The organism is Alkalimonas mucilaginosa (assembly GCF_036327005.1).
Classification (GTDB): Bacteria; Pseudomonadota; Gammaproteobacteria; order Enterobacterales; family Alteromonadaceae; genus Alkalimonas; species Alkalimonas mucilaginosa.
Genome location: NZ_JAUGZK010000019.1, coordinates 1 through 54,267 on the forward strand (window position 1 = coordinate 1; position 54,267 = coordinate 54,267).

At 52.9% G+C, this 54,267-nt stretch carries 50 protein-coding genes and 2 pseudogenes; 27 read left to right on the forward strand and 25 right to left on the reverse strand.

Annotated elements, in window-relative coordinates; genetic code table 11:
• The 4 genes and pseudogenes from QWF21_RS16955 to QWF21_RS16970 all read right to left on the reverse strand — a co-directional run.
• Window positions 1-502 (reverse strand): annotated as a pseudogene (locus QWF21_RS16955) (RES domain-containing protein); the annotation flags it as partial.
• A gap of 2 nt (window positions 503-504) precedes the next feature.
• A complete protein-coding gene (locus QWF21_RS16960) occupies window positions 505-1,455 on the reverse strand; it encodes a sce7725 family protein (protein WP_330089243.1) in 951 nt (316 codons plus the stop codon).
• A 7-nt stretch (window positions 1,456-1,462) separates the two neighbouring features.
• On the reverse strand, window positions 1,463-2,362 hold the full coding sequence (locus QWF21_RS16965) for a sce7726 family protein (protein ID WP_330089244.1): 900 nt from the start codon (window positions 2,360-2,362) through the stop codon (window positions 1,463-1,465).
• Window positions 2,363-2,539: 177 nt separating this feature from the next.
• Window positions 2,540-2,758, reverse strand: coding sequence for a CopG family transcriptional regulator (locus tag QWF21_RS16970; protein WP_330089245.1), 219 nt, complete (start codon window positions 2,756-2,758; stop codon window positions 2,540-2,542).
• Between the two features lie 112 nt (window positions 2,759-2,870).
• Here QWF21_RS16970 and QWF21_RS16975 point away from each other — a divergent pair, with 112 nt between their 5' ends.
• The 4 genes from QWF21_RS16975 to QWF21_RS16990 all read left to right on the forward strand — a co-directional run bounded on the left by QWF21_RS16975 (window position 2,871) and on the right by QWF21_RS16990 (window position 4,564).
• Window positions 2,871-3,143: a hypothetical protein gene (locus tag QWF21_RS16975; RefSeq protein WP_330089246.1), complete on the forward strand. Its 273-nt coding sequence runs from the start codon at window positions 2,871-2,873 to the stop codon at window positions 3,141-3,143.
• A gap of 110 nt (window positions 3,144-3,253) precedes the next feature.
• Window positions 3,254-3,526, forward strand: a complete 273-nt coding sequence (locus QWF21_RS16980) for a CopG family ribbon-helix-helix protein (protein ID WP_330089247.1) — start codon at window positions 3,254-3,256, stop codon at window positions 3,524-3,526.
• Window positions 3,514-3,804 (forward strand): type II toxin-antitoxin system RelE/ParE family toxin, encoded by a 291-nt coding sequence (locus QWF21_RS16985; RefSeq protein WP_330089248.1) that lies wholly within the window; start codon window positions 3,514-3,516, stop codon window positions 3,802-3,804. Before QWF21_RS16980 ends, QWF21_RS16985 begins: the two co-directional genes overlap by 13 nt.
• Before the next feature lie 16 nt (window positions 3,805-3,820).
• Window positions 3,821-4,564, forward strand: a complete 744-nt coding sequence (locus QWF21_RS16990; protein WP_330089249.1) for an alpha/beta hydrolase — start codon at window positions 3,821-3,823, stop codon at window positions 4,562-4,564.
• Here QWF21_RS16990 and QWF21_RS16995 read toward each other — a convergent pair.
• Together QWF21_RS16995 and QWF21_RS17000 are read right to left on the reverse strand one after the other, a co-directional pair.
• Window positions 4,561-5,847 carry an amidohydrolase gene (locus tag QWF21_RS16995; RefSeq protein WP_330089250.1) on the reverse strand — a complete coding sequence of 429 codons (1,287 nt, stop codon included), beginning with the start codon at window positions 5,845-5,847 and terminating at the stop codon, window positions 4,561-4,563. The genes QWF21_RS16990 and QWF21_RS16995 overlap by 4 nt on opposite strands.
• Window positions 5,848-5,925: 78 nt before the next feature.
• The gene (locus QWF21_RS17000) at window positions 5,926-7,158 is read right to left on the reverse strand and encodes an MFS transporter (RefSeq protein WP_330089290.1); all 1,233 of its coding nucleotides are present in this window, start codon (window positions 7,156-7,158) and stop codon (window positions 5,926-5,928) included.
• Window positions 7,159-7,360: 202 nt separating this feature from the next.
• Between QWF21_RS17000 and QWF21_RS17005 the strand changes: the two genes are divergently transcribed.
• The 11 genes from QWF21_RS17005 to QWF21_RS17055 all read left to right on the forward strand — a co-directional run bounded on the left by QWF21_RS17005 (window position 7,361) and on the right by QWF21_RS17055 (window position 21,617).
• Window positions 7,361-7,747 (forward strand): c-type cytochrome, encoded by a 387-nt coding sequence (locus QWF21_RS17005; RefSeq protein ID WP_330089251.1) that lies wholly within the window; start codon window positions 7,361-7,363, stop codon window positions 7,745-7,747.
• Between the two features lie 114 nt (window positions 7,748-7,861).
• Complete coding sequence (locus QWF21_RS17010; RefSeq protein ID WP_330089252.1) at window positions 7,862-8,749, forward strand: substrate-binding periplasmic protein; 888 nt, start codon at window positions 7,862-7,864, stop codon at window positions 8,747-8,749.
• A 21-nt stretch (window positions 8,750-8,770) separates the two neighbouring features.
• Window positions 8,771-10,843, forward strand: coding sequence for a S9 family peptidase (locus QWF21_RS17015; protein WP_330089253.1), 2,073 nt, complete (start codon window positions 8,771-8,773; stop codon window positions 10,841-10,843).
• 155 nt (window positions 10,844-10,998) lie between these two features.
• Entirely contained in the window at window positions 10,999-12,063 is a 1,065-nt protein-coding gene (locus tag QWF21_RS17020) for a DUF3083 family protein (RefSeq protein WP_330089254.1), read from the forward strand.
• A gap of 129 nt (window positions 12,064-12,192) precedes the next feature.
• Window positions 12,193-13,380: a DUF418 domain-containing protein gene (locus tag QWF21_RS17025; protein WP_330089255.1), complete on the forward strand. Its 1,188-nt coding sequence runs from the start codon at window positions 12,193-12,195 to the stop codon at window positions 13,378-13,380.
• Between the two features lie 86 nt (window positions 13,381-13,466).
• The gene (locus QWF21_RS17030) at window positions 13,467-14,072 is read left to right on the forward strand and encodes a YigZ family protein (protein ID WP_330089256.1); all 606 of its coding nucleotides are present in this window, start codon (window positions 13,467-13,469) and stop codon (window positions 14,070-14,072) included.
• Between the two features lie 139 nt (window positions 14,073-14,211).
• Window positions 14,212-15,096: an ATP-binding protein gene (locus tag QWF21_RS17035; protein ID WP_330089257.1), complete on the forward strand. Its 885-nt coding sequence runs from the start codon at window positions 14,212-14,214 to the stop codon at window positions 15,094-15,096.
• Window positions 15,097-15,224: 128 nt separating this feature from the next.
• The gene (locus tag QWF21_RS17040; protein WP_330089258.1) at window positions 15,225-18,890 is read left to right on the forward strand and encodes an ATP-binding protein; all 3,666 of its coding nucleotides are present in this window, start codon (window positions 15,225-15,227) and stop codon (window positions 18,888-18,890) included.
• Window positions 18,890-19,510 (forward strand): hypothetical protein, encoded by a 621-nt coding sequence (locus tag QWF21_RS17045; RefSeq protein WP_330089259.1) that lies wholly within the window; start codon window positions 18,890-18,892, stop codon window positions 19,508-19,510. Before QWF21_RS17040 ends, QWF21_RS17045 begins: the two co-directional genes overlap by 1 nt.
• Window positions 19,510-20,751, forward strand: coding sequence for a hypothetical protein (locus tag QWF21_RS17050; protein WP_330089260.1), 1,242 nt, complete (start codon window positions 19,510-19,512; stop codon window positions 20,749-20,751). Before QWF21_RS17045 ends, QWF21_RS17050 begins: the two co-directional genes overlap by 1 nt.
• Window positions 20,751-21,617, forward strand: coding sequence for a DUF7281 domain-containing protein (locus QWF21_RS17055; RefSeq protein WP_330089261.1), 867 nt, complete (start codon window positions 20,751-20,753; stop codon window positions 21,615-21,617). The genes QWF21_RS17050 and QWF21_RS17055 overlap by 1 nt, the downstream gene beginning before the upstream one ends.
• On the opposite strand, the gene QWF21_RS17060 is transcribed toward QWF21_RS17055, so the two are convergent.
• Complete coding sequence (locus QWF21_RS17060; protein WP_330089262.1) at window positions 21,603-22,337, reverse strand: hypothetical protein; 735 nt, start codon at window positions 22,335-22,337, stop codon at window positions 21,603-21,605. The genes QWF21_RS17055 and QWF21_RS17060 overlap by 15 nt on opposite strands.
• A 180-nt stretch (window positions 22,338-22,517) precedes the next feature.
• On the opposite strand from QWF21_RS17060, the gene QWF21_RS17065 reads away from it, so the two are divergent.
• A complete protein-coding gene (locus QWF21_RS17065; RefSeq protein WP_330089263.1) occupies window positions 22,518-23,738 on the forward strand; it encodes a helix-turn-helix domain-containing protein in 1,221 nt (406 codons plus the stop codon).
• On the opposite strand, the gene QWF21_RS17070 is transcribed toward QWF21_RS17065, so the two are convergent.
• From QWF21_RS17070 to QWF21_RS17080, 3 genes and pseudogenes are all read right to left on the reverse strand, one after another.
• Window positions 23,735-24,100: a nuclear transport factor 2 family protein gene (locus tag QWF21_RS17070; RefSeq protein WP_330089291.1), complete on the reverse strand. Its 366-nt coding sequence runs from the start codon at window positions 24,098-24,100 to the stop codon at window positions 23,735-23,737. The two genes, QWF21_RS17065 and QWF21_RS17070, sit on opposite strands and share 4 nt — an antisense overlap.
• A pseudogene (locus tag QWF21_RS17075) lies at window positions 24,086-24,538 on the reverse strand (GNAT family N-acetyltransferase); the annotation flags it as partial. The gene QWF21_RS17070 and the pseudogene QWF21_RS17075, both read right to left, overlap by 15 nt.
• Window positions 24,538-26,148 carry a SulP family inorganic anion transporter gene (locus tag QWF21_RS17080; RefSeq protein ID WP_330089264.1) on the reverse strand — a complete coding sequence of 537 codons (1,611 nt, stop codon included), beginning with the start codon at window positions 26,146-26,148 and terminating at the stop codon, window positions 24,538-24,540. The pseudogene QWF21_RS17075 and the gene QWF21_RS17080, both read right to left, overlap by 1 nt.
• Window positions 26,149-26,526: 378 nt before the next feature.
• Between QWF21_RS17080 and QWF21_RS17085 the strand changes: the two genes are divergently transcribed.
• Window positions 26,527-26,880, forward strand: a complete 354-nt coding sequence (locus QWF21_RS17085) for a DUF805 domain-containing protein (protein ID WP_330089265.1) — start codon at window positions 26,527-26,529, stop codon at window positions 26,878-26,880.
• 54 nt (window positions 26,881-26,934) lie between these two features.
• Here QWF21_RS17085 and QWF21_RS17090 read toward each other — a convergent pair whose 3' ends face one another.
• Complete coding sequence (locus QWF21_RS17090; RefSeq protein WP_330089266.1) at window positions 26,935-27,453, reverse strand: DUF1569 domain-containing protein; 519 nt, start codon at window positions 27,451-27,453, stop codon at window positions 26,935-26,937.
• 165 nt (window positions 27,454-27,618) lie between these two features.
• Between QWF21_RS17090 and QWF21_RS17095 the strand changes: the two genes are divergently transcribed.
• Window positions 27,619-28,605 carry a hydrolase gene (locus QWF21_RS17095; RefSeq protein WP_330089267.1) on the forward strand — a complete coding sequence of 329 codons (987 nt, stop codon included), beginning with the start codon at window positions 27,619-27,621 and terminating at the stop codon, window positions 28,603-28,605.
• A complete protein-coding gene (locus QWF21_RS17100; protein WP_330089268.1) occupies window positions 28,602-28,823 on the forward strand; it encodes a YheU family protein in 222 nt (73 codons plus the stop codon). The genes QWF21_RS17095 and QWF21_RS17100 overlap by 4 nt, the downstream gene beginning before the upstream one ends.
• 34 nt (window positions 28,824-28,857) lie before the next feature.
• Here the strand turns inward: QWF21_RS17100 and QWF21_RS17105 are convergent, their stop codons facing one another.
• From QWF21_RS17105 to QWF21_RS17150, 10 genes are all read right to left on the reverse strand, one after another.
• Entirely contained in the window at window positions 28,858-29,229 is a 372-nt protein-coding gene (locus tag QWF21_RS17105) for a DUF6746 family protein (RefSeq protein ID WP_330089269.1), read from the reverse strand.
• 199 nt (window positions 29,230-29,428) lie between these two features.
• Window positions 29,429-29,746, reverse strand: coding sequence for a hypothetical protein (locus tag QWF21_RS17110; RefSeq protein WP_330089270.1), 318 nt, complete (start codon window positions 29,744-29,746; stop codon window positions 29,429-29,431).
• Window positions 29,739-30,425: a PspA/IM30 family protein gene (locus QWF21_RS17115; RefSeq protein WP_330089271.1), complete on the reverse strand. Its 687-nt coding sequence runs from the start codon at window positions 30,423-30,425 to the stop codon at window positions 29,739-29,741. Before QWF21_RS17115 ends, QWF21_RS17110 begins: the two co-directional genes overlap by 8 nt.
• A gap of 229 nt (window positions 30,426-30,654) precedes the next feature.
• A complete protein-coding gene (locus QWF21_RS17120; RefSeq protein ID WP_330089272.1) occupies window positions 30,655-32,265 on the reverse strand; it encodes a methyl-accepting chemotaxis protein in 1,611 nt (536 codons plus the stop codon).
• Between the two features lie 119 nt (window positions 32,266-32,384).
• Window positions 32,385-32,798 (reverse strand): DsrE family protein, encoded by a 414-nt coding sequence (locus QWF21_RS17125; protein ID WP_305946424.1) that lies wholly within the window; start codon window positions 32,796-32,798, stop codon window positions 32,385-32,387.
• A gap of 112 nt (window positions 32,799-32,910) precedes the next feature.
• Window positions 32,911-33,522, reverse strand: a complete 612-nt coding sequence (locus tag QWF21_RS17130) for a rhodanese-like domain-containing protein (protein WP_330089273.1) — start codon at window positions 33,520-33,522, stop codon at window positions 32,911-32,913.
• Entirely contained in the window at window positions 33,519-35,210 is a 1,692-nt protein-coding gene (locus tag QWF21_RS17135; RefSeq protein ID WP_330089274.1) for an amino acid ABC transporter ATP-binding/permease protein, read from the reverse strand. The genes QWF21_RS17130 and QWF21_RS17135 overlap by 4 nt, the downstream gene beginning before the upstream one ends.
• Window positions 35,207-36,892 carry a thiol reductant ABC exporter subunit CydD gene (gene cydD, locus QWF21_RS17140; protein ID WP_330089275.1) on the reverse strand — a complete coding sequence of 562 codons (1,686 nt, stop codon included), beginning with the start codon at window positions 36,890-36,892 and terminating at the stop codon, window positions 35,207-35,209. Before cydD ends, QWF21_RS17135 begins: the two co-directional genes overlap by 4 nt.
• Window positions 36,893-36,902: 10 nt before the next feature.
• Entirely contained in the window at window positions 36,903-37,904 is a 1,002-nt protein-coding gene (cydB, locus tag QWF21_RS17145; RefSeq protein WP_330089276.1) for a cytochrome d ubiquinol oxidase subunit II, read from the reverse strand.
• Window positions 37,904-39,301, reverse strand: coding sequence for a cytochrome ubiquinol oxidase subunit I (locus tag QWF21_RS17150; protein WP_330089277.1), 1,398 nt, complete (start codon window positions 39,299-39,301; stop codon window positions 37,904-37,906). Before QWF21_RS17150 ends, cydB begins: the two co-directional genes overlap by 1 nt.
• Before the next feature lie 231 nt (window positions 39,302-39,532).
• Between QWF21_RS17150 and QWF21_RS17155 the strand changes: the two genes are divergently transcribed.
• The 6 genes from QWF21_RS17155 (at window position 39,533) to QWF21_RS17180 (ending at window position 44,322) form a co-directional block, all read left to right on the forward strand.
• Window positions 39,533-39,724, forward strand: coding sequence for a YgaP family membrane protein (locus tag QWF21_RS17155; RefSeq protein ID WP_330089278.1), 192 nt, complete (start codon window positions 39,533-39,535; stop codon window positions 39,722-39,724).
• Window positions 39,721-40,059 carry a hypothetical protein gene (locus QWF21_RS17160; protein WP_330089279.1) on the forward strand — a complete coding sequence of 113 codons (339 nt, stop codon included), beginning with the start codon at window positions 39,721-39,723 and terminating at the stop codon, window positions 40,057-40,059. The genes QWF21_RS17155 and QWF21_RS17160 overlap by 4 nt, the downstream gene beginning before the upstream one ends.
• A complete protein-coding gene (locus QWF21_RS17165) occupies window positions 40,056-41,372 on the forward strand; it encodes an NAD(P)/FAD-dependent oxidoreductase (RefSeq protein ID WP_330089280.1) in 1,317 nt (438 codons plus the stop codon). Before QWF21_RS17160 ends, QWF21_RS17165 begins: the two co-directional genes overlap by 4 nt.
• An 11-nt stretch (window positions 41,373-41,383) precedes the next feature.
• Window positions 41,384-41,695, forward strand: a complete 312-nt coding sequence (locus QWF21_RS17170; RefSeq protein ID WP_330089281.1) for an oxidoreductase — start codon at window positions 41,384-41,386, stop codon at window positions 41,693-41,695.
• A 66-nt stretch (window positions 41,696-41,761) separates the two neighbouring features.
• Window positions 41,762-42,976: an EAL and HDOD domain-containing protein gene (locus tag QWF21_RS17175; protein WP_330089282.1), complete on the forward strand. Its 1,215-nt coding sequence runs from the start codon at window positions 41,762-41,764 to the stop codon at window positions 42,974-42,976.
• A gap of 89 nt (window positions 42,977-43,065) precedes the next feature.
• Entirely contained in the window at window positions 43,066-44,322 is a 1,257-nt protein-coding gene (locus QWF21_RS17180) for an HD-GYP domain-containing protein (protein ID WP_330089283.1), read from the forward strand.
• Window positions 44,323-44,349: 27 nt separating this feature from the next.
• On the opposite strand, the gene QWF21_RS17185 is transcribed toward QWF21_RS17180, so the two are convergent.
• Window positions 44,350-45,279, reverse strand: a complete 930-nt coding sequence (locus QWF21_RS17185; RefSeq protein ID WP_330089284.1) for a chemotaxis protein CheV — start codon at window positions 45,277-45,279, stop codon at window positions 44,350-44,352.
• A 326-nt stretch (window positions 45,280-45,605) separates the two neighbouring features.
• On the opposite strand from QWF21_RS17185, the gene katG reads away from it, so the two are divergent.
• On the forward strand, window positions 45,606-47,792 hold the full coding sequence (katG, locus tag QWF21_RS17190) for a catalase/peroxidase HPI (protein ID WP_330089285.1): 2,187 nt from the start codon (window positions 45,606-45,608) through the stop codon (window positions 47,790-47,792).
• A 67-nt stretch (window positions 47,793-47,859) separates the two neighbouring features.
• Here the strand turns inward: katG and QWF21_RS17195 are convergent, their stop codons facing one another.
• The 3 genes from QWF21_RS17195 to QWF21_RS17205 all read right to left on the reverse strand — a co-directional run bounded on the left by QWF21_RS17195 (window position 47,860) and on the right by QWF21_RS17205 (window position 52,771).
• Complete coding sequence (locus QWF21_RS17195) at window positions 47,860-49,926, reverse strand: S9 family peptidase (RefSeq protein ID WP_330089286.1); 2,067 nt, start codon at window positions 49,924-49,926, stop codon at window positions 47,860-47,862.
• Between the two features lie 115 nt (window positions 49,927-50,041).
• Window positions 50,042-51,895, reverse strand: coding sequence for a GGDEF domain-containing protein (locus QWF21_RS17200; protein ID WP_330089287.1), 1,854 nt, complete (start codon window positions 51,893-51,895; stop codon window positions 50,042-50,044).
• Window positions 51,896-52,150: 255 nt separating this feature from the next.
• On the reverse strand, window positions 52,151-52,771 hold the full coding sequence (locus QWF21_RS17205; protein WP_330089288.1) for a DUF642 domain-containing protein: 621 nt from the start codon (window positions 52,769-52,771) through the stop codon (window positions 52,151-52,153).
• Between the two features lie 415 nt (window positions 52,772-53,186).
• Between QWF21_RS17205 and QWF21_RS17210 the strand changes: the two genes are divergently transcribed.
• On the forward strand, window positions 53,187-54,267 hold a 1,081-nt coding region (locus tag QWF21_RS17210; protein WP_330089289.1), incomplete at its 3' end, for a phosphoadenosine phosphosulfate reductase domain-containing protein.

Consider the following 54,267-nt stretch of genomic DNA (forward strand, 5'->3'; position numbering starts at 1 on the left):
TATCACCTTTTGACAACCTACTCCTGTACCAATAGTTGGGAAGCTCTTCCGGAACCAAATAAATGTATTGCAGTAGGGTTGTTAGCGTTTCAAAATCAGGCTTCTGTTCTGTGAAGAATCGGTTCTGGTGTTTAAGTTCATATCGGAATAAATCCCACTTCTCAGATATATTATCGTCTGCAGACCTTGGCAGAGAAAATTTTTGCCTGACTATATTACCATCATCTAGAATCTCACCAAGTAGCAGTTGAGCAGTCCTGATATCAATTCTGTCTAATGGAAAAAGCTCCCAATCCTCTTGAAATCGCTCAACTAAACTCTTTCCAGTAGAGTCTGGTACATAAGTATCAACTATATTTTCGAATAATTCTTTGAAAAATACCGGCCTTGCCAGCAATTGCTCTTTTGAGCCACAAAGCTCACAGTCACCCTCTGTATCACTATACAAAGGGAAAATTTGTCTGATATAGACGTCATCAAAACAATTTGGACAGCAAAGCATACCTATCCTTGGCTTAACTGAAAATAATTGGAAAGAGTTTCTATATGATGCTGCATAGACAGCTTCTTAACATATCCCAATCCTGGGAAATGCCCTCGGTTCCTTAGGGAAATAAACTCGTCTATCGCCTCTGTTTTGTAAACTTGACTTGCAGAGTTTTCCACTTCAGAGCATAGCTTGTTGAGCGCCTCCTGAAACTTACCCGCCGGATCTGTAGGAGTATCGTACCTATCTGATTTAAAATGATAAATATGCATTTCATCATCTTTATTTCTGTCGATGAATGTAATATGTATCGCAACAGAATATGCCGGGCCGCCTGTTTCAGAAAACTCATCACCAACTATAAGGAAATCTCCAAAGCCATTCATTCCCTCATCCATATATGTTGCATGCAAATCAGAGAAGGTTTCAACCTCAGGATGCAATCTGTTCGCTTGTCGCTTCTTAAACCCATCGCGCAGAAGAATGCGTTTAAAATCTGAGAAGTGTTTGCGATATAACTTACCGCAAAATTGTTCCAAAAATATGTGCTGAGTGTCTTCAGGGTGCTTTTTTATCAGTTCAGCCAAACCTCTTGCATCTGAAAAACCAGCGTGAATTAAGGCAACACGCCTGTTCTTATGGGCTTCACAAAGAGAGGCAATCTCACCTAAGGAAGTCGCTTCTGATAAATGCACACCTACGAGAAATTTGTCATAATCTGCAAAATCATTATCCAGCAAGCTATTAATGGCTTCACTATCTCCTGCATGGTCGCCGTTAGGTGGGTTAACGATAAGGATAAGTTCACCACCCGCATCTTTAACTGTATCAAGTGTTCGCTTCAAACCGTTAAGTGCTTCTTTAACCGGCTCAACTATAGGTGTAAATCCAGAGCTCGCTAATAGTTCAGCATTTTCTCTAATGGTAATTAAATCGTATTGCTTGCCTCGAAAATAGGGATAATACATGAATAATCTAAGTCCATTTAAGTGCTTCAGTAATCGGTGTATCGAACGCATTTACTAATTTTGCGTGATCCATCCGGCGAATTGGCGTTGTCAAAATTGCCGCCTGAAGAGCCCTAGGGGCTTTAGCGACTAAATCTGACAATGGTTTAAGGCTCCGCGTTTCTTTTAGAACCTTGATCATGCATGTGTGTGCATCAGAGGAGCTCAAGGTAGAAAAAATACGCCTTAAGGCACTATATTTTTGTGTATTCGGTACATCTGGAATTTCTATTCCAAGTAGACTCAAAATTTTCTCTGCTTCAATAGTTCTTATCGACTCAAAAATCACTAAGGGATTTACCCTTTCAATTTTTTCTACGGTTTCTCTTATCGTCGATATGTTGAACCTGTTAGTCAGCACCATAATACCAACATCTCTCGGCAACAGGTTCTGCACTGCGTCTAAATGGTTTTGGCCAACAATAACATTTACACACGCAAAAAAATTACGATACTCATCGACTTGCGATATTAATCGACTGAGAGAGTCTCTTTCAGACTTAATCTCATATACAGTAGATGTTCCGTTCAGAATAACAACATCAGCTTTGCACTTCCCAACCCGGAACTCGGTGAGCATTGCCGCGGAATTTAAATTATGTTTGCCTAACAGTACTTTCTGCGTAATAGCTGCTTTATATGAGTATTCATTCCTGAACTGTTGCTTTTTCAGTAAATTAAATGCGAGTTCGTAGACATCGCGCACAGAGGCTGAGCTATCAAGGAAATCAGTAATCGAAGACTCTTTCGCTAAGCGCGAAAATAGCCCTGATCGGCCCTTAGCCGCGAGCTCTTGAACAACTGAGGATGCAAACAGCCTTGAAACTGCTGCAATATTATGTTGTGTATCAATTGACTTAATCATCATCCAGCATCAAAAAATATACTCATTTTAGCTTCATACATTGACTGCACAGATATTGTATCGGAGTAGACTGCCTGCACATGGTTAAAATTTAGTTAAAAATACACTCTTAGCTTGCAAGATTTCAATGTAAAAAATCAAGTAGTTTACTCTCTTTTCTGATGTATCCTACCAATCCTCTTAAACATTGTCTGTATCATCTGCCTGACGCCCCTGCGACTTTATCGGAAAGTCCGGCCAGACTCCTGCCAACTCATATACCTCCTTTGACCACTGCTTAGATAACTCCTGCCGAATAAATTCGGCTAACCACTCACTCGTGGTTAATTGACAGGCTTTGGCGGCAGCTGCTATTTTGCTTTCGCTGTCATCGTCCAGATAAATACTGATCTGCCCCATACGCCACCTCGCTTTACACTAAATACTATCAAGTATAAACGCCCTCTTTTTGACCGTCCATGTGAGCTCCGTTAAGCTGAAGGTATAATAGCACCTTAGGATAAACTGCATCATGCGCACACTCCTAAGCTTAGCAAGCTATCTGCTGGCCGGTTATGGCTTGCTGTGCCTGCTGCTGTATCTGTTGCAGCGCCAGCTGATTTATTTTCCGGTACCGGCTGCCTTGCCGCCAGAACAGCCGCTGGTGTTGCAGCAAGGCCAGCTGCAGGTGCTGGTAAGCCAACAGCCGCTGGCCAGTGACAAGGCTTTGCTGTATTTTGGCGGCAATGCCGAGGATGTGAGTGTTAGCCTGGCGGAGTTTGCTGCAGAATCAAAGGGTTGTTGAAGCTGACGCAAGCACGCAATCAACCACTCTGCCCCTGCTTGCCATCTGGTGCGAGAAGGTTTTCTGGTATAGTATTCAAAGGTATTACCTTCTGATACTCAGGTGGCAAAATGGCAACATCAGTAAAACTTGATGATGATCTGAAAAGCCGGATCCAGCATTTAGCTAAAGTCCGACATCGTTCATCACACTGGATCATGCGCGAAGCGATCCGTGATTATGTTGAGCGTGAAGAAAAACGAGAGTCTTTCAAACAGGACGCATTGCGCGCCTGGGAAGCCTACCAGGAAAACGGACTGCACCTGACGCTTAATGAAGCTGACGCTTGGCTGGAAAAGCTTGAAGCAGGTGAAGATGCAGAGCTTCCCAAGTGTCACGTCTGATCTGGTCTCCGCATGCTCTCGCAGACGTACAGCGACTCTATCGCTTCTTTGCCCAAAAAGATGAGGGTGCAGCACGACGTGCGATAAAAACCATACGAGCAGGCGTGAAAATACTGGCACACCAGCCAGAGTCAGGACGCCCGGTTGTAGATATGGATCCGGTTTTTCGGGAATGGCTGATCGATTTCGGTGGTAGTGGCTATATCGCGTTGTATCGCTTCGATGGTGAAACCGCAACGATTCTGGCTGTGCGGCATCAAAAAGAAGCCGGATATTAGGGGGCGGGAAAATGCAATGCGTACTTTACTAAGCCTAGCAAGCTACCTGTTGGCCGGTTATGGCTTGCTGTGCCTGCTGTTGTATCTGATGCAGCGCCAGCTGATTTATTTCCCGGTGCCGGCGGCCTTGCCGCCAGAACAGCCGCTGGTGTTGCAGCAAGGTAAGGTTCAGGTGCTGGTAAGCCAGCAGCCTCGGACCAGTGACAAGGCTTTGTTGTATTTTGGCGGCAATGCTGAGGATGTGAGTGTTAGCCTGGCGGAGTTTGCTGCAGCATTTTCGGAGCACGCTATCTATCTGATGCATTACCGTGGTTATGGCGGCAGTGAAGGCAGGCCATCGGAACCCGCCTTGATCAGCGATGCGCTGGCTTTGTTTGATCAGGTAAGTCAGCAGCACAGCGACATCACGGTGATTGGCCGCAGCCTGGGTTCGGGCGTGGCGGTGCAGCTGGCAGCGCAGCGACCGGTGCAGCAACTGGTGCTGATCACCCCCTTTGATAGCCTGACCAAACTGGCCCGAGAACAGTTTCCGGTGGTGCCGGTGCGCTCGTTATTAAAAGATCGCTACGAATCCGCCCACTACGCCAGCAGTATCCACACCCCTACCCTGTTGCTGGTGGCGGAGCAGGATGAAATCATTGGCCGGGCGCGCAGTGAGGCGCTGTATCAGGCTTTTGCCCCCGGTAGTGCCCGGATGCAGTTCTATCCTGGCGGGCACAACAGCTATTTGCCCGCCAGTCAGATTGCAGCCTGGCTTTAGCCAGCACCCGGGTAATCAAACACCCAGTTAATAAACAGATTGGTGCCTACCTTAAGCGCCCGCTCATCGGCGTAGAAAAATGGCGAATGGTTGGCTGGCATGCTGGCCGGATCTTTATCCGGCGGCGCTACACCCAGAAACACGAACATACCGGGTACTTCCAGCGCGTAATAGGAAAAGTCTTCCGCCCCAGTGACCAGCGGGCTTTCATGCACCATCTGCTCACCTGCCACATCTTTGGTCGTAGGTAGCATTTTTGCTACCAGTTCCGGGCTATTGATGGTGACCGGATAGCCTTCGATAATACTGACCTCAGCAGTTGCGCCAGTGACATGAGCAGAGGCCTCTGCCGCCTGAGTCAGTTGGCGGAAGATCTGCTGACGGATGTCCATATCGAAGTTACGAATGGTACCTTCCAGATACACCTCATCCGGAATGATGTTGTTGCGTACTCCACCTTCCACAATGCCAAAACTTACCACCGCTGGTGCCCGGGTAATATTGATTTGCCGGCTGACGATGGTTTGCACATTGTTGATAATTTGCGCTGCCGCAACAATGGGATCAACGCCGGCCCAGGGTGAAGAACCATGCGTCTGCTGCCCTTGAACCCGGATCTCAAAGCGATCCGACGATGCCATCAGGGGACCCTTGCGATAGCCAATCACCCCCACTGGGGCCTGACCCCAGACATGAATACCAAAAATCGCATCCGGTTTCAGCTCGGCAAACAGGCCTTCGCGCAGCATCAGCTCGGCGCCACCTTCTTCACCGGGTGGTGCTCCTTCTTCTGCTGGCTGGAAAATAAACATCACGGTACCAGCTACTTGTTGCTTGTGCTCTGCTAGATACTCGGCCGCCCCCATCAGCATAGCGACATGCAAATCATGGCCACAGGCATGCATCACTCCGACTTCATTGCCACGGTACTCACCAATGACAGTAGAACGAAAAGGCACATCGGTTTGCTCGGTGACCGGCAGAGCATCCATATCGGCCCGCAGGGCTATCACTGGCCCGGGCTTGCCTCCGCGCAATATTCCCACCACACCGGTATGGGCAATTTCGGTTTGCACCTCCATGCCCAAAGCCAACAAATGCTCTGCAACTAAGGCAGCCGTTCGAAACTCGCGGTTACTAAGCTCCGGATGCTGGTGAATATCGCGCCGCCAGGCAATCACTTTTTGTTCCAATTCAGGGCTGATAGCTGGCCGGGCGACCGGCTCAGCCTGCAGTGTGGCCGGCAGACACAGAACAATGGCCAGCAATGAGATCCGAAGCATACTTTTCTCCTGTAGCGATAATGGCTTTGAGCTTAGCCGCAATCTTGAGCCTAAGCAATGCTCTTAGTCCTAATGCTCTTAGTCCTGCGGGTCCTGTTGTTTTTCAAGGCCTTCTTTGATCATGCTTTCGGAGGACTGGGTGGGTAACATCACCGTAGCACTGGCACGCCGCTGCCGCTGGCGGCGGTCAAAAAAGCGTAAGTACAGCGCCATGGTGCCCACAATGACCGGCAAACTGGCAATAAACCAGAAAAACACCTGGGTACCGACAAAGTGCATTAACAGGCCGGATATCAGCAAGCCACAGATCGCGCCCTGACCATTGGCCCGAACCAAAGCACTGCTGGCTCCAACCATCTGCTCTTTACTGAGATAGTCATTGGTGTAAGCCACCACCATCGAGAAAATCGGCAGCATCACAGCACCAAACACGAAGTAGCTGACATAGAGCAGCAGAATTTGCGAACTCTCTAAGCTGGAAATCCATAATGCCATAGCGCAGGAGGCGAAAGCACAGCAGGCAATCACCAGCCGCCGGTCGAAACGATCAGATAGCTTGCCGAGTTGGAACTGGAAGCACAAAGAACCAAAAATAAGGCAAGCCACCAGATTGGCAATTTGCGTTAACTCCAAGCCGAGGCGGGAAAAATACACCGGCCCAAGACCGAATAAAGACGCATAAGCAAACTGCATTAAAAAACAGCCAATGATGCCCAATGGAGCGACCCGCATCAGCTCGCTGGCCCGCATTTTTTGCGGTGGCCCAAAAGAAGGTGTGGTGGTGGGTGTAATCAGCAGCGGGATCACGGCAGCACTGATTAAAATAGACACCAAAGTAAACTGAATAAAGTCGCGGGGGTCGCCGATGTAAAGCAAAAATTGTCCCAGACCGATGCCACCAAACAGCATCATCACGTACAGCGACATCAGTTTGCCACGATTTTGATTGGTCGCCCCAGCATTGATCCAGCTTTCTGCGATGACAAAAATAGCGGAAAAACAAAAGCCTGACACCATCCGCAGCACAAACCAAACCCCGGTATTGACCCAGATGGCATGCACCAGAATACTAATGGATGCCAATGCCGCCAGGGCGGCAAAGGCCCGGATATGGCCGACCCGGTGGATCATCTTGGGTGCCCTAATGGCTCCGAGCAAAAAACCAATAAAATAGCCAGCCAGAATCATGCCGGTACTGGCACTGCTAAAGCCTTCCATTTCTGCCCGAATGGACAGCAAGGTATTTTGCAAGCCGGTGGTCATGCCAACAATCAGCATACCCAGCAGCAATGGCCAGATGGTTCGAATCATCGAAAACAAAGCAAAGTCCTTGTAGTAAATGCCGGAACTTGAAATAAAGCACTGAAGTTCAATAAGATTAGCAAAGCCAGGTTACGCAGACCAGTGCTAGTGTTAACCGGAGCACTAAGCCAAACAGGGTACACCCAAAGCAAACTGGTGTTCTGTGCCGGTCTGTGGCAGGCTGCCAAAAAACCAGGGAGTAAAGCATAGCATGAATCACCTTATCCGCCTTTTGATCTTCGTCAGTATTGGCGTATTGGCAGCCGCCTGCTCTGAACCGGGCAGTGTGACCGAACCTGCCCAACCAGATCCATTGGCAGCCCTAACCGATAGCGAACGCGAACTGCTGCGCCAGGGCGAAGCCAGAGCCCGCAGCTGTGCAGCCTGCCATGGCCCGCAGGGTATTTCCCGTAACCGCATGTACCCCAGTATTGCCGGTATGAGCAGCCAGGATATGATCACCGCCTTGCACGCCTATCAAAGCGGTGAACGCAGCAACCCGTTAATGTCACCGCAGGCGCGGGGCTTATCGGAGCAAGATATTGAGTTGCTGGCGGCCTACTTTGCCATGTTACCAGCTGCCACACCCTCACCTTAAGCGGCATGGATTCGGTCGCCAACCTGCTCTGTCAGCTCAGTGGCTTTGACAGAGCCCATCAGCTTTGCCAAGATAGCAGCACTTTCACCCACCCGCTCTACGGGAATCTGGATTATGTTGCATAAAATGACCCGACCTATCTTGCTGCTAGCACTTAGCCTGATGCTCAGCGCCTGCTCTCCCGAGCCCGACGTAGCTGTTAGCACGCTGGGGCAAGATCATGGTGATAGCTTTCAACAGGCGCAGCAACAAGGACGAGCCAATCTGACGGTGCTTTATGTGCCTGCTGAAGGATTTGCCTACACCAATGCGGCCGGCGAACTGACCGGTGTCAGTGTTGAAATTATGCGGGATTTTGTCCGCTGGGCCGAGCGGCATCACCGTATCCGGCTTGAACTCGACTTTGTCGCCGAAACCAACTGGCAACACTTTTACCAGCGGGTGATGCAGGGCGAAGGTGGCGTATTTGGCCTTGGCAATGTCACTATCACAGACGCTCGTAAACAAGAACTGCAATTCTCTCCTCCTTACATGAATAATGTCGCTGCACTGATCACACATCAAGATATTGCTGAATTGCAGGATTGGGCTGACTTTCCTAACCAGTTTGCTGAGCTTGAGCCATTGGCGTTTTCCGGTACCTTGCATGAAGTACGGATCCGGCGCCTTCGGGACAGCTATCAACCAGACTTAGCCATTCAGCGTGTGACGTCCAACCCGGATTTACTGGAACTGGTCGCATCTGGCACCTTCTACAGTTATGTTGATGCCTACAATTACTGGCGCGCCCGTCAGGCTGGCATGCCACTGCGGGATCATCCACTGGCGGCTGAAACCGATGAGACCTTTGGCTTTATTATGCCGCTCAACAGTGACTGGACACAGTTTATGCAAGCTTTTTTTGCCGCCGAAGGTGGCTACCGTAACAGTGCCAGCTACCGTCAGATCATGCAGCAACATCTGGGGCATGAATTGGCAGAGCTATTACTTGGCCATCCATAAGTACGACCGGAGTCAATCAGAATGATGTCGATGAAAACAGCTATTTATCAATGGCTTGGGCTGCTTTTGTTATGCTGCTGGCTACCGCTGGCACACGCTGAACTGACCCACCCCCAAGCCCAATTGGCACACTTTAGCGCCGAAGATATTTTCGAGCTGGAGTTTGCCAGTGATGTGCAAATTTCGCCGGATGGCCAGTACATTGTGTATGTGCGTAACAGCAACAACATTCAGCAGGACAATACGCAGCAGCGTTTGTGGATCCTGGATACCAGCACCGGTCAACACTGGCCACTGCTGGATGATGAGTTTCAGTACAGCCAGCCACGCTGGGCTCCCGATAGCAACCGCATTGCCTTTATTTCCAATCGCAGTGGCAACCATCAAATTCATGTGCACTGGCTGGCACAACGCCGCACAGCACGTATCAGTAATCTGACACAGCGCCCCGAGCACCTGAGCTGGTCGCCAGATGGCCAGCAACTGGCATTTTTGATGGAGGTTGCTGCGGAACCAACAGACTTTGCCCGCAGTGTTTACCGCCCCAAAGCACCGAAAGGCGCAGAATGGGCCGATACTCCCACCATCATTGAACGCACTTATTATCAGCAAGATGGTCAAGGCCTGCTGGTGTCGGGCTATCGGCAAGTCTTTGTGCTGCCAGCCTCGGGCGGAAGTGCCCGTCAGTTAACCGAAGGTCCTTATATGCACCAGGGGCCTTTGGCCTGGGCACCTGATAGCCAGCACATTGTCTTTGCCGCAAATCGCAACAGCGATTGGGAATACCACCCACGCCAGAGCGACCTGTATCAGCTTCAGTTGAAAGATGGCAAGGTGCAACCCCTGCTGACTGGCGATGGACAACACCACCATCCGGTATTTTCACCGGATGGCTTGCAGCTGGCGTTCTTGCATGCATCGGCAGAGCCGGTGGCTTATCGCAACAGCAAGTTGCAACTGCTGGACATGCGTAGCAGACAAGTAGAGCCCTTGCTGAAAGAGCTGGATCGCTCGATCAGCAACCCAGTGTGGCAGGACAACCAGCAATTGGTGTTTCAGTACGAAGACCGCGGCCTGACCAAAGTAGCACGAGTGACACTGCGTAACCGCATGGCTGATCTGGTGAATGATGTATCCGGCGCCAACTCTGGCCGGCCCTATTTAAGCGGCATGTTCAGCGTATCAGATAAAGGCCAGCTGGCTTATACCCGGGGCTCATCACAACGACTGGCCGATGTCGCCATCTGGCAGCATGGTCAGGTGCGTAACCTGACCCGGCTGAATGAGGATCTGCTGGGCCAGCGCCAGCTCGGCAAGGTGCACGAATTTACTTACCGCTCCACACTGGATGATGAGGAAATTCATGCCTGGTACATTACTCCACCGGGTTTTGATCCCAGCCAGAAATACCCACTGATCCTGGAAATCCATGGTGGCCCACACCTGCCATATGGCCCGCACTTTTCCGCCGAGCTGCAGCGCTATGCCGCCGAAGGTTATGTAGTGCTGTACAACAATTACCGTGGCAGCACATCCTATGGTGAGCGCTTTGCGCTTTTACTGCAAAACAAATACGCTTCGACCGATGATTTTACCGATCATATGTCTGGCGTCGATGCGATGATTGCCAAAGGCTTTATTGATCAAAACAATTTATTTATTGCCGGCGGTTCAGCCGGTGGTATTGCCACTGCTTATGCGATTGGCCTGACCGATCGTTTTAATGCCGCCGCTGCCACCAACCCGGTGATCAACTGGGTCAGCAAGGTGCTGACAGCCGACAGCTATATGGCACAGATCCAGAATCAGTTCCCCGGCATGCCCTGGGAGCAGCATGAGCATTACTGGCAACGCTCGCCGCTATCGCTGGTGGGCAATGTGACAACCCCCACCCTGCTGTTTACCGGAGAACTGGATCGCCGCACCCCGATGGCCGAAACCGAGCAGTTTTATCAGGCCTTACGCTTGCGGCAAATCGATACCGCTATGGTGCGGGTACCTGGTGCTTATCATGGCGTTTCCAACCGCCCCAGCCGGATGATTGCCAAAGTCGAGCACACCCTGGCCTGGTTTGCCCGCTATCGGAAAGATTAATCAAGGCAGCATCAGTCCCGGTTGGTCTAAGCCGGGACTTATCCCCCCTTACCTGAAAAGCCCTACCAAAACTTATTCCAGAACAATAAAATCATCGTCAGTCTGGTCTAGACTTAACGCCATCTATCCTATTGCATAAATCAGGGAGTCTTTATATGGCGTCGCACAACCCGCATCGCGTTTACATTCCAACCAATGCCCATTCCAACCAGTATCTGTTGGCCGAAATCAAACTGGACGATGGCTTTTACAGCCATTATGCCAGCGCGGATGACTGCTATCAGGGGTTGTCTCAGCAGCTGTTTCAATTGGCCGATGCTTTGGAGCTGCGCAATGTGCACTTGATTGCCAACGATAAGCTGCCGGTGGTGCGCTTTCATACCGAGTCCTACACCTTTCAAACCGAGAAGCAAATTCTGTTTTTCTACAATCCTAAATACCATGAAGGCCAAAATCTCTTTGCCACCCCAGGCTACCAGGCACGGAAAATCCGCTTGCTGTTTCTGGCCACCGGTGAAGAACTGCGCAGCCAGGCCGCCAACTTCCACGGCAAGGTGGTACAACTGCTAAAGCAACTGAAAGAACAGCTGGCCGAGCCTTGTGCCATCAAGCTGCGCGATCATCAACACCTGTCGTACGATCTCTTTGCCAAAACCAAAGGCCATAAAGAAAGCTACGGTTACAAACTGCGTGGCTTATATCCACGCTATCAGGCCAGGCAGTGTGAGCTGCCGGCCGAGCACAGTGAAATTACTTATGTCACCGTCACGCTACCGCTAAGCCGGACGCTGAAACAACAGCTGCTGCATGAACGCAGCAACGACTTCAGCCCGCTGTATCAAAGCTTGCAGGATAAATTTCAGCAAGCCTGCGCTGGCAAAAAACTGGACCGACTGGCAATGGTCGCCAACGGCCTTACCCCGCTGGTGCGCAACAGCAAATGGGATCAGCACGATAAAAACCGTGAGCTGCAAAAAATCAGCTTTAACCCGGATTGTACCGAGCCGCAGTACCTGACCTTCTGGCAGGCCGATAATCTGGTAGAAAGCGCGCATTTTGTGCTGGTGGCAAGCAAGGAAGACCACACTGAAATGGGCTATGGCCGTTTTATGAACCAGGTGGAAGAAGCACTGCGCAGCTTCAGCAAAAGCATCGGCTTTGATGGCAACCACCAAAACCTGACGGTGCGGTTCTTCCAGCATATTAGCTATGTGCTCTAGCTGGATGCACTGACATTTCAGTGGCGGGGACATAATCCCCCCGCCACATTGTTGCAATTTGGTTTAATTTTTTTATTCGGTTAGTATACAATTGCCAGCCAAAAAGGAACTTTTGCCTGGACAAAGCCAATGCACCCATTCACTTTTAGCCACCCTGAACGCATTCACAGCATGGATGTGCTTCGAGGTATCGCTATTTTGGCGATTTTCTGGTTGAACCTCCCCGCCTTCAGCATCCCACTGGAATTCGCGCATAGCCTTGGCTGGGATCAGGGCCAGATCAGCCAAAGTGATCGGATGTTTTTTAGTCTGAATACTTTATTATTGGATGGCACTTTTATAACGCTGTTCACCCTGTTGTTTGGCGCAGGTATGGCGCTGCTGCACCAACAAACCGGCCCAGCCTATCTGCAACGGCGTCTGTGGTGGCTGTGTTTGTTTGGCCTTTTGCACCTGGTGTTAATCTGGCCTGGTGATATTCTGCTGAGCTACGCCCTCTCAGGTGGATTTATTCTCTATCGGGGTTATCTGGAGCTGGGGCAGCAAGAGCTCAGGCAAAAAGTTAAAAAGTTTGCTGTCATCACTCTGCTACTCTATACAGTTTTCACTTTATTGCTGGTGGCAATGATGCTGTCAGAAGAAGGGTTTTCTTTAGCCATGAGTGCTGAGGAAATAGCAGCAGCAAAAGCTCTTCACAGCGGACCTTATGCTGCTATTTTGCGACAACATTTCACGGAAGCAGTGATGCTGCTGATCAGCTTTCCATTATCACTGCTCTGGTTGAATCTGAGCCTGATGCTACTGGGGGTTTACTTGCTCCGCAGCAACTGGTTTCAAACCGGCTTTAACCGCGAAACTACCCTGATGCTGGCGTTTGGTGGCATCACACTGAACGGTCTGACGCTCATGCTGGCTCTGACCTCTGATTTCCAAATCCAGCTGCAAAAGCAAGCTTTCTGGTCGCCTTTTGCCGCTGCGATGCTGGCCCTCAGTCTTGGCAGTGTGGTGATCCATAGCCGGAGGGCAAGTAAGGGCTGGCTGCAAAGCTGGCTGGCTCCTTGTGGCAAAATGGCTTTTACGCTGTATCTGAGCCAGAGCCTGGTGATGGTTGGGTTATTACGCTTTGTGGTACCGGATTGGTATCTAACCCTGACGAAAACAGACATGGCTCTGATTGCTATCCTTGGCATAGGGCTGCAACTGCTGCTGGCGCGCTGGTATTTACAGCGATTTCAGCAAGGTCCTTTGGAAACTCTGTGGCGCAAACTGAGCCAACGCCCGGCAAACAAAAGTCCAGTAGAGGTAAAGCAGCCATAACGCGGCTCTAAACGCACCCAAGAAACCGATGGCCATCACAGGCGATCGGTTTATACTATAACTTTGTGTTGCTTCTTGTTCGGATTATGACTTCTTACACTATCCTGGCAGCTCCGGTCGACCACCAACTCAGTGAAAAAAACAGCGATTTCCTAACCTTTTTGCAGCCGGTGCAAAACCGCGATGAAGCCATGCTGTGGGTTGAGCAGTACCGTAGCCGTTACCGCGATGCCAGCCATGTCTGCTGGGCTTATAGCATCGGCAATACCCGCCATCCCGAGGCGCAGGCCTGCAGCGACGATGGAGAGCCGAGCGGCACGGCTGGCCGGCCGATGCTGCATGTGTTGACCGAGCGTGAGCTCGGCAATTGCCTGGCGGTGGTGGTGCGTTATTTTGGCGGTGTGAAGCTGGGTGCCGGAGGTCTGGTACGGGCTTATTCGGCCGCGGTGTCGCAAGCGGCTAACCTGGCTGAGCTAGCCCCCGTCAGCCCACAAACCGAGCTTAGTATTCAACTTGGTTTTGCCGATGAAAGCAAAGTACGGCAGCTGCTGAGCCAACATCAGGGCGAGTTATTAAGCAGCGATTACAGCCACCAGGTCACCCTGACCATCCGCCTACCACAAAGCGCTGAAGCCGTCTTTTGCCAGCAACTGAACAATCTAACCGCAGGCAGTGCCGTCATTCTGGAATAACCTGCACCATTCTTTCTTTTGGACGAAAAAATTATTTCATTTGGACGAAGGTTAATTTACTCTTAGACGATTACAAACCATTGATTTTTTGAGCATGAGGTTGCTATTACCTCAGTTGGCTGACTCACTCGCTGGCCGTATGGAAATTATTCAATTACGTCCTTTAGCACACATTGAAATTAGTGGCTTTGACAATACTTTTTTCAGCGACCTCTTTAGTGCCGGATTTAATAAGACCACCCGCCCAGCCAGGTTTCCACGTCTGGGCAAACACTTGGCTGAATTGATCTGCATGGGTGGTTATCCGTCAGCGATTGCTCGCAGCAGTCCCAAACGTCGCAGGACATGGTACCGCGATTACATCACAACCATTATCCAGCGCGACGTTCGCGATATTGCAAAGATACACCACATCGATATTCTACCAAGATTATTGGCTTTGGCAGCTAGCCAAACAGCACGCCTGTTCAACTCAGCCGATTTAGCCTCTCCATTCTCACTTAGCCGGCCTACCATCAGGGATTATCTGACAGTACTTGAACAGCTGTTTTTACTGGAGCAGTTGCCCCCCTGGCATAGTAATCGGTTAAGCCGTTTAATCAAAACACCTAAGATGCACCTGAATGATACAGGACTAGCCTGCGCCCTACTGGGTGTGGATAGCGATACTGTATGGCAGGATAAAGCCATGCTGGGGCAATTACTAGAAACCTTTATTTACCAAGAATTAAGGAAGCAAGCGGATTGGCATCAACAACCATTGAGCCTGTTCCACTTTCGGAATAAAGATCAAGTAGAAGTGGATATTGTTATCGAGCAAGGTCGCCATCTGGCAGGGGTTGAAGTGAAAGCTGCCGCAACTGTTGGATTATCAGACTTTAAAGGACTGAGCAAACTAAAAGAAAGCTATGATAGTCAGTTTGTATGCGGTGTCGTCTTTTACGATGGAGAAACCATCCTTCCCTTTGGCGACAAATTATTTGCTCTGCCAATTTCCATGCTCACATCAACAACTACCGCCTAACCGTTAACAGCGTCACTCAACACAGCTTTGAAACTGGCATTTCCAACAATTCCATGGATAATAACCAGCAGAACACGACACAAACAGAACCCCATGCCGCCATGAGTTGGCGACAGACAGGATGCGCTATGTCTCAATTACTTCGTATTGTGCTGATCCACACCCACCTGCCTGGTGTGGTGGAGTTGCAGCTGGATCAACACACCAATATTTGCGGTACCAATGCCTCGGGCAAAACCACCCTGCAGCGGCTGGTACCGGTATTTTATGGCGAGCAGCCAAACCGGGTGGTACCCAAAACCCGCAAAAAGTTTGATGAGTTCTACCTGCCTTATTCCAACAGCTACCTGGTGTACGAATACCAGCGCGACAATGGCGAGATCTGCCAGGTGGTGCTGACCAAAAAAAGCGATGGCGGCGTCGAGTACCGCTTTGTCGGCGCGCCCTACCAGAGTGACTTCTACCTGCAGCAAAGCGATGATGGTGTCAAAGCTCTGAGCTACAACGACTGGGCCAGCGCCATGCGCGCCCGGCCCGATGTACAGGTGTCCGCCAAAATCAGCGCCACCAGCGAGTACCGCAGCATTATCCAGAACGATGCCGCTGCGCTACGTGGCAACAATGCCGACAGTGTCAAACTGCGCCGGTTGGCCGCCAGTTTTAGCCTGGTCGCCAGTGGTCATAAGCTGCGTCATATCGAAAAACTGGTCAGCGCCGTCCATGCCAAAGAAGGCAAGATGGACACCTTAAAAGCGATGCTGGCAGCTATTTTTGAAGAAGATGGCGTCACCCTGCCGACCACCAAGGTAAAAAACACCAAGGCGCGGGACTGGATCCAGCAAATGCGCCAATCGATGCGACTGGACCGCTTGCAGCAGGATTTCGAGCGGCTGCAGCAACTGGCACTGCAACTGGATGGGGCTGAAGCCCTGTTGGCGGCGTTGCTGCCCCTGTTGGAGCAGGATGAGCAGCAGTTAAAGCAACAACGCGCCGATGCCGAACAACAGGTGCAAAACCTGCGCCAGCAGCTGCAAAGCGCCAAAGAGCAGTACCAGCAGCAACAGCTGGAGCAGAGCAGCCAGTTGGCTAAAGTCGAAGCCAGCCTACATGAAACCTCAGCCCGGCTCGATCGCTTGCAGCAACAGTTTGATGACTTTGACAGCAAAGACATGCCGAAACTGCAGCGCGATACCGATGCGCTGCCACTGTGGCGCGAGACCCTGCAGGAGCTGGCTGAACAGTACCAACTGATGGTGGAGCAGCATGGCGATATGGAGCGGCAGCTGGAGCAGCGTAAAGCCAAGCTGGCCGAGTCCTTTAACCGCTTAAGCGAGCAGCACAGAGCCAAAGCCAAGCAACTGCAGCAGCAAAAAGATCAGACCCGCGAGCAGCAGGACAGCAAACTGGCCACGCTGGAACAGGCCTTTCAAAGCCGCTTGCAGGAGCAACAACAAACCTTCGCCACTCAGCTCAGCGACTGCCAAAGTGCCATTGCTGTGCTGCAAAGCCAGCTCAGCGCCTCGCCGCTGACCGAAGCAGAGCACGACGAGCTGCGCGCCGCCGAACTGCGGTTGGAGCAAGCCCAGCAGCAAGCGCAACAGCAAGCGCGGCAGCTGCAGCAATTGCAGAAGCTGCACCAGCAAGCGCAGCAGCAACGCGAGCAGGCCGACCAGCAACTGGAAGCGAGCCGCAAAGCCCAGCACAGCGCCGAGCAGCAACTGCACCACCTGCAGCGCCAGTTAAGCCCCGAGCAAGGCAGTTTGCGCCATTTCCTGCGGCTGCATTACCACGGCTGGGAGCAGAAACTGGGCAAGGTACTGGACGAGCGTCTGCTGGAACGGCACGACTTGCAGCCGCATCTGCTCGATTTGACCGACAGCCTCTATGGCTTGCAGCTGGATTTAGCCGCCATCGACACACCGGATTACGCCCAGGACGAAGCGGCTATTCGTCACCGGCTGCACAGTGCCGAACAGCAGCTGGAGCAGGCCAACGCCAGCAAAGCAGCGGCTGAAAAAGCGTTAAAAGACAAGTACGAACAGGCCGAGCTGGCCCGTGCTCAACTGGAGCAGGCCGAGTGGCAACTGACCCAGTACGAACAAAACATCGACTACGCCCGCGATGCCCGCAATCGCCTGGAAGCCCAGCAACGCGAGCTGGTGAAACAGCGCCAGGCCAATGTGCGCTCTGAGCTAAGTGCCCGTCAGCAGCAGTTGGACAAACTGCAACAGCAGCAGCAACAGGATCTGGCCGCGTTAAAGGACGATCACAACAGCCAGAAAATGGAGCTGAAAGCCGACTGGCAGGCCGAGCTGCAGGTGTTCGACGAACAGATGGACGAGTTGGAGCGTCAGCTGGAGCGTAAGCGCGAAGACAACAAAAGCCAGCTGCGCGAACTGCAACATGCTTTTGCCGAAGAGCTGTCCGCCAAGGGCATTGATCCGCGCCGCCTGGCCGAGCTGCGGCAAAAGCAGGAGCAACTAAAAACCGAGATCCAGCGCGTGACCGAGCGGCAGAACGAGCTGAGTGCCTGGCAAAGCTTTATGCAACTGGACTGGCAACAACTGCGGCCGCAGTTGCTGGAGCAGGAAACCTCACTGAAGCAGCAACAGCGCAGCAGCCGTCAGGCGCTGGAGCAATTAAAAGCCGATTACAGCCAGCAGCAAAAGCAGCTGGATGCCCAAAAGCAACAGCATCAGGAGCAGATGCAACACGCCGAGCAACGACTAACGCAATTAAAGCCGTGCTTAAGCAAGCTGGCCGAGCTGCATCTGAGTACCGTCAAACCAGCCAGTCTGGCGGCCTGTGCCGATGTGATTGAGCGATTGTCCCGCAGCAACGAAGCACTGGAGCAGCGCAGTAAACTCGATAGCGCACTCAAGCAGGCGATGGAGCAGTTTGAAAGCATGCTGAGCAAAGATGCCGGCCCCGAGTTCCTGGACCGGCTGGAGCATGAAAAACGCAAACTGCCCGACTACGCCGGTAAGCGCGAGCAGTTGCCGATCCTGTCCGATTTGCTGCGTATTCTAAAAGATGCCCAGCAGCAGTTGCTGGAGATGGGCGAGAACATCGGCGGCGATCTGAAAAAGTTCTTTACCGTCTTTAGCGACATCAACCGCCGTATTGCGCTGCAAAGCCGCCGCTTAAGCGAAGCCGTGGCCGATGATCTGGTGCTGGAAGGCATCAGCCGCTCGGAAGTACGGATTTTATCCACCATCGACGAGCTGGGTTTCTGGCAGCCGCTAAAACACTTCGCCAAACTGTACGATGACTGGGGTTCCTCCGGCAAAGCCCTGCCGTCGGAGCAGTACCTGAATGCCCTGGCCGATGTGGTCGAGCTGCTGCGCGCCGACGAGCAGTACAGCATTGAGTCCTTGCTGCGACTGGAGCTGCATTTAAGCGAAGGCGGCTCTGAGCTGGTGATCAAAAACGATCGCCAACTGCTGGAGTCCTCCAGCCATGGCATGGCCTACCTGATCCTGTGCAAATACCTGCTGGCCTTTACCCGTTTGCTGCGGGGCGATGCCAAGGTCAGCATTCACTGGCCAATTGATGAAATCGGTACCCTGGCCTACCACAACGTGGAAAAGCTGTTCCAGGCCTGCAGCAGCAACGACATCGTGATTGTCGGTGCCTTCCCGAATCCGGAGTCCGATGTATTGATGCTGTTCCAGCACCGCTATCTGATTGAGCCCAGCCAGCAGGATCCGAGTAAACGGCAGCTCAAGCGCATTCAACCCAAAGTCAGCCGCCTTGCTGAGCGACTGGCGCAGAAACAGCAGGAGGCCAGCTGATGCTGCAACACGGCCCTTTATTGGAACGGCTGCTGGCCGGTGACTTTATCTGTCAAATCAGCGACGAAGATGCCTTCCGTCATCTCAGCCAGGAGCAAACCCAGCAGGAGATCAACCACTACCTGCGGCCACTGAACCGCCGGCTGGTCAGCAACGACGATGGCTCGGTGTTTTACCTCGGTTACCACGAGCTGACCAAGGAAGCCCGTGAGCATTTAAGCAGCCAGTTTGCGCTAACGGTGCAATCCTTGCTGCCACTGCTGGAATGGCTGCAACTGGTGCAGGAAACCCTGGGCCGCGACAGCGCCCTGACAGCTGGTGATACCATCAAGCTGCAGGAGTTTGTGCTGCGCACCGAAGACAACCAGAGCCTGCGCCAGCGGCTGAATGCGCTGGCCAGCGACCGTTTTTTCAACAGCCAGAGCGAGCAACTGGACAACCAGGTGAAACTGATTTTCCGCCGCTTAAAAGAGCACGGCTATCTGCTGCAACCGCACAGCGAGCGTCAGTACTACATCGTCACCGGCAAAATTGATTATCTGCTGGATGTGATCCGCTTTATCCGCGATGAAGAGCAGCTGCCGGTGGACGATACTCCCAGTCAGGAGGCGCTGCTCTGATGGCCCCGCTCGACTCACAGCTGGCCTCGAATTTATTCAGCATCGGTGCCGAGCGCCTGGCTTTGCTGGGCAAACACCACAAGGCGCTGATGCAGGGTTATCTGGATGGCCATATCGATGAAACGGTTTTTAGCGAAAGCGCGCTGAAAAAGCTGATTGCCGCCCGTATTTTATGGCGGCCGGATGAGCAGCAGCCGCTGGCACTCAGGCCTTTGGTCAGCGAACTGATTGCCAGTATGGTGGCCGATGAAAACCGCCGCCAGATCAATGCCGATGTGGCCGAGAAGCTGGAGCAAATCCGCAACCGGGTACAGGCCTACCGCGATGCGCAGTTCAAAGGCGATTACAGCGTGGCCGAGCTGCAACTGCAGCGCCTGACCGAGCATGTGCACGATTTAAGCGGCCAGTTTGAAGAGGCCATCGACAGCCTCTGGCACCGGCTGAACAGCGACTTTGGCTTTGTCAGTAGCCTGGACGATAAAATCCGCGAAAACGAACGGGCGCAAAAGCAGCTGCGCCGTTTGCTCGACGGCCTGGATTTGCTCGATTTCAACGAGCTGATTGAGCTATCGGAAGGCAACAACCACCTGCGTAAACTGCTGGTCAGCCAGCTGCAAAACCAGCTCAGCTCGCACCACAGCAGCTTGCTGGAAGTGCAAAAACGGCTGGTGCAGTTGCTGGCCAAGTTCCGTCAGCAGCAGGCCCGTTCGCTGTTAATTGCCAATATGGCGGCCTTTTTGCGCCAGCATCCGAAATACCAGCCAGCCGATTACCCCAATCGCTCCGAGTTACCGGCGTTGTTCAATCAGGCTGCAGCGATTCGGCCACAGGCCGCCATTGCGCTGGATAAAGCCAGCGAGCGGTCGGTGCTGGCCGAGTTGGTACGCTCCCTGCCAAGGCCCAGCAGCATTGAACTGCCGGAGCAGCACAGCGCCAGCTTTGCGGAGCTTTTGGCCGATGAAGAAATCGCCGCCCGTCAACAGGCACTGAAAACCGATGTGGAAAACTTCTACCTGCGGGTGATTGATCAGGGCGGCAAACTCAGCGCGCTGGATTATTTAGAGCAACAAAAGCTGGCATGGGACAGCGAGATTTGGCTCTATCAAATCATCGCCGAGTACCAGGCGCTGCCGGTAGAAGAAAAGCAGATGTTTGCCATCCGCCGCGATGAAGCACCTGCCAGTACTGTCAACCAGTTGCTGCTGATCCGCGATATTCAGATCGCGCTCAAGGCAGCCTGATGCAGTCAGCCTTGGGGTTGCAGGCCCTGAGCTGGCTGCGCCAGTTGGAGCAACGCCTTAAGGTTAGTGGCAGCGAAGCCGTAAACCCTGGTAAAAAAACGGCCGCGCAGGTGGTTCACTGGTGCATTGAGCAGGAGCTTTTACCAGCCCACAGTGCCAACTTACCTAAAGTCCGCTTTGATCTGGCGCTGCTGGCCGCTATTGCCACAGCCCAGCACCAGCTTGGCCAGGCCTGTTTTCGCGATAATCTGGCAGCGCAAAGCCGGCTGGCAGCGGCCAAAGTCAGTCAACAGGAATTAAAAAGCGCTGGCTTAAAACCGCGCCAGCAGCGGGTACTGCTGCGTTTAAATCAACCAACGCAGCAAGCAGTCCTTCATACAGAATTCATCGACACCGACTGGCAACAATTACCACTGCAAACATTCGACGCCCTGCTGGTAGTGGAAAACCTCGATTGTTTTTACCAACTGGCACAATTCAAAATAGAGCTACCCTACCAACAGCCGTTGGTGATTTATCGCGGCGATAAGCTCTACAGCAGTGGTAGCAAAGCTTTGAAAGCCGAATGGTTGCAGCACAACAAACCCGCTATTTACTTCGGTGATTTTGATGGCAAAGGCGTTAGCATCGCGCTAAACGAAGGCTATCAAGCCATGCTACTGCCAGCCTTTGCCAAGCTGCAACAACAGGCCAGTGCAGCCATGCTGCCCGATAAACAGCTAAAATTCCTGCCCGCCATCGAACAACGCCCGGCCAGCCCCGCCTTTCAACTTTACCAACAGCTGCTTTGCCAGCAGCTCAAAGGACTACGACAACAACAGATGCAGGGGATGGTGCTTGACCCCATACGTTTAATCGGAGCTTGACTCCCTTATCACCCCAACCTTAGTGGTGCACACCAATACAATCCCCAACCAGCTAAACCAAATAATCTGCAACAGGCCAAAGGCGTCTTTTAAATAAGGCACGGTATGCAGCACGGTGAGGATCCCCATAGTGCCTATCAGCAGCCCCAAAAGATGCAGGGCTTTCGGTAGCCATTGCTGTTTAAGGCCGGCAATACTGAGCAGCAAAACCCAAAGCCCCCCGACCAATTCAATGCCGCCTCCAAGAGCACTGGTTATCAGCCGGAAGCTATGGAACAGCGCTTCGGCCTGTATCGGATCGGTATTGGCCAGCTGTATCAGCCGGTCCAGTCCAATCAGGTAGGTCATGCCGGTGGCCATCATCAGCGTGACCCAGATCCAGCCAAAACGATCCGCTAACCCCGCCAGGGCAGCTTGTTTATTCGGTATCGCCTGCTGCAAAGCCTGCAAGCTGATGGCTAACAAGATCCCAAACAGCAGATAACCCAGGCTGTAACTGATGGCAAACAGCAACCGACCTTGCTGCAAAAACTCGATTCGCCCCAGGGTGTCCAGCCCGGCCGGGGCTGACACCAGCCCAAAGAAAATCACAAACATCGACACATAGCACAGGGCCATGCCGATGGTGGCTATGCCCCCAAGCCGCATAAAGCTTGTTGAAGGTGCTGTGCTGGTTGAAGGTGCCAAATTGCCTGACGCTGCCAATGAAGTCGCTTGCATAGATTTCTCCTGCGGTTAAAAGTAAAGTGTCCTCAGGGCGCACTATCCGCGATTAAAGCGCTGTCTGTCGTCCGGGACGATAAGCGCGGACAGTTTTTTTCTAGGGGCGTCCCAGAAAAAGCCGTACACTAAGTCTCAAATACCACGAAGAGAGTGCACGCCTTGCTTGATAAGCTAAACATGGTTGAGCCAAGTCTGGCCCAGTTAAATCTGGCTGAATTAAGTCTGGGCACCGCAGCACTGGCCGTGCTGGGGTTTAGCCTGCACCTGCTGTTGCTGCGAGTAAAGCAGCAGCCTTACGTATCCCCCTTGCTGCTTGCCTTAATGGCACTGGCGCTGATTGTCACTGGCCCGCTGATTTTTCAGCTGGCACCAGGCTTGATCTTCCTGTACATCGCAGCCTTGCCGGTGGCTTTTTTTGCCTTGCCACCCAGCCTGTACCTGTATGCCAAAGCGCTAAGCACCCGCACTGCATGGCGCTGGCAGTGGCGGGATAGCGCCAGCTACTGGACTCAGTTGCTGGCCATCCCGCTGGCCGTGCTGATTTATACCCTGCCCGAAGCGGAGCAACAGGCGCTGTTTTTCGCAGACTCTGCCCCACTGCAGGGCCAAGCGCTGATCACCGCGGTGCTGTTTTGGCTAGCGACCCTGCTCTGGCTGGCAATTAGCCTCTGGTATTTGCTTCGCATCAGCCGGCGGTTACAGCGTTATCGCCAGCAATTAAGGCAAGTGTTTGCGGCCGATAGCGGCAAAAGGCTGTACTGGCTCGATGGGTTGATGGCTGCCCTGTTGCTTAGTTGGGGCTATGCGGTGCTGGTATTGCTGGCTGGTGAGCGGCTGGCATCGCCCTGGCTCAGCGATACCGGCGTGCTGCTGTTGGCATTGCTGCTGGTATGGCTGCTCTGTTACTGTGGTTTGCAGCAGCAGCCGGGTTTTGCCGAGGTATTCAGTAAGGCCGATAGCCAAGCGACAGAAACGCAAAAAGCTGAGGAAGTAAAACCAGCCGGTGCCGACAAATACCAGCGCTCGGCGTTAGGAGAAGCGCAAACGGAGCGGATCGCGAACAAGCTGCAGCAAGCGGTGTACCAGCAACAGCTGTACCTGGATCCGGCGCTTACCTTATACAAACTGGCCGAGCAGCTTGGGGTATCGCCGCAGTATTTGTCGCAGACCTTAAACCAACGGTTGCAGCAATCCTTCTACGACTACATCAATGAAGCACGGGTCGCAGCTGCCAGGCAGCTATTGCAACACAGCCAGGACAGCGTACTCAGCATCGCCATGGCGGTTGGCTTTAACGCCCGTTCGTCTTTTTACAAAGCCTTTAAAGCCAGTACCGGCCTGACCCCGGCACAGTATCGGGCACAAAATCAGACTCAGGCTGCTACAGCCATGGATTAAACGCTGGCCGGATAAAACCAGGCATTTTTAATCCGGCCAGCTTCAACTTCGTATACCACCGCCACTTCGGATGGTGTCTCGCTTAGGCCATAGACCCGCTCGTGATCAATCACCTTGTTGCCGGCCACCATCCGGCTTAGCACTTGGGCGCGAAGCGCAGGCAAGGTAAAGCGCTCACTGGCATAGAACTGCCGCAGTGCGTCTAGCCCCTGCAGCGCCGGGGCGCTTGCCGGCATGCGGTAAATGGCGATATCCGGGTGATAACAGCGGCAAAATGCCGCTAAATCTTTGGCATTGTAGGCATCGAGCTGGCGCTGCACCGGCTCGGCCATATCTGCGGCCACCTGCAGGTTTTTGTGCATAAAGCAGCTGTTGGCATCTTCCGGGTAATCGGCAAAAGGACCGCAAAACACAAAGCCGGCGCTTTGGTACAAAGAACGGGCTGGCTGGAAGAAATCCATCGAGCCGGTTTCCAGATAGAGATCGGTGATGCCGCTGGCCGCAGCTTCGGCCAACACATGCTGCAGCAAAGCCCGGCCAATCCCTTTGCCTCGCACCTTGGGATCGGTACGCATCGATTTTATTTCACCCATGCTGGCACTGTGCTGCTTTAAAGCGACGCAGCCCAGCAATACATCGTTTTGCCAGGCAGTCCAGAAGCGAATATCCGGTGCTTTTAGTTTGGTTAAGTCCAGCGCATGCACACTCTCGGGCGGCGAGGTGGCGTACATATCGGCCAGATGGCCCTGCAGCAGCTCGATGACGGCGGCAGATTCGAGCGGGTCCAGCTGAATGGTGATCATGGCTTGCTTATCCTTTTGCCGGTCGTCCGACACCGTTCCAGCACCTGCTCCACCGACATACACAGCGTTTGTTCGGTAAAAACAGCACTTTGCAGTGCCAACAAACGCTGACACAGCGCGTCGTCATCCAGCAGCAACCTGGGCCGCAATTTTTTGTGCTGAAGTTTTTGCAGCATGTCTTCAATGGCAAACACCGCTGTTAGGTCCATGTAATCGACCCCGCGGCAATCCAGCACGATGTCGTGGGTATCCAGTACCTGGTCGACCTTGTCCATCCGATCCAGCATCTCGGCCATTGAGCCAAAAAACAACGGGCCGCTCAAGCGTACCAGCCGTACCCCAGGATGCTCTGGATCATCCGGTACATCCAGCAGTTCGTCGTCTTCGAGATGAATGTGGGCCGTTTTGGCCATGCGCCAGGTCACCAGGCCCATCGCCAGCACCACGCCCACGCCGACGGCGATCACTAAATCCACCAATACCGTCAGGGCAAAGACGCTGAGCATAATGATCACTTCCGGCTTAGGGGTACCGGAAATGCGTTTCAGCAAGCGGTAATCGAGGATATCGAGCCCGACTTTGACCAAAATACCGGCCAACACCGCCAGCGGAATCTGCGCTGCCAAAGGGCCCAGCCCCAGTAATAAGGCCAGCAAAAACAGCGCATGCACCATGCCGCTTAACCGGGTGCGGCCACCGGCATTGACATTGACCACAGTACGCATGGTCGCGCCAGCCCCCGGCAGGCCACCGATAAAGGAGCACAGAATATTGCCAAGCCCCTGCCCTATCAGCTCTTTATTCGGTTTATGCCGGGTACGGGTGATGGAGTCGGCCACCAGCGAAGTGAGCAGGCTATCGATGGTGCCAAGCAGCGCCAAGGTAAGCCCCAAAGTGAAAATCAGGCTCCACTGCGCCAGGCTAAACTGCGGCAGATGAAACTCCGGCAGGCCGGTTGGGATATCACCAATTACCGGCACCTGCCACTTCAGCAGCACCGCGGCCAGGGTACATAAACAAAGCGCCAGTAAAGGCGATGGCAGGTAACGGCTGATGCGCATCGGGGTAAACCAGACAATGGCGAAGGTCATTAGCCCAAGTGCTAAAGCCTGCAGGTTCAGCTCTGCCAGCGTATCCGGTAATTTTGCCAATGCCCGCAGCGGCGAGGGTGACGGCGCTGCCCCCATTAAGGGCGCCAGTTGCAGCAAAATAATGATCACCCCAATGCCGCTCATAAAGCCGGAAATAACCGGATAAGGTATGTAGCGCACCAGGCCGCCTACTTTGAGCAAACCCAGCGCAATTTGCAGCACCCCACCCACCAGCACCACCGCCAGCGCCATTTGAAAGCTGCCACCTAAAGCCGCAATAGCCGAGGCAAACACCACCGTCATCGGGCCGGTTGGGCCGGAAATCTGTACCCGGGTGCCACCAAACAATGCGGCTACCAAGCCCAGCGCTATAGCACCATAGAGACCGGCGGCAGCACCTGCGCCTGAAGCTACGCCAAAAGCCAGCGCCAAAGGCAAAGCAACGATGCCGGCGGTTAAACCACCAAACAGATCGCCACGTAAGGTTGCGGCAGAATAGGAAGAGTGTATTGCCATGAGCTCGTCTTTTATCGATGTTATCTGTAAATTTTGCCGATAATTGCAGCAAATCCACGCTGAAGTGTCGCTAAGTTACCGGTTAAAGGCCGTTAAAACAAGGCGGATCAGTTGGTTTGAGCCTGCCAGTGCAAGGGTACGCCAGGCCGGGCCATAAGCTCCGGCTGGAAACCTTGCTGCCAGCACAGCCAATCTGGCTATAACAAAACGACATCATCACTGCAGAAGTAAAAATGACGCAGTTTTATATTCTGGCTTGTAAAGCGCTTTCTATTAGCATAAATTCACAGATAGCTTACTTAGCTCTGGTGAGGTAAGATAAGCCTTTAACAAAGCCCTGATAAAGGGTTTGTATATAATAAAGCATGGAGTTATAGGATGAATTATTTTCTTGATGCACTGAAAAGATATGCTGACTTTACCGGCCGCGCCCGCCGTAAAGAGTATTGGATGTTTATTTTGTTTTACCTGATTTTTTACATCGCTGCTATGGTCGTGGATATCGTGCTTGGCACCTTCTTTATCGCCTTAATTTTTGCTCTGGCTATGATTATCCCGAGCATTGCGATTGCAGCACGGCGCCTGCATGATACTGGCCGCAGCGGCTGGTGGCAGCTAATCGCTCTGGTCCCTTTTATTGGCGGCATTATTTTGCTGGTTTTCCTGGTACTGGACAGTACTGAAGATAATCAATACGGGCCAAATCCCAAAGCGATGCCAGTAGCGGCTTAAACGCTTATTTCGTTCCAAGTCAGCGGTGCCTTTCAGGCGCCGTTTTTTATGCGACTACATCAGAACAATTTCACTTAAGTGGTCCTGCAGATGCAACCAGTGAGCATTGTAATACTGTGCCTTGCTTAAGCGGCCATAGGCAAAGTGGGGTGCAAGCGCACCCTGCCAGTGTATAAACTGCTCCAGCTCCATGATCAATTCGGCCTGAGCCACATCCACCGGTACTGCTTGATGCAGCTCTGGTGCCCCCGGCAAGGGTTCATTCAATGGGTGCTGCATCTTACCAACCGCACTAAAAGCTGCCAGGGCCGTTGAACCAACCGTCAGTTGAAACAAGCGAGAGCGCTGCTCAGGGTAGCCCAAACGTGAATAACGGACACTCTGGGCACAGTGCTGAAAAATTTGGCTGACGCTCCAGTCCCCAAGTGACGCCAGATGCTCAGACGGCAATTGCCGTAACTGACTGGTTAATTCCTGCAATGAGGGCCGCCGTAACAAAGCACCGACCTGGGTGCCCGTCCAAAGCACAACAGGTGTGGCAACAACCAAACCTAAAAAGGCTCTGCGTTTCATCGATCATTTACTCTGTTTCGTTGTGTTGCGTTTATCTTAACGTTATTGGCCAGTCAGGTCGAATAGTGGCTGCAACAGTGGTTCCCCAGCCAATACCAACAGATTTTTTAACGAAATAAAGGTACACTGCCCACACCAATGATCAGGTGAACCCCGAGACAGTTTGTGCTAACCACAGTCCCCTTCAAAGCAGCCTGGTGGCTACCTGGCGGTCACTTGCAGACCCTGGCAGCCAAGTACCTGCACCCCAGATACCATGGTGCTCTGATCACAGAATGGCTGCCACTCACCGATGGTGATGAGCTGGAGCTGTGTTGGAGTCAAACCCTGACAGCAGATTATCAGGGCCCGCTGGTGGTACTGCTGCATGGCCTGGCAGGAAGCAAACATAGTCATTATGTGCAAGGCATGTTTGCGGCTTTTGCCCATCTGGACTGGCCGGTGGTACTGATGCATTTTCGCGGCTGTGGCAGCAGGCCTAATCAGTTACCGCGAGCTTATCATTCTGGCGACACCGAGGATTTGCGTTACTTACTGACACAAATACAACAGCGCCATCCTGGTGCCAGGCTGCTGGCAGCCGGCTTTTCATTAGGCGGCAATGTCCTGATGAAGTACTGTGGTGAGCAGCAACAGCAAAACCCGCTACGCGCGGCCGTCGCAGTCTGTGCCCCACTGGCACTCGCCAGCAGCGCTAAACGAATCAATCAAGGCTTTAGCAAGCTGTATCAACGCTATTTACTGCGCCAGCTGAAGCAAAGCGCCTTACACAAGCTACAGCACTTTGCTGACTTCCCTATTCCACTTACCCATCAAGCCGTAAAACGTATGCGCAGCATTGAAGCTTTCGACGATGGCTTTACCGCTCCACTGCATGGCTTTTTAAATGCCGCCGATTACTATCAGCGGGCCAGTGGCCGGCAGTTTTTACCTGCCATTCAAGTGCCAAGCCTGATTATTCATGCGGCGAACGATCCTTTCTTAGCCGCAGACGTAGTACCCAGTCAAGATGAGCTGTCTGACCTGGTGCTGCATGAGCAGTGGCCATCGGGAGGACATGTTGGGTTTGTCGCCGGGCGCAACCCTTTCAAACCATTGTTTTGGTTAAACGAGCGGATCCCGCTATTTTTTCAAGAGGTACTGCAACGGTGATTATTCCCTGGCAACAGCTGGAAGCAGCAACACTGAACAATCTGATTGAATACTACGTACTGCGTGAAGGCACCGATTATGGTGAACAGGAAATATCGTTAGCGGAAAAAGTAACCCAGGTGCGGGCACAACTGCAGGCCGGTGAGGTCGTGCTGGTATTTTCGGAGCTGCATGAAACGGTCAACTTAATGTCAAAGCAGCAGTTCAACGAACAGTAAGGGTAGCTGACTACCCCTACTGCATTGAGTACCGTTAAGGCACCAACTTACGTGCCGTGTCCAGATATACCTGACCACGGGCTTTGACCTTAGCACCATCACTGTGCTCTGATGCCACATGCACTTCTTCCAACACCTCGGCCAGCTCAGCCAGTTCGGCCTGCATTTTTTCCAAGGCATTCTCCAGCGTGTAGGTCAATTGATGCACTTCATGCAATTGATGCGGAGTCAGGCTGTCCAATGCCACCAGCTCGGCCAGCTTGGCGTTGTAGGCAGAAAAGTTGTGCACGGCTTCAGTCAGCGTATTGGCTGGCAAGCCTTCAAAATGGTCTGGCCGGTCAGAGTGGGCCAAAACCGCCGTAGACAAGCTAAGTAGTGCGGTGCACACAAATATTTTGAGTCGCATTCTCAATCCTCATTGCTATCGATTAAGTTGGTTGAGGTCGCTGACGTTGTCTTGCAGGTGAGCGCTGTTTGCCACTCATCGAAATACAGTCACTCTGTCGGTGCTGTTGGCAGACAGTATAAACCCAAGTGGCCTTAAGATCATCAAGGCGACTAAAAAGAAACAGACCAGCCGCATTGCTGGTCTGTGTTGACAAGGTTCAGGCCAGGCTGCGTGATGAACGACTACTCACCAGCCACACCAGGGCCAGCAACAGCAGCAGGGGCCAAAGCACACTAAAGCCTACCACCAACAGCACAGCACCAGCCAGTACTACACCAAGCAATATGCTTTTCAGCAGTACAGCCCCCAACACATAGGCCAATCCCGCCAGGCAGAGTACCACTATGGCCGACACCAGTACATCGACCAGCAAAACCACGCCACCTACCAGAATCGTCCCCACAAAAGCCAATAACGCCGGCCCAAGCCAAACAATCGCTACCAGCAATGCAAAAACAATCAATACATTACGCATGGCTTGCCTCCTTATGCGGCTGTTTTTGTTTCAATGTCAGCAGCGCCTGCTCAATGGCCTCTTGCTGTTCCAGGCTCTGAAATTGTTGTTTTAACGACGTGCTGCTGGCCGAACGCCCGAGATCCATCGCTTCTAACTGCGCTTCCAAGCCATCGATTTTTTGCTCGTAACGCTCGAACTTGTGCAGCGCTTCGTTCACTTTGTGCTGATGCTGTTTACTATGCACCTGCAACCGTACCTCGGTGCAATCTGCCCGGCGTTGTGTTTGGTAATAACGCTGCCGCGCTTCATTCAACTTGTTTTGTAAACGGCTGATATCGCTTTCAATATCGGCCAGCAGCGACTGACTTTGCGCTTCTTCCTGCTGCACGCTGCTGCGTTTTGTTTCAGCAGCCAACCGCTCGGCCAGCGCAGCCCGGGCTAAATCTTCTTTATCGTGTGCTAATGCCCGCTCGGCTTTTTGCTGCCAATCCGTCACCGCTGCATCCAACTGCTGCAGCTGGCGTTGCAACTGTTTGCGGGCCGCGATGTGTTCCGCCGCCAGGGTACGCAACTCGGCCAGGGACTCTTCCATTTGCTGTACCAGCAAACGCAGCATTTTTTCCGGCTGCTCGGCTTTATCCAGCAGGGCGTGCAGATTGGCATGGATGATATCGGTAAAACGGTTCAGTGCATTCATGGGATTTTCCTTTTTCTACCTGGAGTAAGTGATGTCCCAATAGCATTTTCAAGAGCCGTGCCACATCTGCCGAAAATTAATTTTTCATTTTAAATCAATAACATTAAAGCCAGATAACTCATCTCTGGACCTGCCTTGCCACGAAGAGAAAAATAGGAGGTTGGTGAATTTCACCAATTAGTGCGGATTTTATGCAGGTGCCAATCCGCGTTGGCACCTGCAAACAGTGTTAAATTTTAAAACGCTTGCCATAAGCCAGCAGGTCTTGTGCCATCCGCTCCAGCTCGGTGGAAGTGGCATCCGCTTGCTGCGAACGGGTTTTGGTTTGAACCGTCAGGCTATTAACCTTGAGCAGATTTTGATCCATCTCCTGCACCACGGTGCTCTGCTGCTCGGTGGCACTGGCGATTTGCAATGTCATATCGGTGATAGAGCTGACAGAGCTCATAATGTCGGTCAGTGCACTGCCGGCCTGATCGGCCAGAGCGACACCGCCTTTGGCTTTCTCAACGCCGGTTTGCATGGTGGCCACCGCGGCACCGGAGCTTTGCTGCAGGCGGTCAATCAAGGTTTTAATTTCAGTCGTCGATTGCTGCGTTCTGGCAGCTAAGGTTCGTACTTCATCGGCCACCACCGCAAAGCCCCTACCCTGCTCGCCGGCGCGGGCTGCCTCGATAGCCGCATTCAACGCCAGTAAGTTGGTTTGCTCGGCAATCGCCTGAATCGTATCCAGGATCCCGCCGATGTTGGTGCTTTCCTGCTGCACCGTTGTAATGGTCCCTGACGCCTGCTCCACCTCAGCGGCGATGTCGCTGATGGCAGTAATCACACGCCGGACAATGGTTTGCCCTTGTTCAGCATGTTGCTCTGAATCGTGCGTCGCTGTCGAGGTATTTTGTGCGTGCTTGGCGACCTCGGCAATGGTCGCCGCCATTTCATTCATGGCGGTTGCCAACTGATCGATTTCAGCGGCCTGGCGTTGCAAATCCTGATCGGTTTCGCTGGTAATCACCGCCACATGCGCCGCATGCTCGGCCACTTTGTTGGCATTGCCGATTAAACCTGCCATCAAATCATGCAGTTGCTGTTGCATCTCATTAAATGCCAGCGCAGCCATCCCGACTTCATCGTTACTGGCAACCTGCAAAGGCTCACCGGTTAAATCACCAGCAGCAATTTGCTGGGCACGGTTCTTCAGCGTTTTCATCGGCTCAGAAATCAAGCGACGCAACAGGAAAATTAAGGCAATGGCAATAACAATCGTCAGTGCCATTGCCGTCCAGACCAAGCCCATGGAACGACGGTCGGAGCGCTCCGCTTTGGCAATAATGGCATCACGCTCGGCCTGAAAGAGCTGAGCAACCTCATTCAGATAACTGCGCATATCGCTTAAATGTTGCAGGGTTTGCTGCTGATAAATGCGAATTTGTTCTTGTGGGCTGGCTGCTACGATGGCTTTGGCAGTGGCATGCAGCTCACGATGAGGGCGATCCATCGCATCCAGGGCACGTTTTAGTTCAGGACTTGCCGTGTGATAAGCTTCCGATGCGCGAAAAGCATCGTACCAGCGGCCAAAGTTGCACTGGGTGGGCTCGAGCTGCCCACGAAAAGGTTGTTGCAGCAGCATGCTGCTGGCCAGCTCATTGGCCCAGTTCAGGTGATCAATTTCCCGTTGCATTTGCAAGATGGACAGCTCACGCTTTTCTGCTGCAGCACTGCGGGCAGCATTCATGGTGTTTTGTGCCAGCTGCACGACCACCGCGACCACCACCATCAGAACCGCCAGCAAGCTAAAACTCAGGGTTAATTTTTTTCCAACCGAGAACGCCTTTGTTGCCATGCCCACCTCGTACATTCATCTTCACTTAAAAAGATAGCTTACCCTATAGAACAGGGCTTTACTTTGTGCTTGCGCAAAAAAACGGCCCGAAGACCGTTGTCCTGAGCCCGGCCAGGCCGTTAAAAGCTAAAAACTTTTACCGCCGGATTCAGCATCTTTTCGGCAATCCGCGGCGGCTGCGCTGGCGTTACGCCATCGAGCAGCGCATCGGCGGTGGCAGGCTTGTTCGGTAAATACAGTGCACACACCTCAACACTGGCGCCGCCAGACATTAATTGCTGCAGCAACTGAGCTGGTGTGACGTCTCTTGGCTTTAACGTCGGGCTTTCATGGCCTTTGAGTGCCAAGTCGCCGGCCCCATCACACAGCAGTACCGAGACATTGGCACCTTGCTGTTGCATCTGGCCGGCCAGTACCATCGCCATGCCCTGGGTTTGCAAGGACGAGCTGGTCAGGTAGACAAAGACATCGTTATCGGCGTGAGCGGCTGTGCTGACAACAGCGGCACAAGCCAGGGTTTGCCATAGTTTCATCGGTGGTTCTCCTTCGTGGTTTTCATCGTAATTTGCATCGTAGTTTTCACAGCGGTTTTCGTAGAGGTTTGCAAGCAGTGGTTTGCAATCGGATGCGCTGTATCGTTGTCATTTAATGCTGTGCCGTTTCGGCTGTTGGGGCTGTCCAGGCGACATCCGCTGGCACCCGGTAGCTCCAGGGCAAGCCGGAATTGCGCCAGCCATCCAGCGCCCGTACGCCTTTGGATGGCCCATCTTCTAAGGTATTGCCTTCAAAGCCATCGGTCACCGACCAGACATTGTGGAAACCATAACCTGCCAGCCGGTCCACCGCCGGCGCACTGCGGGTCGCACCGCTGCGGCAGATGAGGATAATGGCATCGTCTTTTTGCACACCGAGTGCTTGCAAGCGGCTCAGTAACTGCTGATCAAACTGCGGGTTCGGCTGCATCGGCCAGGTTTGCTGATCCGCATTCAGCCGACTGGTATCGGTCAGCAACCAGGGCACATGAATTTTGGTTGGGGTGGCAAAACCGGTAAACTTTATTTCCACCGGATCGCGTACATCCACCAGCACCGCCTTCGGGTCTTGCTCCAGCATCGCATAGGCTTCTTTGGCCGTCACATAGAGCCCAAGACTGCTTTGGCTGGGATCCTTGCTGCTGGCAACAGGGTTGCCAATGGCTGCGAAAACCGCACCACTTACTAAGCAAGCCAGCATGGCAAGGCTTTGAAAGAACTTCATGATATCGTCTCCTGCGTGGTTGTATCCAAATTTAAAGAAAGCTCTGGCCAGCCATCAGCCAAAAAATCTGGCCGGTGATGAAGCAGCAATAACACCAGGCGGCCTTGCATCCAGGGCTGGATGGCTTGCCAGATCCGTGCTGCCTGCGCCTGATCCAGGCCATAGAAAGGTTCATCCAGAATCACCAGCCGAGGTGAGCGAAGCAGCCAGCGCGCCAGGTTAATGCGCCGGGCCTGGCCGCCCGACACTTGCTGGCCACTATCGCCCAACCAGGTGTCCAGTTGCTTCGGCAGCGATTGTGCCCACTGATCCAACTCGACCTGGGTCAGCACTTGCCACAATCGCTGTTCGGTCACATCGGTCAGGCCCACCATCAGATTGGTACGAAGTGTATCGGCCAGCATGCCACTTTGCTGGCTTAACAGCGCCACCTGCTGGTGAAGCCCCGCTTGTTGCCATGCCGAGCGCACCCTGCCATTCCAGCGAAGCTCTACAGCGCCGGGCAAGGTGTCACGAACCAATAGCTCTGCCAGGCTGCTTTTGCCGGTGCCGGATGCACCACTGACCAACAACACCGGTCGCTCTGTCGATAGGTGAAGGGCTAATGGCCGCTGCAAGCTTGCCGCAACACGACCGTACCGATGCAGTTGCAGCTGCACGGTGTTCAGCGCTTCGTCGCCCGTTGCTGCCGCAGGCTCCGGCTGGGTAGCCAGCGGATACAACCGCTTGGCCGCAAACCAGCTACGACCGGCACTGGCCAGTTGTCCGGGTAAAGGTTGCAGCAGCTCACTAAGCGCCAGCACGGGCAACACCAGCATCACCGCAACCGGCCCGGAAAACCAGCCATGCTGGTAACCAGTAACCGACAGCAGCGCCACAAAGAGCACCAGACCACCGTGCAGTAATTGCAGCAGCAACTGGCTAAGCGCCTGCTGCTGGCTAACACGATGTTGTTTTCCATCGATCAGCGCAAGCAACCGCACAACAGCCTGCTGCTCTGCCTGCAATTGCCCGGCTACCCGCAGCTCGTCCAGTCCTTCCAGCTGTGTAATCACCTGCTGCCGGCTCTCATTAAGCAGAGCGCTGAGTTGATAATTTAAAGCCACGCTTTGCCGGATAAACAGGGCCAGGATCAGCAACAGCAGCGGCAAGCCAACCAGCAAGAACCCCAGCGCCAGTGCTACCGACCAAACGGCAAAAAAACCACCCAGCAGCAGCCAAACCAGCAGCAAACTGGCCGGTGGCAGTAACAAGCGCAGCAAAACGGTATCCAGTTGTTCCAGATCCGTGGTCAGGCGATTCAGCCAGTCGGCATCTTGCGCCTGCTGCAGCGCGCTATCGGGCAAACGTGCCAGCCCCTGAAATAACTGAACCCGCACTCTCGCCAGTTGCTCCAGTACCAGCTGATGACTGAATACCCTTTCTGCGTAGCGGCTGATTGTACGGCCCAGCGCAAAAAAACGAATGCCACTGCCTGGCATGTACAGCTCCAGAAAAGCACTGCCGCCGGCCAGCAGGATGGCCCCGACCACGGCCGTGGCGGTAATAAACCAGCCAGATAAACCCAATAAGGCCAGGCCAAACAGTGCGGTCAGCAAGGTCAAAGCAGCAGCCAGCAGCAAGCGTCCCCGGTGTTGCCACACCAGCAATTGCAACCAATACTGCAGCATGGTGCGATCATTGCTCATAGCAGCGCCTCACTGAGCCCAGTGCCTGCATCTACGGCAGCAAAAAACCAGTAGTGATCAGCCAGTTGTTGCATGGCCGGATCATGGCTGGCAATCAGCAACCATTGGCAGCTTTTGCGCTGCGCCAACACTGCCATCACCAGCGCTTTACTCTGCTGATCCAACCTGGCAGTGGGCTCATCCAACAGCAGCACTGAAGCTGGAGCCAGCAAAGCACGAGCTAGCATCAGCCGCTGCAGCTGACCACCTGAAAGCGCCGTGACGGCTGGGTTCAGTGGCGTCGCCAGCCCATTCGTTTGCTCGGCCAACAGCGGGGCTAGCCCCAGCTGCTCCAACACACTCATCATGTCGGATTCACTGGCATCCGGCGCATAGAGCCGCAGATTGTCGGCCCAGCTGCCAGGTTTTATCCAGGGTTGCTGCGGCAGATACACCATGCGGTGGTGTTTATTCGGCCAATGAAAAGCCCCTGCTTTGGCAGGGATTAAGCCAGCGAGTGTTTTTAGTGCGGTGGTTTTACCGCTACCGGAAGGGCCACTCAACAGCAGGCAATGATGCTCAGGCACCGTCAGTGTCACAGGCGGCGGCCTGAGCGCTTGTGTCGGATAGGCGCTGACCAGCTCAGTCAGTTGCAGAGCACGGCTGTCGGATGGCTGCGGTTCAGACCTATCCGGCTCTGTCGCTTTGGCCAGCCAGGGCGCCAGCTGCATCGCAGCGGCAAGGGCTGCTGCTTTGTCATGATAGGTCTGCGCAAACTGACGAATGGGCTGAAAGTACTCTGGTGCCAGCAACAGGATAGTTAACCCACTGAATAAACTGATGCTGGCAGCAGGTCCCCAGTCAATGGCCCCGAACAGCACAAAGCCAATGTAGATAGCCACCGAGGCAACGGCGACACTGGCGAAGAATTCCAGCACAGCAGAGGATAAGAAGGCAACCTTTAAGGTCGCCATCAGCAGATCGCGGTAGCGGCCGCTTTGGCGGGCAATCTGCTGACTGCTCTGTGCGATAGCGTCCAGCTGGCGCAATAACCGCAACTGCTTCACCCGATTTAAAAAGTGTCCGGCCAGTCGCTGACGCTCCAACTGGTGGCGTCGGTTAATTTGTTCCGCGCCAAGTCCAACCAACACCATAAACAGTGGGATCAAGGGAGCTGCCAGCAACAAAATCAGCGCCATCAGCCAGTTCAACCAGGCTATCAGAGCCAGCATCAGCAAAGGCGATAACAGCGCCAGATACTGCTGTGGCCAGTAGCGGGCAACATAGCCATCCATCGTCTCAATGTTATCGCCCCACTGACTGGCCCAATCGGCAGCTGACAGCTCACCCAGGCGCCAGGCTGGCCCCTCCCGCCACAACTGCAGCAATTGCAGTCGCAGCGATTGGCGCACCGCAATGCTGGCCCGGCTGGCGCAATACTCCTGCCCCCAGGCTGCGCCAGCACGCAATACCAGCGCCAGCAAAAACAGCAACACACTGGGATAGGCCATACTCCACTGCCAACGCTCTGCAGGCAAAATAACCTCCCCCAGCAACCAGGCCAGAGCCAGCCACTGACCGATCAAGCCCAGGGTCGATAACAGTCCCAACAGCACAGCGCCGGTCAGCAATGGCCGTTGCTGCTTAATCACAGCGTGCAACAAAGCCTTCCCGGCCTGCACATCTGCCGCATCGCCCCGCAAGCCTTGCACCTTAGTGGTAACCCGTTGCTTTCACTTTGCCGCGAAATACCCAGTAGGTCCAGGCGGTATAGGCCAGTACAATCGGGATAACAAACAAGAAGCCCAGCAACAGGAAGAGTTGCGACTCATAGGCAGAAGCGGCATCCCACAAGGTGTAGTCCGGTGGCACCATGTAAGGCCATTTACTGGCCAGCAAGCCCAGGTAAGTAAAGAGGAACAAGCCCATGGTGGCAACAAAAGGCAAGCCTTCCTGCTGCTTTTGGACCGAGCGGTAGATAGCCCAGGCACAGTACAGCGCCAGCAGAGGCAGCAACCAGATGGCGCTAAAACCACTAAACCAGCGCTCCATCACCTTGGGATCGACAAAGGGGGTATAGACACTGATGACGGCAAAGACCACCAGCACCGCTACCAATAAACGCGGTGTTAGTTTATAGGCCCATTGCTGTACTTCTCCTTCAGATTTCATAATCAGCCAGGTCGCGCCCAGTAAGGCATAGCCTGCCACCAGCCCAAGGCCGGTAATGACGGTAAAAGGAGTTAACCAGTCAAAAGCCCCGCCCACATAGCGGAAGTTTTCCGTGGCAAACCCCTGGATATAAGCCCCCACAACGGCACCCTGTGCAAATGCTGCTACCGTAGAGCCGCCGGCAAAGGCCCAGTTCCACAGGTACTTGGAGGTTTTGGCTTTAAAACGAAATTCGAAAGCCACGCCGCGGAAAATCAAGCCAGCCAGCAGCAGGAACACCCCGATATAAAGCGCCGGCAAAAACACCGAGTACACCAAAGGGAATGCTGCCAGCAGGCCAGCTCCGCCCAGCACCAGCCATGTTTCATTGCCATCCCACACCGGTGCTACCGAGTTCATCATCACATCGCGGTAATGCTCATCCGGCGCAAAGGGAAACAAGATGCCCTGCCCCAGATCGAATCCATCCATCAGCACATACATCATCACCCCAAAAGCAATGATCACCGCCCAAATTAAAGTCAAATCAAAAGGCTGGTCCATTAGTTTTCTCCTTCCAGACTGGCGTGAGCAGCTGAGAATGGCCGCTTGGCGCGCTCCACCTCTTCTTGTTCATGCGGCTGATTGGCCTTTTCCAGGCCACCACGGAATACTTTCAGCAAGTAATACACCCCGGCACTGAACACCAGGCTGTACACCACCACATAGCCAATCAGGGTAAAGAGTGCCATACCGCCGGTAAGTGAAGGGGTCAGACCTTCGGCGTGGGTCATTTGCTCGTAAATCAACCAGGGCGCCCGACCGGCTTCTGTCACAACCCAACCGGCCAGCACCGCAATAAAGGGGGAAAGGCTCATCCAGCGCAGGCTTTGCAAAAACCAGCGGCTTTGATGGTAGCGCTGCCGGTAACGCAGCACCCAACCGGCCAGGCCAAAAAACACCATCAGTAAGCCCATCGCCACCATAATCCGGAACGACCAGAACACCAAAAACACCGGCGGCTGCATCTCTGGCGCCACTTCATTCAGGCCGGGTACCTCCCCCTGCCAATCGTGCGTCAGAATAAAGCTCGCCATATTCGGAATACCAATAGCAAAGTGATTGGTTTGCGCGGCCTGATCCGGGATGGCAAAGAGCAGCAAAGGCACACCGGTGTCAGTTTGCCAGTTGCCCTCCATCGCAGCCACCTTCATCGGTTGGTGCTCCAGAGTATTCAAACCATGGAAATCGCCAACCACCACCTGCATCGGTGCCAGAATTAGCAGCATCCACAGCGCAATGGATAAAGCTTTGCGGTTGCTTTCAAACTCACGCTTTTGCAGGATAAACCAGGCGCTCACGCCAGCTACCACCAGAGCGGCGGTTAAAAAGGAAGCCAGCGCCATATGGAGGAAACGGTACCCGAAAGATGGGGTAAACAGCGCCTGAGACCAGGACACCACATGGTACATGCCGTCACGCAGCTCGAGACCTCCGGGTGTTTGCATCAGGGAGTTGGCCGATAAAATCCAGAAGGAAGAAATAAAGGTGCCAAGCGCCACCATAATGGCTGCGAACAGGTGCACGCCTTGCGGCACTTTATCCCGCCCGAACAACAAAACCCCTAAAAAGGCGGCCTCGAGGAAAAAGGCGGTGACCACTTCGTAGCTCAGTACCGGCCCGAGGAAGTTGGCAGTGGCATACGAGAAGTTACTCCAGTTGGTGCCAAACTGGAACGACATCACAATGCCGGATACCACCCCCATGCCAAACACCACCGCAAACACCTGGATCCAAAACTTCGACAAGCGCTGCCACACTGGCTGGCCGGTTTTGAACGACAACGCCTCCAGCACAGCAATAAAGCTGGCCAGACCTATGGTAAAGACGGGAAAAATTGCATGAAAGCACACCACAAACGCGAACTGGATGCGCGATAGCAGCAGAGGATCTAACTCCATAACCGTTCTCCTGATCTGGGCTCACTCCAGCCGGAGCTTGCTCAAATTTGTCTAGCAAAAATACAACTCTGGACTAAAGTTATAGCATACACCAACTATATTAATTTTTTCTTATTGAAGCGTGCGACATAGTGTCGCAGATCAAAAAAAGTGCGATTTCACACTGGTGAAATCATCCATTCCAAGGTATTTTTAATTTAAGAGACTTCTTAACTACCAGGTGATACTGCGATGAAAACCAATGTAGGTGGGCTGGATAAAACACTGCGGATGATAGTGGGCATTGTGCTGATTGTTTTGGCCGCAACAGGCATGGTCGGTGTCTGGGGCTGGATTGGTGTGGTGCCGCTCTTGACCGGCTTATTCAACACCTGCCCGGCATACAGCTTGCTAGGCATCTCAACCTGCAAGCCCAAAGCATGACCAGTCAGACCCTGCAGCTATTTGACTCTTTGGTGTTACTGGCTGTGCGCTACGCCATGGCGGACACAGGGAGCGCCAGCTTGGCTCAGGTACAACAAGCCATGGCGTATCTGCAACCCCCCGGCGCAGAGCCCGCCGAGATCAGCACCGCTCTGCAGCGTTTGCAAGACGCAAACTTAATCACGGCTTGTGATCAGCAGTATCGGTTCAACGAACTGGCCGAGCGTTTTTGGCAGCAAAGTGGCGCTGATAAAGTCTGCGGTGTACGAGTGCAGTGGCAACGTTTGCACCAGCAATTGCAGGGGTTTGAACTTGGATCCCAGGAGGCTTTATGAGTACATCACCAACCCAGCCACTGCGGCGCAAGTTGCTGCTTGGACTGGCCGCCGGAGCGACCGCGGCTTCGCCAGTCGCCTTGCTGGCTAAACCCCTGCAAAGCCAGGCCCATATTGTCATCCTTGGTGCGGGCGCAGCCGGCATCGCTATGGCGAACCGTTTGCGCCGCAGCATCACCGGTGCCCGTATTACGCTGGTCGGTGCCAGGGCCCAGCACCATTATCAACCAGGCTACACCATGATAGCCTCTGGTTTATGGCAGCCGGAGCGGGTGCTCTCCAGCACCGGCCAATGGCTTGGCAACGGCATCGATTGGCTGACGCAGGATGTGACCGCTATCGATGCCCGTCAGCAGCGGGTCGAGCTCAGTAACCAGCAGCAACTGACTTATGATCTCTTGGTGGTGGCCACCGGCTGTCAGCTCAATTATCACGAAATTGAAGGCTTTGATGTCAGCATGATTGGTCAGCATGGCATTGGCAGCGTCTATGCCAGCCCTGCAGCTGCCCAGGCAACCAGTGCGCAAATCGATGCCTTAGTCAGCAAAGGCGAAGGCCGGGCTTTGTTTACTTTAAGCAATACCCCGCTCAAGTGCGCCGGTGCACCCTTGAAGATGACCTTTACTACCCTGTCGCGGCTGGAGAAAACCGGCCAGCGAGAGCGCTTTCAGGTTGATTTTTTCAGCCCCTACCCAAACCGGGTGTTTGCGGTGCCCACCTACAACGACTTTGTGCTTAGACGCTGGCAGGAGCAAAAGGTCGGATTCTTTGATCAGCGTGTCCTGACTGGTTTGGACGCGCCAAACCGCACAGCCTTTTTTACCCATAGTGATGGTTCACAGAGCCGTGAGTTGTATGATTTTATTCATCTGGTGCCTCCGATGAGTGCACCGGATGTGGTTCGGGCATCGGATTTGGTATGGCGCGAGGGACCTTTTGCCAACGATTGGCTGGAAGTGGATCAATACAGCCTGCAACATCGTCGCTATCCGAATGTCTTTGGGGTTGGCGATGTGATTGGCACACCTTTTGGCAAAACTGCCGCCAGTGTCAAAATGCAGGCCCCGGTGGCCGAGCGCAACATCCTGGCTTTTTTGAGTGGCCAGCCACTGACCGCCCGTTACAATGGGTATACCTCCTGCCCACTGATCACCAGCATTGGCCGCGCTATCTTGTCGGAGTTTGGCTACGAAGGAAAACTGCTGCCATCCTTTGGTTTTATCAGCCCCACAGAAGAGTCCTGGCTGGTGTGGATGATGAAAGAACAAATGCTGCAACCGGCCTACAATGCCATGCTGCATGGCAAAGTCTGAGGAGTAAACGAATGAGCCTGGATGGTATTCTGATAATCCTGTGGTACGCCGCTAAACCCTGGCTTTGGCTGATAGCACTGCTGCTGATAGCACTAGTGGCTAGCCTCTGGTTTGGTCGCAACCCAAAAGGAAAACCTCATGCACTGCTCTGGCCGGTTGTGATTGCTGTAGGCATTCTGGCCATGCTGCTGGCCCCAACCCTAACCCAATCGCAACTTAGTTATGTCGCCACCTGGCCTGATCGACTGATGCTGCTGGCAATGGGTGTCGGCTCTATGCTGTTTTGCTGGTTATTGCTGAAAAGTTGGTTCAGATCGGGCTAGCCTGGCTTGTCCTTCCATTCACAGAGACTACACTGAAACAAGCACAATGCAGTAAGGAGTCTGTCCTTGTACGCTTACATCGCCCGCCAACCAATTTACGATACCCAAAAGCAACTTTATGGCTATGAATTATTGTTTCGTGACGGTGAGGCCAATTGTTTTCCAGACATCGACAGCGATCAAGCCACATCCCGTGTATTAACCGAGCATCATTTACTGGTGGGAGTCGAACAAATTGCTGCCGGCAAGCTGGCTTTTATCAATTTCTCGGCCGAGACACTGATTCATCATTTCCCAACATCCATTGCTCCGGCTACCACGGTGATAGAAATTCTGGAAACGGTGCCAATTAGCAGTGAGTTGCTGCAAGCTTGTAAAACCTTACACGGTCTCGGCTATGCGCTGGCTTTGGATGATCATGACTTTGATCCAAAGTGGGATATCTTTTTTCCTTACATTCGCTACCTGAAAATCGATGTGCAGCAATTTAACCTGCTGCAAATCAGTAAATTTATGCAACGCATCAAGCACCATCCCATCATACTGCTGGCTGAGCGGGTAGAAACAGCAGAGCAATTTGAAAAATTAAAACTGATGGGCTTTACTTTATTTCAGGGCTACTTATTTGCCCGCCCGGAAATGATGAAACACCGGCAGTTGAACAGCAACCAAATAAATTTGCTGCAACTGATTGCGGAGGCCAGTGCCGCACACTGCGATTTCAACCGGTTGAGCCAGGTGATTGAACGTGATGTCGCTTTGTCTTACAAACTGCTGCGATTCATCAATAACTCAGCCTATGCCAAAGAACAGAAAATCGACTCTTTAAAGCTTGCTATGGTGTATATGGGAGAAACAGAGTTGAAAAAGTTTATCGCGTTGCTGGCACTGGCGAACCTTGGTACGGGTGAAAATGATGAGCGTATTGTTCAGTCTCTGGTACGGGCTCGCTTTTGCGATGAGCTGGCCAAACACAATAACCAGAGCAAAGACCCGCTCAGTGCTTTCTTAACCGGGCTATTTTCAAAGGTAGATGATTTGCTCGAAATGCCAATGGCCCAGGTATTGACCCAGCTACCATTACAGCAAGGCATCCAAAATGCACTGCTGAAGCGCGAAGGTGAGAGCGGGCATTTACTGCGTTTGATAGAAGCCTACGAGCGCGCAGACTGGCAGTTGGCAGATAGTCTGTACCGACCGCTTAAAGGCAGACACTCCCTTGCAAGTCTTTATCACGATGCCGTGCTCTGGACCAAAAATTTATTGCACCATCCAGGTTAACAACACATACCAACTGCGGCCACATGGCTACTGGTTGCTGTTGTATAGCGCGGTAGTATTCACCAGAAAAATAATACGAGTAACCACTTGTGCCAGATAAAATAAAACCCAGTCAATTGCGTCTTGGACTCGCCATCAAACTGCCACTGAGTTGGATGAAGCACCCTTTTATGTCGAGTAAAATGGTGCTGGAAAATAGCCATCAAATCCGCATTATCCAGTCCCTTAAACTGGATTTCGTCTACGTCTATCCAGAAAAAAGCCTGCCGGCACCGCAGGAAACGGTGGAAACATCGAACGACGAAGTACTCAGGCAGATTGACGAAGCTGCTGAGTATCGAGCCACGCTGCAACAACAAAAAACGGCCCGTATCGAAGCTTCCAAGGTACGACGGCGGAATATTCAAAAAACCGAAAAAGCCTTTAGTCATTCTTTTAATCAGTTACACAGCTTGATGAAAAAGTTAAGCAGCCAACCGGTGACGGCCATTGAAGAGGCCACCCAACTGACGACACAGATGGCCGAGCTTATCGCCCGGCCTGATGCGCTATCTTTGCATATGATAGCCACAGCACAGAAAGATCAGGAGAACCTGTATTACCACGCACTGAATGTTTCCACGCTATCAATGATGCTGGCCAAAAACCTTGCGCTAAGCGAGCAACAAATCCAATGGGTGGGCTTTGGCGCTTTGTTTCATGATATTGGTAAATTACGACTGCCAAGCCAGATCGTGCGTAAAAAAACGCCGCTGACCGCACCCGAACAAAACCTGCTGAACATGCATACCCAGTACGGCGCAGAGCTGGCTGAAAAATTGCCGGAGTTTCCACCAGAAGCCATCCCTATCTTACTGCAGCATCATGAGTTGGCCGATGGCAGTGGTTATCCAAAAGGATTGCAAGCCGCAGACATTGACCCACTTGCGAGAATTGTCTTGGTTGTGAACACCTTCGATAACCTGTGTCACCCTGGCCCTGGCCAGGCCACCCGTTCGCCGCACACCGCCCTGTCGTACATGTACCGAAATATGCGCCAACAATTGCCGGACACCGAGCTGAAGGTCTTGATCAAGCAAATGGGCGTGTACCCGCCAGGCACTCTGGTGCAATTAAGCGATGATCGTATCGGCATGGTGATCACGGTAAACAGTGATGCTTTGTTGCAACCGGATATTATGGTGTATGAGCCGGATATTCCTCGGCTGGAAGCCCCCATTCTAACCTTAGCTGAGGATGGACTGGTCATTGGAAAAGTACTTAAACCTCAACAACTGCCGACCGAAGTACTGGATTACCTGAATCCTTGTGCTCAAATCAGCTACCATGTGCAAGGCAAAAAATAGGGGCGCCTATTTTGCGCCCCTGCACTATTAAGTGTCAGCTTTCATCCAGTGCTCGACTGCCGCTGCCAGCTCATCCGGGTGAAACTTGGCAATAAACTGATCGGCACCGACTTTTTTCACCATGGCCTCATTAAAAACACCACTTAGTGACGAATGCAATACTACATGCATTCTGGCCAGATCAGGATCAGCTTTGACCTGAGCCGTCAGGGTGTAACCATCCATTTCTGGCATTTCAATGTCAGAAATTAGCAGCGGCACCTTCTTGGAGATATCGCCCCCTAATTCTTCGGCTTTTTTCTTAAGCCACTGCAAGGCTTGCTTACCATCGTTGACCAGCTCAATGTTCACCCCAATCGAGGTGAGCGCACGTTTCACCTGGCCACGCGCTACCGCCGAGTCATCTGCTACCAGCACAATCATATCGGCCAGATTCATCTGTGCCGCTTCTTTTTTCAGGCTCTCGCTAACTTCTTCATCTGGCGGGGATATTTCAGCAAATACTTTCTCAACATCTAATACCTGCACCAGGCGATCATCCACTTTGGTCACAGCTGTGAGGTAATGATTAGCCCCAGAGCCTTTAGGTGGAGGACTGATTTGTTCCCAGTTGATGTTGACAATGCGATCAACACCACCTACCAGGAACCCCTGGGTGGTTCTATTGTATTCAGTGACCAGAATAAAGGCTTTCTTCAAGTCCTGAATCCCTTTGCCCCCGGTAGCCTGACTGAGATCAATGACAGTAATAGCTTCACCGCGCAAGTGGGCTATGCCACGCACATGAGGCGAGGATCCAGGCATTTCTGTCAATTCAGGGCACTGCAACACTTCTCGAACTTTAAAAACGTTGATGCCATAAGGCTGTGGACCATTCAAGCGAAAAATCAATAGTTCCAGGCGATTATGACCAACCAGATTGGTTCTCTGATCGACCGATGCCATAAATTTACTCATAGAGGCTCCAAAATACGATGGGCATGCAACCAGTATAACCGAACATTTGATGGTTATCCTGTTTCAGATCTTGCTTAAGTGTAGCAGTGATTGAAGTATCTACGCGGAATTTTCATCCGAAGCGGCCTGAAATGTCTGGATGTTCAAAAAATCACCGGGCAATGCATTCTTAACAATGAACTTTGGCGCGATTAATCAAAAAAAACGATGGACTCATTCGGGAAAAGTTACTTTCGGGACAGTAGTTTGCTGTCTATAGTTGATACAGCTAAAGCGTGAGTACTTGCAGTGCGCTCAGTAAAACCAACCTGAACAAGGAGTGATGCATGGACAAGACCAATCAAAGCACCGGTAAATGCCCGGTGATGCATGGCGCCAATACGGCCGCCACTGATAATGTCATGAGCTGGTGGCCTAAAGCCCTCAACCTCGATATTTTGCACCAACACGACAGTAAAACCGACCCACTCGGCACCGACTTTAACTACGCCGAAGCCTTTAAATCACTGGATCTTGAAGCGGTAAAAAATGACCTCAAAGCCCTGATGACCGACAGCCAGGACTGGTGGCCAGCCGACTGGGGCCACTACGGCGGCTTGTTTATCCGTATGACCTGGCACAGTGCCGGTAGTTACCGGATTGCCGATGGCCGGGGCGGCGGAGGTACCGGTAACCTGCGCTTTGCACCGTTAAACAGCTGGCCGGATAACGGCAACCTGGACAAAGCCCGGCGTTTGCTATGGCCAATTAAGAAAAAATACGGCAATAAGCTGTCCTGGGCTGATCTGATTATTTTAGCCGGCACCATGGCTTATGAATCAATGGGCCTGAAAACCTTTGGGTTTGGTGGTGGCCGCAAGGACATCTGGCACCCGGAAAAAGATACGTACTGGGGCTCGGAAAAAGAATGGCTGGCACCATCCGGCAGTGAAGGCAGCCGTTACTCAGGCGAGCGCGACCTGGAAAACCCACTGGCCGCTGTGATGATGGGCCTGATTTACGTCAACCCGGAAGGGGTGGATGGCAAACCCGACCCACTGAAAACAGCGCATGACGTGCGGGTCACCTTCCAGCGTATGGCGATGAACGATGAAGAAACCGTGGCGCTGACCGCCGGTGGCCATACCGTCGGTAAAGCCCATGGCAATGGCGATGCCGCCAATTTGGGCCCGGCCCCGGAAGGCGCCGATATTCACGAGCAAGGTTTTGGCTGGATGAACCACAAAACCCGGGGTGTTGGCCGGGATGCAGTGACCAGCGGCCTGGAAGGTGCCTGGACCAGCAACCCAACCCAATGGGATAACGGCTATTTTGAGCTGCTGCTGAACTACGACTGGGAGCTGAAAAAGAGCCCGGCCGGTGCCTGGCAGTGGGAGCCGGTGAATATCAAAGAAGAGCACAAGGTGCCGGATGTGGAGGATCCATCCATTCGCCACAACCCCATCATGACCGATGCCGATATGGCGATGAAGATGGACCCGGACTACCGCAAAATCTCCGAGCGCTTTTACAAAGATCCGGAGTACTTTGCCGAGACCTTCCGCCGCGCCTGGTTCAAGCTGACCCACCGCGACCTGGGACCGAAAAGCCGTTATTTAGGGCCGGATGTACCAAAAGAAGATTTGATTTGGCAAGATCCGATCCCGAAAGTGGATTACACCCTGACCGAAGCCGAAATCAGCGAACTGAAAGCCAAGATCCTGGCCAGTGGCTTGTCGGTGTCCGAGCTGGTTGCGACCGCCTGGGACAGCGCCCGTACTTTCCGGGGCTCTGACTACCGTGGTGGTGCCAATGGTGCCCGCATCCGGCTAGCTCCGCAAAAAGACTGGGTCGGCAACGAACCAGAGCGGTTGCAAAAAGTACTGAAGGTGTTGCAAGCCATTCAGGCATCGCTTGGCAAAAAAGTCAGCATCGCCGACTTGATTGTGCTTGGCGGCAGTGCGGCGGTAGAAAAGGCAGCCAAAGACGCGGGCGTCAACATTACAGTGCCGTTCGCACCGGGCCGTGGCGATGCCACGCAGGACATGACCGATGCCGAATCGTTCGATGTACTGGAACCACTGCACGATGCCTACCGTAACTGGCTTAAAGCCGATTACAGTGTGCAACCAGAAGAGATGATGCTGGACAAAACCCAGCTGCTGGGCCTGAGTGCCCATGAAATGACAGCTCTTCTCGGTGGTATGCGGGTATTGGGAGCCAATTACGGCGGCAGCAAGCACGGCGTGTTCACCGACAAAGTCGGCGTGCTGAGCAATGACTTCTTCGTCAATCTGACCGACATGAGCTACAAGTGGGAGCCCACCGGCAAGAACCAGTACAACATTGTCGAGCGTAAAACCGGCGCCACTAAGTGGACGGCGACCCGGGTCGATTTGGTGTTTGGTTCCAACTCCATCCTGCGGTCTTACGCCGAGGTCTATGCTCAGGACGACAACAAAGCCAAGTTTGTGCAGGACTTTGTCAAAGCCTGGGTCAAGGTGATGAACAACGACCGCTTTGATCTGAAGTAAGACGATCCAAACAAAAGCCCCGCCGGTTGACTGGCGGGGCTTTTTTTATGCTGTTAATGCGCGCTGTTTACTCTTTCGGGCCTGGGCCTAAGTAGCGGTCCAGCCAGCCGGTAAATTCATTGAACCAGAACACCGAGTTATTCGGCTTTAAGATCCAATGATTTTCATCCGGGAAGAACACCAGCCGCGCATCCAGCCCCATGCCTTTGTACACACCATAGATTTCAAAGCCCTGGGTCACTGGTACCCGGTAATCCAACTCACCGTGAATAATCAGCATCGGTGTTTTAAAGTTGGCGGCATGCATGGAAGGACTGACTTGCAGCACTTGTTCCATACCATCCCAGGGGGCACCACCATAAGCATGCACCCGCTGTGAGGTGGTATCGGAAGCAAACTGACCTTTTAGGTTGTAGACCCCAGCGTGGTTTATCAATGCCTGATAGCGATCGGTATGGCCCGCTATCCAACTGACCAGATAGCCACCGTAGCTGCCACCGGCCGCCGCCAGGCGATTGCCGTCAACATAGGGGCGCTCTAACATAAAATCGATAGCCCGCTCCGAGTCAATAAAGGGCTTGGTTGGGTGATCGCCATGAATAGAAATGGCAAAGTCCTGACCGAAGCTGGTCGAGCCGTGGAAGTTCGGTAGAATGGTAATGTAACCGGCTGCAGCAAACACCTGCGCGTTCCAGCGAAAATGAAAGGTATCGCCAAAGAAGCCATGCGGCCCACCATGCAGCAGGTTCAGCACCGGCCACTTCTTGCTGGCATCAAAGTTTGGCGGGTACACCACAAACATTTGCACCGGGACATCATTGGCACCAGCATAGGTCACATTCTCCACCTTGCCCCAGTCGATGCTGTCTTGCAGCGCCTGATTCAGTTGGGTAATTTGACGAAGATCGCGGCCATTGGCCCGCACACTAAACAGCTCTGGCATCTGGGTCATACCATGGTGCACAAAGAGCAAACGGCCATCGGCGGTTTCAGCCAGGCCAGTATTGGTGCCGCCACGCAGCACTTCGCGAATGGCGCCGCCCCGCGCCGGCATGGCAAACAAGGAGGTCATGGCCCTGTCATCGGCCTGGAAGAAAATCTGCCGGCCATTGCGCGAATACTGCCAGTTGACCGGGCTGTGATCAAAGTCGCTGGTTAAAATGCTGGATTGGCCGCTACGTAAATCGTACTGCAGCAGATTGATCTGATCGGCGTAAAAGTCATTGCGCAAGCTACGGCCCCACAGCAGGTAGCGACCATCCGGGCTAAATACCGGATTGATATCCCGGCCGGTATTGTCGGGGCTTAGATTGACGTAGCTGCCACTGCCATCGGTTTGCAGCAACAGCACATCGGCTTTAAAGTCATCAAAGGGGGGCTCTGTGGTATTGGCCGATAACGCAATTTGCCGGCCATCGGGCGAGATGTCATAGCTGATACCACCGCCAATGTTGAAATAGCGCTGCCAGCCCGGCGTTAGCTCGGTCACTTCGCCGCTCGCCAGTTGCACCCGGAACAAGCGTGGATACGCCTCTTGCTCTAAGAAACGATCCCAATGCCGGTACAAGCGGTTTTCGGTGACAAAGGCCGAGACTTTGGAGTTGGCCTTTTCAGCTTGCTGCGCTTTCAATGCCGCAAAGTCGCCGTCAAAATCGGCTGGCACCTGGGCCATAAACACCAGGCTCTGACCATCCGGCATCCACTGCACGGCCGAGACGGCCACCGGCAAATCGGTCAGCTGGCGTGGCTCACCACCATCCATCCGCATTACAAAAATCTGGTTGCGCTCGGCCTGACGGCGCGACACAAAGGCAATCTTGCTGCCATCGGGTCGCCACACTGCCCCGCTGTCGCTGCCACTGGCCGGGAAGGTCAGTTGCTGGCTTTGGCCATTTTGCAGGTTCAACCAATGCAGGGCCGTGGTGCCGCGGTCGGTCTCCATGCTGTAGCTGCTAACACCGTACAGCGCACTTTTACCATCCGGCGCCATCACCGGTGCCGATGGCCGTTGCACCGCCCACAGATCTTCAGGCGTAAGTGGCCTTGGTGCCTCGGCCTGGGCCAGGCCCGCCCACAGCAGGCTGGCCGATAAAGTCAAAACCGCCGTCAGGCGGCCGGAGAAGCTGGGGATCATGAGCTATCCTCTGTCGTTATACCGCCGGCTACTTTAGCACAGCCGCAACGACAGCGGAAAAAGGCTCGGCTAATGGCAGGCTACAGGCGTTAATTGACCACCTGCAATATCGTCGCTAGCGCAGCACCGATACCAGACCATCACTGGCTTGATAGTGAATTTGGCAGCGGCCTTGTGCCTTGGCCTGATACAACAAGGCATCGGCTTGTTGCAGTGCTTGCTGCATGGCTTGTCCTTCCTGCAGCAACACCGCACCACCGCTGGCGGTTACTTCCAGATCGGCGATAAGCTCAAAGCGTAGGGCATTGCATAATTTGATCAGGTTATCCTCAACGGCATCCTCTCCCACCCCACGCAAAATCAGCAGAAACTCCTCACCTCCCCAGCGCAAGACCTGGTCGTCTTTGCGCACCGCCGTTATCAGACGCTCGGCCAACGCTGTCAAAACAGCATCACCCTTTTCATGCCCATATCGATCATTGATTTGCTTAAAGTGATCCACATCCAATAACACCAACAAATCGCCTTTGGCGTGCCCCATGGCCGATAAAGCCCTGCGATTTAACAGCTGAGTCAGCGGATCCCGTTTCGACAAATCATCCAACTGGGCATTCAAGCGTCGTACCTGCCGAATCGCCAGCAAGGCACCGGTCAGTCCCAACAACAAGATGGTCACCAGGCCTATGTACAAAGTACGTTCACGCTGCGCCCTTGTCAGGCGTTCATCCCGTAGCGCATTGGCCTGCTCCAGCAACTGAATACGCAACCCCTGCTCCTGGGCTTCAAATTGCACCTGCAACTCGCTGAATACACGGTCACGCTCAACCGCCAACACCTGATCCCGAATTTGGCGCTGTTGGCGCAATGCTTCATTCTCTTGAACCAATAACCCAGCTTCATGGTAGGCATCTGCCAGATGTCCCAACATAATGCCCTGCATACCAGGCGTGGCCAGGCCCGAGAAAGCGGCATAGGCCTGCTCCATCATGGGCAAGCCCTGCTCTACCAGATCTTGCAGCACCAGCACATAGCCAATGTTAAAACGCATCACATGGATTTCGCGGTCATTGCCTAATCTTTCTGCAATAGCAATCCCTTGGTCTAAATAAGTCAGCGCCTGCTCAAACTCTCTGCGATGCAAGTGCACCGCGCCCAGATTGTTAAAGCCCAGCATCTGCACCCGACCCAAAGCCTGTGGATCCTTTACGGCTGTAGCCGCTTTAAAATCAGCCATAACCTGCTCTGTGGTGCCCTCGGCCAGTTGAGCCGCTGCTCCACGTACCAGATAGAGTTCTGGCAGCAACAGATCCAGCCCATGCTCGTAAGAGGCTTGCAATGCTTGCGAGGCAATTTGAATGGCATAATGGTAATTCTGCAACCGGCTCTGAATACGGGCCAATTGCAACTGCAAATACTGCCGCCGGTAGTCAGTGCCCCGCATATCCAGCAACAAAATTTCATGGTGCGCTTTTAGAAAAAAATGCAGTGCTTGCTCCAGCTCGCCATTGGCTTTCAATACCCGACCAAGCTGTAAATGCAACTGGAACTGCAAACGTGGCGTTAGATCGTGTGCCAACAAGGCAACCACTTGTGGCTGCAATGCCAAGGCGTCTTTGTAATGTTGCTGCTGCAGTTGCAGCTCCAGCAAAGCATTCAATACTTCCAACTGCGCTTCCACCGAAACCTGCCCGGCCTGCAACAGCAGCGCCTGCAAAGCCTGCCTGCTTATCTCAGCCTTTGCAGGCTCCATGCCTTGTGTCAGTAAACGCATGGCTTGCACCCGATACCAGGTGTCTGAGTTTGTCTGTTTTTGAAGGTCATGCAACCAGGCATCCAACTGCTGGCTGGAAGGGAAGCGAAGCGGCCACTGGATGTCAGCATCCATCTGCTGCTCAATACGGGGAATACGCTCGGCAAGGCTGTGCCAGGACAACACAGTAAGGGAAACAAACAGCAACAATCGATACATAGCAGATCCTTCTCTCAACCAACCAGTAATGGCAGCAGCGACTTTGGCAAAGCGCCAACCGCAGCAACCACCCACTACAACATAGACTCCTTCCTCCAATTCATAGGGCACTTTTCAATAATCTAGCCAGCTCCGTGCTGGATTTGCAAGCATTAAAGCAAGAAATTGCTAATTTAAACTGCCAGGCTTCAGGCTCGGCCCCCATAAACGATAAAAGCCGCTGACAGCGGCTTTTGAAAAGACAGTTTGTAAGTTTCAACGGTGGGTGAATCGACGCCCTGCCCCCAGCAGCAACAAACCAAGAGCCATCACACCCATGGTCGCAGGTGCCGGCACTGCCGCCACACCTTGCTGCGCCACCACGCTCACACCATCCAGAAAGTTGCCGATGGTGCCGCTGTTGTGCGAAGTAAAACGCAAGGTGGTATTGGTATCGGTCGCAACAAAGCTGCTGCTAAAGAAGCTCCAGCCACGGTTGGTGTGATCGTTCAGCGTTTGGCTTAAATCCGCCACCGTCACTTCAAACTGCTCATTGCTGCCGTTACGGGCACGGTAATAAAAACTCAGTTCATAGCTCTGACCAATATCTGTGGCAAAGCTCTGGAAAATCGACCAGGCACCCTGATTGCTGCCATGCGCATTCAGCTCAATAAAATGATTGCCAGTCACCGCCTGCACACCATTCATTAAGTTCCAGATTTCGATATTGCTGCCCTGCCAGCCTGGTACTTGGCTGGATGGCATCCAGGTCCAGGAGTTGGGGTTAATCGGGTTGGCTTCAAAATCGCCGTTTACAATCAACGACGCCTGACTGCTAAAACTGGCGATTGCCAATACAGCAGCACCTACTACAGAACGAACAAGTGCAAATGACATTTTTGGTCCCTCAAATACTGGTTAAACTACCCGCTCATTGTACCAGTTAACAAATGACTACGGAACAAAAATTAATCAGCTTTGTTAATCAGTGGGTTGGAGGTTCTTTGGTGAGCTCATGCTTTTCGTTGTAACGGTGGCCTTTGTTGTTGATTGCTGCTAAAACAAGGGTATTGGCTCAAAATACCAGATTCTTATGAATAGCGATTCAAAAAGCATCGAGATTTGGCTCACCAGCAAAGAAGCCAAAAAAGCGCTGAAAATATCTGATTGCCAATTAATGCATTTACGGCTGGCCGGAAAGTTACCCTTTCGAAAAGAAGGCAATCGCTACCTTTACCTTCTTACTAAGTAATCAGTATGTTGACGGTATAATGTCGCTATTAAACGACAGGCCAATGGTTAAAACTTCTCAATGAGACTCCTGAATCAGCAAGACTTACAGGATTACATCGACTTTATCGAAAACGAACAATTTACTGGCCGTTTTCTCAGTGAGTTCGTTGCCGACACACAGCGCGTATACCGTGCTGATGACAGGCCCTGGGTGATTGGTTACAGCGGCGGCAAAGACTCCTCTGCAGTCATGACCCTCGTCTACTTTGCCCTGCTCGGTTTAAAACCCGAGCAACGCCATAAACCAGTTTTTGTGGTGGCATCGGATACGCTGGTCGAAACCCCCATGGTGGTTGACCATGTCAATAACTCCCTAAAGGCCATTGAGTTAGGTGCCAAGCGAGACGGCTTACCGATCAGCTGCCACAAAGTCGTTCCAGAATCGAATAACACCTTCTGGGCCAATATGCTTGGAAAAGGCTACCCAGCCCCAACACGCAGCTTTCGCTGGTGTACCGAGCGGATGAAGATAGACCCTGTCAGTAAGTTTATTAAAGACAAAGTCAGCAATTACAATGAAGTGATAGTGGTACTGGGCTCCCGCTCACAAGAGAGCGCCTCTCGCGCCCAGGTCATTAAAAAACACAAAATTGACGGCTCGGATTTAGCGGTGCACACCACCTTAGCCAATGCCTTTATCTACACGCCTATCGACACCTGGCATGTAGACGATGTTTGGAAAATACTGCGGCTGTGCCATTTAGAGTCCCAAGAAACAGCTTATGGCGTCAAAAACAAATGGTTCGACCGTTACGATTTAGAGTGGGAAACCCCCTGGGGTGGTCGTAACCTCATTTTGTGGAACCTGTATAAAGACTCTTCAGGACAGGGTGAGTGCCCGCTGGTCATTGATGAAACCACCCCATCTTGTGGTAACTCGCGCTTTGGTTGCTGGACCTGCACCGTGGTTACCAAAGATCGCGCGATGGAAAGCCTAATCCAAAACGGCGAAGAGTGGATGGAGCCGCTATTAAAGTACCGCAATATTTTATCACGCAGCACGTCGCCCAAGCTGAAGAAAAAATACCGCAACCATATACGCCGCGATGGCAGGCTGGCTTTCAAAACCCTGCGTGAAGATAAAGAGCGCATCTTAACCG

Bases quoted from the DNA above. Each gene is read 5' to 3' on its own strand.
- QWF21_RS17185 (WP_330089284.1), bottom strand. From the start codon at position 45,279: ATGAGTAAATTTATGGCATCGGTCGATCAGAGAACCAATCTGGTTGGT.
- QWF21_RS16980 (WP_330089247.1), top strand. From the start codon at position 3,254: ATGGCAACATCAGTAAAACTTGATGATGATCTGAAAAGCCGGATCCAG.
- QWF21_RS17150 (WP_330089277.1), bottom strand. From the start codon at position 39,301: ATGGAGTTAGATCCTCTGCTGCTATCGCGCATCCAGTTCGCGTTTGTG.
- QWF21_RS17130 (WP_330089273.1), bottom strand. From the start codon at position 33,522: ATGAAGTTCTTTCAAAGCCTTGCCATGCTGGCTTGCTTAGTAAGTGGT.
- QWF21_RS17065 (WP_330089263.1), top strand. From the start codon at position 22,518: ATGGTTGAGCCAAGTCTGGCCCAGTTAAATCTGGCTGAATTAAGTCTG.
- QWF21_RS16995 (WP_330089250.1), bottom strand. From the start codon at position 5,847: ATGCTTCGGATCTCATTGCTGGCCATTGTTCTGTGTCTGCCGGCCACA.
- QWF21_RS17195 (WP_330089286.1), bottom strand. From the start codon at position 49,926: ATGATCCCCAGCTTCTCCGGCCGCCTGACGGCGGTTTTGACTTTATCG.
- QWF21_RS16960 (WP_330089243.1), bottom strand. From the start codon at position 1,455: ATGTATTATCCCTATTTTCGAGGCAAGCAATACGATTTAATTACCATT.
- cydB (WP_330089276.1), bottom strand. From the start codon at position 37,904: ATGGACCAGCCTTTTGATTTGACTTTAATTTGGGCGGTGATCATTGCT.
- QWF21_RS17025 (WP_330089255.1), top strand. From the start codon at position 12,193: ATGCACCCATTCACTTTTAGCCACCCTGAACGCATTCACAGCATGGAT.
- QWF21_RS17155 (WP_330089278.1), top strand. From the start codon at position 39,533: ATGAAAACCAATGTAGGTGGGCTGGATAAAACACTGCGGATGATAGTG.
- QWF21_RS17020 (WP_330089254.1), top strand. From the start codon at position 10,999: ATGGCGTCGCACAACCCGCATCGCGTTTACATTCCAACCAATGCCCAT.
- QWF21_RS17010 (WP_330089252.1), top strand. From the start codon at position 7,862: ATGTTGCATAAAATGACCCGACCTATCTTGCTGCTAGCACTTAGCCTG.
- QWF21_RS16975 (WP_330089246.1), top strand. From the start codon at position 2,871: ATGCGCACACTCCTAAGCTTAGCAAGCTATCTGCTGGCCGGTTATGGC.
- QWF21_RS17200 (WP_330089287.1), bottom strand. From the start codon at position 51,895: ATGTATCGATTGTTGCTGTTTGTTTCCCTTACTGTGTTGTCCTGGCAC.
- QWF21_RS17205 (WP_330089288.1), bottom strand. From the start codon at position 52,771: ATGTCATTTGCACTTGTTCGTTCTGTAGTAGGTGCTGCTGTATTGGCA.
- QWF21_RS16990 (WP_330089249.1), top strand. From the start codon at position 3,821: ATGCGTACTTTACTAAGCCTAGCAAGCTACCTGTTGGCCGGTTATGGC.
- QWF21_RS17035 (WP_330089257.1), top strand. From the start codon at position 14,212: ATGGAAATTATTCAATTACGTCCTTTAGCACACATTGAAATTAGTGGC.
- QWF21_RS17085 (WP_330089265.1), top strand. From the start codon at position 26,527: ATGAATTATTTTCTTGATGCACTGAAAAGATATGCTGACTTTACCGGC.
- QWF21_RS17090 (WP_330089266.1), bottom strand. From the start codon at position 27,453: ATGAAACGCAGAGCCTTTTTAGGTTTGGTTGTTGCCACACCTGTTGTG.
- QWF21_RS17070 (WP_330089291.1), bottom strand. From the start codon at position 24,100: ATGCACAAAAACCTGCAGGTGGCCGCAGATATGGCCGAGCCGGTGCAG.
- QWF21_RS17005 (WP_330089251.1), top strand. From the start codon at position 7,361: ATGAATCACCTTATCCGCCTTTTGATCTTCGTCAGTATTGGCGTATTG.
- QWF21_RS17080 (WP_330089264.1), bottom strand. From the start codon at position 26,148: ATGGCAATACACTCTTCCTATTCTGCCGCAACCTTACGTGGCGATCTG.
- QWF21_RS17015 (WP_330089253.1), top strand. From the start codon at position 8,771: ATGATGTCGATGAAAACAGCTATTTATCAATGGCTTGGGCTGCTTTTG.
- QWF21_RS17160 (WP_330089279.1), top strand. From the start codon at position 39,721: ATGACCAGTCAGACCCTGCAGCTATTTGACTCTTTGGTGTTACTGGCT.
- QWF21_RS17115 (WP_330089271.1), bottom strand. From the start codon at position 30,425: ATGAATGCACTGAACCGTTTTACCGATATCATCCATGCCAATCTGCAC.
- QWF21_RS17125 (WP_305946424.1), bottom strand. From the start codon at position 32,798: ATGAAACTATGGCAAACCCTGGCTTGTGCCGCTGTTGTCAGCACAGCC.
- QWF21_RS17060 (WP_330089262.1), bottom strand. From the start codon at position 22,337: ATGCAAGCGACTTCATTGGCAGCGTCAGGCAATTTGGCACCTTCAACC.
- QWF21_RS17045 (WP_330089259.1), top strand. From the start codon at position 18,890: ATGCTGCAACACGGCCCTTTATTGGAACGGCTGCTGGCCGGTGACTTT.
- QWF21_RS17165 (WP_330089280.1), top strand. From the start codon at position 40,056: ATGAGTACATCACCAACCCAGCCACTGCGGCGCAAGTTGCTGCTTGGA.
- katG (WP_330089285.1), top strand. From the start codon at position 45,606: ATGGACAAGACCAATCAAAGCACCGGTAAATGCCCGGTGATGCATGGC.
- QWF21_RS16970 (WP_330089245.1), bottom strand. From the start codon at position 2,758: ATGGGGCAGATCAGTATTTATCTGGACGATGACAGCGAAAGCAAAATA.
- QWF21_RS17040 (WP_330089258.1), top strand. From the start codon at position 15,225: ATGTCTCAATTACTTCGTATTGTGCTGATCCACACCCACCTGCCTGGT.
- QWF21_RS16965 (WP_330089244.1), bottom strand. From the start codon at position 2,362: ATGATGATTAAGTCAATTGATACACAACATAATATTGCAGCAGTTTCA.
- QWF21_RS17170 (WP_330089281.1), top strand. From the start codon at position 41,384: ATGAGCCTGGATGGTATTCTGATAATCCTGTGGTACGCCGCTAAACCC.
- QWF21_RS17000 (WP_330089290.1), bottom strand. From the start codon at position 7,158: ATGATTCGAACCATCTGGCCATTGCTGCTGGGTATGCTGATTGTTGGC.
- QWF21_RS17055 (WP_330089261.1), top strand. From the start codon at position 20,751: ATGCAGTCAGCCTTGGGGTTGCAGGCCCTGAGCTGGCTGCGCCAGTTG.
- QWF21_RS17120 (WP_330089272.1), bottom strand. From the start codon at position 32,265: ATGGCAACAAAGGCGTTCTCGGTTGGAAAAAAATTAACCCTGAGTTTT.
- QWF21_RS17030 (WP_330089256.1), top strand. From the start codon at position 13,467: ATGACTTCTTACACTATCCTGGCAGCTCCGGTCGACCACCAACTCAGT.
- QWF21_RS17110 (WP_330089270.1), bottom strand. From the start codon at position 29,746: ATGCGTAATGTATTGATTGTTTTTGCATTGCTGGTAGCGATTGTTTGG.
- QWF21_RS17050 (WP_330089260.1), top strand. From the start codon at position 19,510: ATGGCCCCGCTCGACTCACAGCTGGCCTCGAATTTATTCAGCATCGGT.
- QWF21_RS17135 (WP_330089274.1), bottom strand. From the start codon at position 35,210: ATGAGCAATGATCGCACCATGCTGCAGTATTGGTTGCAATTGCTGGTG.
- QWF21_RS17105 (WP_330089269.1), bottom strand. From the start codon at position 29,229: ATGCGACTCAAAATATTTGTGTGCACCGCACTACTTAGCTTGTCTACG.